56 protein-coding genes and 3 pseudogenes (2 of these 59 running past the window's edge) are annotated in these 55318 nt (G+C 67.9%); 19 read left to right on the top strand and 40 right to left on the bottom strand.

Going from position 1 to position 55318, the window contains the following annotated elements:
• Positions 1 to 371: the 3' portion of a methylated-DNA--[protein]-cysteine S-methyltransferase gene (locus JWS14_RS30465; RefSeq protein ID WP_095861261.1), read on the top strand. The gene continues 166 nt to the left of window position 1, outside the view; 371 of the gene's 537 nt are visible here — the last part of the coding sequence; its start codon lies off the left edge, out of view; its stop codon occupies positions 369 to 371.
• A gap of 387 nt (positions 372 to 758) precedes the next feature.
• Here the strand turns inward: JWS14_RS30465 and JWS14_RS30460 are convergent, their stop codons facing one another.
• Genes JWS14_RS30460 through JWS14_RS30410 form a run of 11 tightly spaced genes read right to left on the bottom strand, consistent with a single transcriptional unit; the run spans position 759 to position 13013 of the window.
• Positions 759 to 1265 carry a 2-oxo-4-hydroxy-4-carboxy-5-ureidoimidazoline decarboxylase gene (locus tag JWS14_RS30460; RefSeq protein WP_072937343.1) on the bottom strand — a complete coding sequence of 169 codons (507 nt, stop codon included), beginning with the start codon at positions 1263 to 1265 and terminating at the stop codon, positions 759 to 761.
• A complete protein-coding gene (locus JWS14_RS30455) occupies positions 1258 to 2556 on the bottom strand; it encodes a hypothetical protein (protein WP_095861262.1) in 1299 nt (432 codons plus the stop codon). Before JWS14_RS30455 ends, JWS14_RS30460 begins: the two co-directional genes overlap by 8 nt.
• Positions 2543 to 4024: a chlorohydrolase family protein gene (locus tag JWS14_RS30450; RefSeq protein WP_095861437.1), complete on the bottom strand. Its 1482-nt coding sequence runs from the start codon at positions 4022 to 4024 to the stop codon at positions 2543 to 2545. Before JWS14_RS30450 ends, JWS14_RS30455 begins: the two co-directional genes overlap by 14 nt.
• 17 nt (positions 4025 to 4041) lie before the next feature.
• A complete protein-coding gene (locus tag JWS14_RS30445; RefSeq protein WP_241031515.1) occupies positions 4042 to 5472 on the bottom strand; it encodes an amidohydrolase family protein in 1431 nt (476 codons plus the stop codon).
• A 29-nt stretch (positions 5473 to 5501) separates the two neighbouring features.
• Positions 5502 to 6482 (bottom strand): sugar phosphate isomerase/epimerase family protein, encoded by a 981-nt coding sequence (locus JWS14_RS30440; protein WP_179377547.1) that lies wholly within the window; start codon positions 6480 to 6482, stop codon positions 5502 to 5504.
• Positions 6479 to 7588: a sugar phosphate isomerase/epimerase family protein gene (locus JWS14_RS30435; RefSeq protein WP_095861265.1), complete on the bottom strand. Its 1110-nt coding sequence runs from the start codon at positions 7586 to 7588 to the stop codon at positions 6479 to 6481. The genes JWS14_RS30440 and JWS14_RS30435 overlap by 4 nt, the downstream gene beginning before the upstream one ends.
• Positions 7589 to 7646: 58 nt before the next feature.
• A complete protein-coding gene (locus JWS14_RS30430) occupies positions 7647 to 8474 on the bottom strand; it encodes an ATP-binding cassette domain-containing protein (RefSeq protein ID WP_072937349.1) in 828 nt (275 codons plus the stop codon).
• A complete protein-coding gene (locus tag JWS14_RS30425; RefSeq protein ID WP_072937350.1) occupies positions 8474 to 9460 on the bottom strand; it encodes an ABC transporter ATP-binding protein in 987 nt (328 codons plus the stop codon). The genes JWS14_RS30430 and JWS14_RS30425 overlap by 1 nt, the downstream gene beginning before the upstream one ends.
• 6 nt (positions 9461 to 9466) lie before the next feature.
• On the bottom strand, positions 9467 to 10363 hold the full coding sequence (locus tag JWS14_RS30420) for an ABC transporter permease (protein ID WP_095861266.1): 897 nt from the start codon (positions 10361 to 10363) through the stop codon (positions 9467 to 9469).
• A 5-nt stretch (positions 10364 to 10368) separates the two neighbouring features.
• Positions 10369 to 11430 (bottom strand): ABC transporter permease, encoded by a 1062-nt coding sequence (locus JWS14_RS30415; RefSeq protein WP_095861267.1) that lies wholly within the window; start codon positions 11428 to 11430, stop codon positions 10369 to 10371.
• 11 nt (positions 11431 to 11441) lie between these two features.
• On the bottom strand, positions 11442 to 13013 hold the full coding sequence (locus JWS14_RS30410; protein WP_072937352.1) for an ABC transporter substrate-binding protein: 1572 nt from the start codon (positions 13011 to 13013) through the stop codon (positions 11442 to 11444).
• 222 nt (positions 13014 to 13235) lie between these two features.
• Here JWS14_RS30410 and JWS14_RS30405 point away from each other — a divergent pair, with 222 nt between their 5' ends.
• Complete coding sequence (locus JWS14_RS30405) at positions 13236 to 13970, top strand: GntR family transcriptional regulator (RefSeq protein WP_241031514.1); 735 nt, start codon at positions 13236 to 13238, stop codon at positions 13968 to 13970.
• A gap of 101 nt (positions 13971 to 14071) precedes the next feature.
• Here JWS14_RS30405 and JWS14_RS30400 read toward each other — a convergent pair whose 3' ends face one another.
• Positions 14072 to 15361, bottom strand: a complete 1290-nt coding sequence (locus JWS14_RS30400; RefSeq protein WP_072937353.1) for an adenylosuccinate synthase — start codon at positions 15359 to 15361, stop codon at positions 14072 to 14074.
• 218 nt (positions 15362 to 15579) lie between these two features.
• Between JWS14_RS30400 and JWS14_RS30395 the strand changes: the two genes are divergently transcribed.
• Complete coding sequence (locus tag JWS14_RS30395; RefSeq protein ID WP_241031698.1) at positions 15580 to 16233, top strand: hypothetical protein; 654 nt, start codon at positions 15580 to 15582, stop codon at positions 16231 to 16233.
• The gene (locus JWS14_RS30390) at positions 16230 to 17003 is read left to right on the top strand and encodes a site-2 protease family protein (RefSeq protein ID WP_095861269.1); all 774 of its coding nucleotides are present in this window, start codon (positions 16230 to 16232) and stop codon (positions 17001 to 17003) included. The genes JWS14_RS30395 and JWS14_RS30390 overlap by 4 nt, the downstream gene beginning before the upstream one ends.
• 39 nt (positions 17004 to 17042) lie before the next feature.
• Here the strand turns inward: JWS14_RS30390 and JWS14_RS30385 are convergent, their stop codons facing one another.
• From JWS14_RS30385 to JWS14_RS30370, 4 genes are read right to left on the bottom strand one after another with little or no spacing between them, the layout of a single operon-like run.
• The gene (locus JWS14_RS30385) at positions 17043 to 17525 is read right to left on the bottom strand and encodes a winged helix-turn-helix transcriptional regulator (RefSeq protein WP_095861270.1); all 483 of its coding nucleotides are present in this window, start codon (positions 17523 to 17525) and stop codon (positions 17043 to 17045) included.
• Between the two features lie 41 nt (positions 17526 to 17566).
• Positions 17567 to 17839, bottom strand: coding sequence for a DUF6510 family protein (locus tag JWS14_RS30380; RefSeq protein ID WP_037243613.1), 273 nt, complete (start codon positions 17837 to 17839; stop codon positions 17567 to 17569).
• 19 nt (positions 17840 to 17858) lie between these two features.
• Entirely contained in the window at positions 17859 to 18626 is a 768-nt protein-coding gene (locus JWS14_RS30375; RefSeq protein ID WP_095861271.1) for a ferredoxin reductase, read from the bottom strand.
• Complete coding sequence (locus tag JWS14_RS30370; RefSeq protein ID WP_095861272.1) at positions 18616 to 19215, bottom strand: molybdopterin-dependent oxidoreductase; 600 nt, start codon at positions 19213 to 19215, stop codon at positions 18616 to 18618. Before JWS14_RS30370 ends, JWS14_RS30375 begins: the two co-directional genes overlap by 11 nt.
• A 197-nt stretch (positions 19216 to 19412) precedes the next feature.
• Here JWS14_RS30370 and JWS14_RS30365 point away from each other — a divergent pair, with 197 nt between their 5' ends.
• Entirely contained in the window at positions 19413 to 20582 is a 1170-nt protein-coding gene (locus tag JWS14_RS30365; protein WP_095861273.1) for a thiolase family protein, read from the top strand.
• 16 nt (positions 20583 to 20598) lie between these two features.
• On the opposite strand, the gene JWS14_RS30360 is transcribed toward JWS14_RS30365, so the two are convergent.
• Complete coding sequence (locus JWS14_RS30360; RefSeq protein ID WP_095861274.1) at positions 20599 to 21555, bottom strand: helix-turn-helix transcriptional regulator; 957 nt, start codon at positions 21553 to 21555, stop codon at positions 20599 to 20601.
• A 63-nt stretch (positions 21556 to 21618) separates the two neighbouring features.
• Between JWS14_RS30360 and JWS14_RS30355 the strand changes: the two are divergent.
• Positions 21619 to 22081 (top strand): annotated as a pseudogene (locus JWS14_RS30355) (pyridoxamine 5'-phosphate oxidase family protein).
• Positions 22082 to 22084: 3 nt separating this feature from the next.
• On the opposite strand, the gene JWS14_RS30350 reads toward JWS14_RS30355, so the two are convergent.
• The 4 genes from JWS14_RS30350 to JWS14_RS30335 form a co-directional block, all read right to left on the bottom strand.
• The gene (locus tag JWS14_RS30350; protein WP_095861275.1) at positions 22085 to 22492 is read right to left on the bottom strand and encodes a hypothetical protein; all 408 of its coding nucleotides are present in this window, start codon (positions 22490 to 22492) and stop codon (positions 22085 to 22087) included.
• A 69-nt stretch (positions 22493 to 22561) separates the two neighbouring features.
• A complete protein-coding gene (locus JWS14_RS30345) occupies positions 22562 to 23488 on the bottom strand; it encodes a cation diffusion facilitator family transporter (protein ID WP_095861276.1) in 927 nt (308 codons plus the stop codon).
• A gap of 72 nt (positions 23489 to 23560) precedes the next feature.
• Positions 23561 to 24628, bottom strand: a complete 1068-nt coding sequence (locus JWS14_RS30340) for an FUSC family protein (protein WP_083395590.1) — start codon at positions 24626 to 24628, stop codon at positions 23561 to 23563.
• A gap of 64 nt (positions 24629 to 24692) precedes the next feature.
• Complete coding sequence (locus tag JWS14_RS30335; RefSeq protein ID WP_072937365.1) at positions 24693 to 25109, bottom strand: DUF3151 domain-containing protein; 417 nt, start codon at positions 25107 to 25109, stop codon at positions 24693 to 24695.
• Positions 25110 to 25247: 138 nt separating this feature from the next.
• On the opposite strand from JWS14_RS30335, the gene JWS14_RS30330 reads away from it, so the two are divergent.
• Entirely contained in the window at positions 25248 to 26414 is a 1167-nt protein-coding gene (locus JWS14_RS30330) for an Rv0361 family membrane protein (protein ID WP_206015043.1), read from the top strand.
• Between the two features lie 59 nt (positions 26415 to 26473).
• On the opposite strand, the gene fbaA is transcribed toward JWS14_RS30330, so the two are convergent.
• The gene (fbaA, locus tag JWS14_RS30325) at positions 26474 to 27508 is read right to left on the bottom strand and encodes a class II fructose-bisphosphate aldolase (RefSeq protein ID WP_072937367.1); all 1035 of its coding nucleotides are present in this window, start codon (positions 27506 to 27508) and stop codon (positions 26474 to 26476) included.
• A gap of 204 nt (positions 27509 to 27712) precedes the next feature.
• On the opposite strand from fbaA, the gene JWS14_RS30320 reads away from it, so the two are divergent.
• Entirely contained in the window at positions 27713 to 28444 is a 732-nt protein-coding gene (locus JWS14_RS30320) for a VTT domain-containing protein (protein ID WP_275957896.1), read from the top strand.
• 25 nt (positions 28445 to 28469) lie between these two features.
• Positions 28470 to 29135 carry a DedA family protein gene (locus JWS14_RS30315; RefSeq protein WP_072937369.1) on the top strand — a complete coding sequence of 222 codons (666 nt, stop codon included), beginning with the start codon at positions 28470 to 28472 and terminating at the stop codon, positions 29133 to 29135.
• On the opposite strand, the pseudogene JWS14_RS30310 reads toward JWS14_RS30315, so the two are convergent.
• The 5 genes and pseudogenes from JWS14_RS30310 to JWS14_RS30290 form a co-directional block, all read right to left on the bottom strand.
• Positions 29132 to 29897 (bottom strand): annotated as a pseudogene (locus JWS14_RS30310) (GTP-binding protein); the annotation flags it as partial. The gene JWS14_RS30315 and the pseudogene JWS14_RS30310 sit on opposite strands and share 4 nt — an antisense overlap.
• 18 nt (positions 29898 to 29915) lie before the next feature.
• On the bottom strand, positions 29916 to 31271 hold the full coding sequence (locus JWS14_RS30305) for an LLM class flavin-dependent oxidoreductase (protein WP_206015042.1): 1356 nt from the start codon (positions 31269 to 31271) through the stop codon (positions 29916 to 29918).
• A 67-nt stretch (positions 31272 to 31338) separates the two neighbouring features.
• Positions 31339 to 32457 carry a glycoside hydrolase family 76 protein gene (locus tag JWS14_RS30300; RefSeq protein WP_206015041.1) on the bottom strand — a complete coding sequence of 373 codons (1119 nt, stop codon included), beginning with the start codon at positions 32455 to 32457 and terminating at the stop codon, positions 31339 to 31341.
• A 34-nt stretch (positions 32458 to 32491) separates the two neighbouring features.
• Positions 32492 to 33190: a TrmH family RNA methyltransferase gene (locus tag JWS14_RS30295; RefSeq protein ID WP_206015040.1), complete on the bottom strand. Its 699-nt coding sequence runs from the start codon at positions 33188 to 33190 to the stop codon at positions 32492 to 32494.
• A 4-nt stretch (positions 33191 to 33194) separates the two neighbouring features.
• Positions 33195 to 33797, bottom strand: coding sequence for a hypothetical protein (locus tag JWS14_RS30290; protein WP_072937373.1), 603 nt, complete (start codon positions 33795 to 33797; stop codon positions 33195 to 33197).
• A 114-nt stretch (positions 33798 to 33911) separates the two neighbouring features.
• Here JWS14_RS30290 and JWS14_RS30285 point away from each other — a divergent pair, with 114 nt between their 5' ends.
• Complete coding sequence (locus tag JWS14_RS30285; RefSeq protein WP_072937374.1) at positions 33912 to 34358, top strand: DUF3592 domain-containing protein; 447 nt, start codon at positions 33912 to 33914, stop codon at positions 34356 to 34358.
• Here the strand turns inward: JWS14_RS30285 and JWS14_RS30280 are convergent.
• Positions 34342 to 35070 (bottom strand): lysoplasmalogenase family protein, encoded by a 729-nt coding sequence (locus JWS14_RS30280; RefSeq protein ID WP_206015039.1) that lies wholly within the window; start codon positions 35068 to 35070, stop codon positions 34342 to 34344. The genes JWS14_RS30285 and JWS14_RS30280 overlap by 17 nt on opposite strands.
• A gap of 102 nt (positions 35071 to 35172) precedes the next feature.
• On the opposite strand from JWS14_RS30280, the gene JWS14_RS30275 reads away from it, so the two are divergent.
• Positions 35173 to 35814 (top strand): ScbR family autoregulator-binding transcription factor, encoded by a 642-nt coding sequence (locus tag JWS14_RS30275; RefSeq protein ID WP_072937376.1) that lies wholly within the window; start codon positions 35173 to 35175, stop codon positions 35812 to 35814.
• A 1-nt stretch (position 35815) separates the two neighbouring features.
• On the opposite strand, the gene JWS14_RS30270 is transcribed toward JWS14_RS30275, so the two are convergent.
• Entirely contained in the window at positions 35816 to 36112 is a 297-nt protein-coding gene (locus tag JWS14_RS30270; protein ID WP_072937377.1) for a hypothetical protein, read from the bottom strand.
• A 242-nt stretch (positions 36113 to 36354) separates the two neighbouring features.
• Here JWS14_RS30270 and JWS14_RS30265 point away from each other — a divergent pair, with 242 nt between their 5' ends.
• Positions 36355 to 37623 (top strand): benzoate/H(+) symporter BenE family transporter, encoded by a 1269-nt coding sequence (locus JWS14_RS30265; protein WP_206015038.1) that lies wholly within the window; start codon positions 36355 to 36357, stop codon positions 37621 to 37623.
• A gap of 4 nt (positions 37624 to 37627) precedes the next feature.
• Here JWS14_RS30265 and JWS14_RS30260 read toward each other — a convergent pair whose 3' ends face one another.
• The 3 genes from JWS14_RS30260 to JWS14_RS30250 are packed head-to-tail and all read right to left on the bottom strand — an operon-like array spanning position 37628 to position 39166.
• Positions 37628 to 38137, bottom strand: coding sequence for a DnaJ family domain-containing protein (locus JWS14_RS30260; RefSeq protein WP_095861283.1), 510 nt, complete (start codon positions 38135 to 38137; stop codon positions 37628 to 37630).
• 16 nt (positions 38138 to 38153) lie between these two features.
• Positions 38154 to 38798: an SRPBCC family protein gene (locus JWS14_RS30255; RefSeq protein ID WP_206015037.1), complete on the bottom strand. Its 645-nt coding sequence runs from the start codon at positions 38796 to 38798 to the stop codon at positions 38154 to 38156.
• Entirely contained in the window at positions 38795 to 39166 is a 372-nt protein-coding gene (locus tag JWS14_RS30250; RefSeq protein ID WP_206016230.1) for an ArsR/SmtB family transcription factor, read from the bottom strand. The genes JWS14_RS30255 and JWS14_RS30250 overlap by 4 nt, the downstream gene beginning before the upstream one ends.
• Before the next feature lie 573 nt (positions 39167 to 39739).
• On the opposite strand from JWS14_RS30250, the gene JWS14_RS30245 reads away from it, so the two are divergent.
• The 3 genes and pseudogenes from JWS14_RS30245 (at position 39740) to JWS14_RS30235 (ending at position 42026) form a co-directional block, all read left to right on the top strand.
• Positions 39740 to 40195: an SRPBCC family protein gene (locus tag JWS14_RS30245; protein ID WP_206015036.1), complete on the top strand. Its 456-nt coding sequence runs from the start codon at positions 39740 to 39742 to the stop codon at positions 40193 to 40195.
• Between the two features lie 95 nt (positions 40196 to 40290).
• Positions 40291 to 40731 carry a MarR family winged helix-turn-helix transcriptional regulator gene (locus JWS14_RS30240; RefSeq protein WP_072937382.1) on the top strand — a complete coding sequence of 147 codons (441 nt, stop codon included), beginning with the start codon at positions 40291 to 40293 and terminating at the stop codon, positions 40729 to 40731.
• A 32-nt stretch (positions 40732 to 40763) separates the two neighbouring features.
• A pseudogene (locus tag JWS14_RS30235) lies at positions 40764 to 42026 on the top strand (MFS transporter).
• Positions 42027 to 42080: 54 nt separating this feature from the next.
• On the opposite strand, the gene pyrE reads toward JWS14_RS30235, so the two are convergent.
• The 6 genes from pyrE to JWS14_RS30205 form a co-directional block, all read right to left on the bottom strand.
• Positions 42081 to 42611, bottom strand: a complete 531-nt coding sequence (gene pyrE, locus JWS14_RS30230) for an orotate phosphoribosyltransferase (RefSeq protein WP_072937384.1) — start codon at positions 42609 to 42611, stop codon at positions 42081 to 42083.
• A gap of 20 nt (positions 42612 to 42631) precedes the next feature.
• Positions 42632 to 43426 carry an SDR family NAD(P)-dependent oxidoreductase gene (locus tag JWS14_RS30225; RefSeq protein ID WP_072937385.1) on the bottom strand — a complete coding sequence of 265 codons (795 nt, stop codon included), beginning with the start codon at positions 43424 to 43426 and terminating at the stop codon, positions 42632 to 42634.
• 67 nt (positions 43427 to 43493) lie between these two features.
• Complete coding sequence (locus JWS14_RS30220) at positions 43494 to 44366, bottom strand: type III secretion system chaperone family protein (protein ID WP_241031697.1); 873 nt, start codon at positions 44364 to 44366, stop codon at positions 43494 to 43496.
• Between the two features lie 121 nt (positions 44367 to 44487).
• On the bottom strand, positions 44488 to 45459 hold the full coding sequence (locus tag JWS14_RS30215; RefSeq protein ID WP_095861287.1) for a hypothetical protein: 972 nt from the start codon (positions 45457 to 45459) through the stop codon (positions 44488 to 44490).
• 144 nt (positions 45460 to 45603) lie between these two features.
• On the bottom strand, positions 45604 to 48156 hold the full coding sequence (gene clpB / locus JWS14_RS30210; protein ID WP_072937388.1) for an ATP-dependent chaperone ClpB: 2553 nt from the start codon (positions 48154 to 48156) through the stop codon (positions 45604 to 45606).
• Positions 48157 to 48324: 168 nt separating this feature from the next.
• The gene (locus tag JWS14_RS30205) at positions 48325 to 49407 is read right to left on the bottom strand and encodes an alpha/beta hydrolase (RefSeq protein WP_174705444.1); all 1083 of its coding nucleotides are present in this window, start codon (positions 49405 to 49407) and stop codon (positions 48325 to 48327) included.
• A gap of 149 nt (positions 49408 to 49556) precedes the next feature.
• Here JWS14_RS30205 and JWS14_RS30200 point away from each other — a divergent pair, with 149 nt between their 5' ends.
• Complete coding sequence (locus tag JWS14_RS30200) at positions 49557 to 50777, top strand: globin domain-containing protein (protein WP_095861288.1); 1221 nt, start codon at positions 49557 to 49559, stop codon at positions 50775 to 50777.
• Positions 50778 to 50837: 60 nt separating this feature from the next.
• Entirely contained in the window at positions 50838 to 51590 is a 753-nt protein-coding gene (locus JWS14_RS30195) for an FAD-binding oxidoreductase (RefSeq protein WP_206015034.1), read from the top strand.
• A gap of 9 nt (positions 51591 to 51599) precedes the next feature.
• Here the strand turns inward: JWS14_RS30195 and JWS14_RS30190 are convergent, their stop codons facing one another.
• Together JWS14_RS30190 and JWS14_RS30185 are read right to left on the bottom strand one after the other, a co-directional pair.
• A complete protein-coding gene (locus tag JWS14_RS30190) occupies positions 51600 to 52766 on the bottom strand; it encodes an FAD-binding oxidoreductase (RefSeq protein WP_095861289.1) in 1167 nt (388 codons plus the stop codon).
• Between the two features lie 111 nt (positions 52767 to 52877).
• Positions 52878 to 54455 (bottom strand): AMP-binding protein, encoded by a 1578-nt coding sequence (locus tag JWS14_RS30185; RefSeq protein ID WP_072937392.1) that lies wholly within the window; start codon positions 54453 to 54455, stop codon positions 52878 to 52880.
• Between the two features lie 174 nt (positions 54456 to 54629).
• Here JWS14_RS30185 and JWS14_RS30180 point away from each other — a divergent pair, with 174 nt between their 5' ends.
• Together JWS14_RS30180 and JWS14_RS30175 are read left to right on the top strand one after the other, a co-directional pair.
• Complete coding sequence (locus JWS14_RS30180) at positions 54630 to 55124, top strand: CinA family protein (RefSeq protein WP_072937393.1); 495 nt, start codon at positions 54630 to 54632, stop codon at positions 55122 to 55124.
• 57 nt (positions 55125 to 55181) lie between these two features.
• Positions 55182 to 55318: the 5' end (the start) of a ChaB family protein gene (locus JWS14_RS30175; RefSeq protein WP_095861290.1), read on the top strand. The gene runs 271 nt beyond the window's last position; only the first 137 of its 408 coding nucleotides appear in the window; it begins with the start codon at positions 55182 to 55184; its stop codon lies off the right edge, out of view.

The raw sequence follows: 55318 nt of genomic DNA, 5'->3' as shown, positions 1-55318 counted from the left end.
CCATCCAGCGGGCCATCGACGGAATACGTGAACATCTCGGCGGCGCACTCGACGATCTGCGGTGGATCGACCTCGACTTCGAGGGGGTCCCCGAATTCGACTGCCACGTATACGACATCACCCGCGCGATCGACCCGGGCACCACCCTCACCTACGGCGACATCGCCGCGGAACTCGGCAAGCCGGGCGCCGCGCAGGCCGTCGGTCAAGCGCTGGGCCGCAACCCGCTGCCGGTCGTGATCCCGTGCCACCGAGTCCTCGCCGCCGGCGGTCAGGTGGGCGGCTTCTCCGCCGGTGGCGGCACGCTCACCAAACGTGAACTGCTGGCCCTCGAGCACACTCCCGGTTTCGACGACCCGGTGCTGTTCTGATCGGCTCCTGCATATCGGCGACGAGTTCGCGCGCCATCGCGGCGGCCGCGGCCATCCTGTCCCCGTCGGGAACCCGAAGCGTCCGCACGACCCGCTGATCCGTCCCGCTCACAGCGGCGCATCCCAGCACGAACGCTTGCCCGCCGGCGATGATCGCCCGCTCCACGGCATGGATGAACGCGTCCACCGTCGACCTCGGATCACCCTCGAACACCCAGACACCGAGATCCGTCGCCACCACCGCCACACACCTGCCGGCGTCCGACGGGGCACATCCGAACGCTTCGAGAACGGCGGCCGCTGCGTGGAAGCTGTCGTACCACCGACCGGGAGGTGTCCGAGTGCTCGCTTCGACAGTCGTGATCATCGGCCCGAATGTATCGCAGTTCACCCGTCCTCTTCACACTTCGCGATCAACGTCGCGAGCCTCCCCTCTCCGATTGCCGCCATGTGGCGTTGTGCAACCACCAACTCGTCGGGCCGGCCGTTGGTCACCCTTTCGTCGATATCCGCCAGGATCCGGTCGAGAGTGAGCCCCTTCGCCGCGATGACCACGGGAAAGCCGAACCGAGCGCGATACCGGGACTCCCTCTCACGCAGCACGGCGAGTCTCCCGGCCGAGCTGGCGACGAGTGCACAGTGCTCGGCTGCGGCATGGGCCGAGTCTGGTGGGTCCGAAAGCGGAAGATAGCTCTCCAGTGCCATCGCGACGTCCTCGGACGTCATGGAATTCCACGCTTCCCCGGCCGCAGCAAGCAGGTCCGCACGGTCGACGTAGGGGCGTGCGGACAGCACCGCGGTTGCCCAGGTCCGCGACGGCGTGCAGATCAATAGTTCTTTCTCCAGAGCGGACTCGTCCAGGGCGTTGAGCGTCACGACGGCAATGTCAGGCATGTGCGCTCGCGCGCCGATAGAGTGCGAGGCTTTCCTCCGCCACGCGGGACGCGTCCCCGGCGCTCAACCACCGCGGATAGGACGTCACCGCGGCCACTGCGTCGTCCAGCGAGCTGCGGACGAACGCGATCTCCTCCGCGTCCGCATCGAGTCCGAGCGACTGCAGCAGCACCTCCGCCATCCGAGCAGTGGTCAGGCTGTCCCACACCCACTCCTGCCGACCTCCCACCACTGCGGGGCTCACGCACGACGAGACGGGCGGGAACACGTCCGGTCCCCCGGTGATCGCAGCGATGACGTCACCGGGCATGTGCTTGAGGTGGGCATATCCTCCGACCACCGGCTTGAGGGGCGGCAGGCTCACCGAACTTTCCGACGCCACGAGTTGCGCCAGGGGCGTCAGCTGTTCGACGTGGATCCCCGTGTCGACGCCGTAGAGAACTTCGAGACCGAGAACCACCTCCTCGAGCGCGGCGAAGCCGGCACGGTAGGACATTCCGGACACCGACACGTCCGGGCTCGCGCCTGCCGTCGCGGCCGCGACGGCCGTGGCGGTGCCGAGGCCGAAGTCGTCGTGCACATGCATGGTGATCGGCACGTCCTCGACCAGGCGCTCCCGGAACGTCCGGACGAACAGTTTCATCGCTTCGGGGCCGAGACTGCTGGTCGAGTCCATCAGATCGAGACGCCGCGCACCGAGCGCGACGGCGACGTTGCAGGCTGCCACCAGATCGTCGAAGTCGCGGCGGCCCACGTTGGCGAGCGTGATTGTGGCGTCGCCACCCAGCTCACGCACGTACTCGAAGAACTTCTCGAGATCGCGGTACTGACGTGACCGGGCGGGGGCCGAGGGCGCCGGGACGATGCCCGGCGCGAACGTGCGCACTCCCCATTCGTGCAGTTGATCGACGGTTTCCTTCATGCCGACCTGCTGGTAGTTCTCTCCGTCCGACAGCAGGGTGTCGGCGTACACATTGAGCCGGAATCCGAAGTCCCGGGCGGCGACGGCACGAACGAGCGCCGCTTCGCGCGGCAGCGGTGACGCTCCGCCACCCCAGTTGATGTTGATGCTTTCCTCCCGGATTCCCGCCGCACCGAGCGCCGCCGCGATCCGGACGAATCCGTCCATCGACGTCGTTGCGCCCGCGGTGAAAAGCGTCTTCCGCAGGGTGCTGTCGATCAGCGCGAACGGTGAAGGCCAGTCGAACTGCGCCTGGACGGTGGCGTCGAAGTTGAACGGGCTGACCCAGTGACTGCCTTCGACGAGGTGGGAGCGCTCAGGATTGATCATGCGAATACCTCTTCGGTGTCGTGGTTTTCGTGATGTCGGGGAAGGTCGGAGGGAACAGTTCGGCCGGTGGTCTGCGTCGGTGGTCGCGTTCGCTGTATGCCGCCCTCATGCGTTCGAACAGGGCCTGCGCGCGAGCCTGCAGCCGCGACTGGTCGGCACCGAGGACGACGCCGTCGACCATGACGGTGCGGCCTGCGACCACCGTCCGGCGGACGTCGCGGGCCGATCCGTTCATCGTGAGGGTGCGGAGCGGATCGTCGCGTACCCCCATGGCGAAGTCGGCGAGATCGACCACGATGAAGTCGGCACTCGCTCCGGGCTGCAGGCGGCCCAGATCGGTTCTGCCGAGGGCACGAGCACCGCCGAGCGTCGCCGAACGGAGGTAGTCGGCTGTGGCACCCGCCGCGAGTGACCTGTCGGCAAGTTTGGCGAGATGGGTGCCGTAGTCGATGCCGCGGACGAGGTCCGGGGGGAATGAGTCGGTTCCCAGGGCGATGTGGACACCGGCCGTTCGATACCGGTCGTACGAGTCCAGCACGGCTCCGTACCGAATGGATGTCATCGGGCAATGCACGATGGTGACACCCGCCTCGGCGAGTCGGCGCAGGTCGGCCTGCCGCCCGCCACCGCCCGGCGCGCCGAGATGAATGCCGTGGGGCACCAGCAGACGCGTCGCCAGGAGTCCGGACGCTTCGAGGAGTTCGACGGGGCGCATCCCGTACCACTCGTCGAGCAGCGCCAACTCCACCCCACCCTGCATGCAGTGCAGTCGCACCACGGCGTCGCGGGCAAGCGCCAGCTGTGCGGTCGCTGCCATCAGTTCCCTTGTCAGGGTCTCGATCCTGCAGGGCAGGAGAGCGCCGTGTACGAGATCGCCGCCGTGGTCGGCGGCATAGTCGAGAAAGCGCTCGGCATCTCGGAGCCCGGCTCGGCCTCGTTCCTCGTCGAACAGCACTGTCCGGCGTCCACCGTCGACGACGTTGACGCCGGACCGGTAGGCGGGGCCGAGATATCCACGAATTCCGAGACGCTCCGCGATCCGCGCGACCTCGACCATGTCGTCACAGGTCTCCGCCCAACTGCTGTGGGTCTCGGAGGCGATCGGCATGAAGGTGGTGACGCCGTGCCGAAGAAGCTGCGACAGAGCATATTCGCGGATGACGGCACGCTCGGGTACGTCGAACACGTCGCGCCGCCGCGATCGGAAGTAGTCGGCCGACCACTGATGCCCGAGTGCCAGATCGGGTGTCGCCCAGGAATCGAGCAGCGCGTGATCGATGTCTGCCAGCGCATCGAGGTCGATGAATCCCGGCATGATCAGAGCGTCGCCGCAGTCGATCGTCTCGTCGACCGGGCCGTCCCATCCCCGTCCCGCGTGCAGAATCCGCGCGCCCCGATAGACGATCTCCCCGTCGGAGACGAGAATGTGATCGCCGTCGCGATGGGCCAGGACGTGGGCCGCAGTCATCCTGACCACCGGTTCCGTCATGGCACGGTCACCCCGATCGGCTCGTCGAATTCGCGCCTGTTGCTTCGCCATCCGGGATCGGTGAGGTGGTGCGCCAGGCCGGCACGTTCGACGAGCAGTCGGGCGTGCCGGTCTCCCTCGTCCAGTGCTGCCGTCTCGTCGACGCCGCACACGGTGCGGTCTTCCATGACGACCGTTCCCCCGACGATCACCGTGTGCACGTCGGCTCCGGTCGCCTCGTAGACGAGGCGGTGCACCGGCATCCAGTTGGGTACGAGATGCGGCTTGCGCATGTCGAGAATCGCGAGATCGGCGCGTTTGCCCACTTCGATGGATCCGATGACACCGGACATCCCGAGGACCGCGGCCGCATCGATCGTGATCATCTCGAGCAAACGGCCCGGTGGCAGCAGGTAGGGATCGTCGGCGAGAAGCTGATTGGCGGCCTGCACGGCGCGCGCGGCCTGCAGGAGGTCGAACGGATGCCGCGGCGACGACCCGTCGGTGGTGACCGCAACGGTGATGCCTGCCTGCAGCATCTGAGGAACCGGCGCACGTCCTCCCGGCGCATGCCCCACGGACGTCCCGGTCTCCGCCAGGATCGCGACCTCCTCGGCAGACAAGCCCGTGCAATGTTGCAGGTGGACGTCCGGCCCGAGGAGCGCATACTCCCGGTCCTTCGCCGCGAGCCGCACCATGCCACCGAACGCATCCGAGTGGATGCGGACACCCCAGCGCTCCGCTGCTTCCCTGATCCGGCGCGCCTGGTAGCGATCGCCTTCGGTGAGATTGGTGGCAACGTCGGGTCGCGACGGATGGGACGGATCGACCGAGGGGACGATCGTGAAGGGTGTCAGGAACACAGACGTGAGATCGCCCTCGTAGCCGTCGACCGTCTCGATCACCGATTCCGCGCCGGACAGCATCTCGTCGAATCCGACCTCGCGTCGCCGGGGAACTCCGCCGGACCAGTCCGTGACCGGATGGGGCAGCGGCAAACCCGCCGGCCCGACACACACCACGTCGCGTATTCCGACCTCTCGGTAGGCGCGCGCGTGAGCCAGCGAGATCTCGGGATCGTCACTGCGGGGGCGGGATCCCATGACGCTGACGCCGCACGTCACTCCGGCGCGAACGCGTTCGAGCGCGGACACCAGTCCGTCGTGATACCAGTACTCCGGTGTCGTCGCGTGGAAGTACGCAGGTGTGACGGTTCGCATCCAGAATGTCGGGCTGTCACATCCCAGCGTCTTGATCAGCGAGTGGCCGGCGTGTCCGTGGGCGTCGACGAGCCCGGGAATCACCAGTTTGCCCCGGCAATCGATTCGGCGGACGGACCGATCCGTGACGGAGAGGAGCGCCTCGCTGTCACCGACCACGCTGATGAGGCCACCGTCGATCAGGACGGCGCCGTCGTCGATGATCCGGCGTTCACGGTCCACTGTCACGATCGTGGCTCCGTACAACAACACCGCGCTCATGCCGCCGTCCCGCGCGTCATCGTTGCCAGTTCGGACAGCGCAGCCTGCAGTCGCGGCGCCGTGGCCGTCACCGGAGGCCGGTCGGGCCGCGCCCTGGACGACAGGATCGAGAGTTCTCTCAGCGAGACGTCGCTGTTCTGCAGAAGCCACCGTTCGTCACACACCGGCATCTCGAACTCTCCGCGGTGCAGGTCGACGAGGACCGGCGCGCTGGAGCCTGCGCCGTCGAGGATACGGAAGATCGCTCCCCAGTCGATGTCGCCCTGACCGCCCGGGCACAACCGTCGTGCGAGACCGCGACCGGTGAAGGTGATCCACGCGTCGTCGTAGTGAATCCGGCCGACGTGCGGTGCGAGCCGGGCGGTCGCCAGCTCCGGATCCTCGCCTCTCACCGGCAGATTGACCGGGTCGAGCGCCACCGCCAGATGATCGGAGCCGACGGCGTCGACGAGCGCGAGGATTTCGTGTGACGTGATCTCCTCGTGCGTTTTGACCGCGAGTTTCAGACTCAGGTCGGTGAGCACCGGGGCAAGGTTCCGATACAACTGCGCCGTGGCGTCGAGTTGCTCCGGCCACCCGACCGACGCGTCATAGCGGTCGTCCAGCGTACCCACGACGATCTGGACGTAGTCGGTGTCGAGTTCCCCGATCGCCCTCAACGCCTTGCTCAGTCCCGCAACCAGATCGCCCCGACCCGCCTCGCGGAATCGTGTGGTCCGTTCGGCATGCCCTGCGGATACCATTCCCAGCGCGCAGCTCAGCCGAACACCGAGTGAACGTCCGTAATCGGCGAGTGCCCGGAAGGCGGTCGGATCGAGTGCGGGCGAAATCACGAAAGGCGAAGCGAACTCCACGTGCCGCAGACCGAGACCCGACGCCGTGCGGATGGTCTCCCGCGGGGTCGATTCCTCGCCCAGCGCACGCGCGCACGCACCGAGTTCCCGGACAACCGTGCCGACGCCGTCGCCGATGGTCACCGCGCCGACTCCGCGAGATCGCCTGCCTTCGTGATCGATTCGACGGGAAGATCGTATTCCGCGCACACGCTTCGCACGTGATCCGCACTGGACCTGATGTACGACACCGTCTCCGCATAGCCGTACGGCTGCGCGGCGTAGGCGGCGTTGTCGATCCGTTCGCCCGACCGGAGCTGCCGGTCGTACGACTGCACCATGTCCAGGTACGCCGCCATCTCCTGGACCGTCAGATCGGGATGGCCGTCGAGGAATTCGGGATCGAACGCCTCGATGAGCATCGTCCGCCGGGGACGGGGCAGGTCGTCGAGCGACTCGTCGTTCTCGATCGTCAGATTGAGAGCCGGATTCGCCGCCGCGAGTATCGGCAGAATGCGATGGAAGTCGACGACGCCGGTGCCGCACGGGCGCATCTGGTAGGCGAGACCGCCCTCCGTGTAGGTGATCGCGGCGTCCTTGATGTGCGTCTGACGCACGTACGGCGCCAGCCGTTCGGCCGCCCAGACAGGATGTTCGAGGCGTTGGAGCACGTTCGCGGTGTCGAACACGACCCCCACCACATCCGAGCCGACCGCCTCCACCAGCCGGACGAGTTCGAACGACGTGATCTCCTCGTGTGTTTCCAGGTTGAGGTGGATTCCGAGGTCTCGTGCGATCGGAGCCAGTGTTCCGAGAAAACGCGCCGTTGCGTCCAGCTGTTCCGTCCACGTCACGTCGGTGCGGAAGCGGTCGTATGCCCAGCGGCCGCTGTACACCGACTTGTAGTTCGCGGTGGCCACCCACAGCTCACGGCAATCGATGGCGGCGCACGCTTCCATCATCCGGCGGAAGCCGAGGACGATATCGCCGTCGCCGACGGCGCGCAGCTCCGGCGCCTCCGGGTTCGCATAGGGATTGACCTTGCCCAGACCGGTCTCCAGATACATCCCCAGTTCGTCTGCCTTGGATCGGATGTCGCGCAATTCGCCGGCATCCAGGGCCGGGCTCATATCGAGCACCGTCCGGAAGAACAAGCCGGCCATACCGAGTTCGTCGGCGTGTTCGAGGCTGCTCACGGGACCCCGAGCACGGCTCTCGGGAATCTTGCGTCCGTCTACACCAATTCGCATATCTACCTACTTCCGTCAGGGATGATCGATGAGATGAAAGGCCGGGGCTCGACGGCCCTCACGGCAGAGTCAGGACGCCGCCGGGGATGGTTCGCCCGGCGCGGGCCGCAACCGGGTCCGGGATCGGCACCGCCTCGAGTAGTTCGCGTGTGTATCGGTGACGTGGAGTGGAGAACACCTGTCGGGTGGGCCCTTCCTCCACCACCACGCCGGACCGAAGAACCGCCACCCGAGAACAGAGTTGCTGCACGATCGCGAGATCGTGCGCGATGAACAAGATCGTCACCCCGAGGTCCTCGTGCAGGGACGTCAGCAGATTGATCACCTGTGCCTGTACCGAGACGTCCAGGGCCGATACCGGTTCGTCGCACACGAGCAACCTCGGGCGAAGGATCAGGGCGCGCGCGATGGCGATACGCTGCCGCTGCCCACCGGAGAACGTGGCCGGCAATCGACCCATCGCATCCGGGTCGAGACCCACCTCGATCAGGGTCTGCGCGACCCGCGCACGCCGGTCCGCGCGGGTACGGGCCAGGCGGTGGACGACGAGCCCCTCGCCGACGATCTGCTCCACCGTCATCCGAGGGTTCAGGCTGGCGTACGGGTCCTGCGCGACCAACTGAACGTCGCGACGAAACCGGCGCAGGTCCCCGCCGCGGAGCGCATGGACGTCACGCCCGTCGAAGGTAACGGCCCCGGAGTCGGGTCGCTCGCGCCGGACGATGCACTTGACGAGCGTGGACTTGCCGGAACCCGATTCGCCGACCAGTCCGAACGTCCCGCCCTCGGGCACCGACAGGTATACGTCGTCGAGCGCCTTGCTTCCGCGGGATCCACCGAAAGTCTTGTTCAGAGCTCGGATATCGAGAAGAGGTGTTCCGTTCATCAGTTCCCACTTCCTTGATCGAGATGGCAGGCGCGGCGTCCACCGTCAGCGGTCGCCATCGTCGGTGGGGTTTCGCTCGCGCAGCGCTCCATCGCGACAGGGCATCGTGGGTGGAAGGGACAGCCGGGGGGCCGTAGCGCCGGTGACGGAGGCGCACCCGGAATGGTGGTCATCCTCGGGAGATGAACATCCAGCCTCGGCACCGCGGCCAGCAGTCCTGCGGTGTAGGGGTGCAGAGGGTCCGCGAACAGTGCGCGGACCGGCCGATCCTCCACGATCCGCCCGGAGTACATCACCGCGACACGGTCGGCGAGTCCGGCGACGACCCCGAGGTCGTGCGTGATCAGCAGGAGTCCGAGTCCCCGTTCCCGGGTGACCTCGTCGAGCAGGTTCAGCACCTGCTGTTGCACTCGGACATCGAGCGCCGTCGTCGGTTCGTCGGCGATCAGAATCTCCGGCTCCCCGATGAGGGCCATCGCGAGGACTACACGTTGCCGCATGCCCCCGGAGAATTCGTGCGGATAGGCGCCGAGCCGTTCGTGTGCACGCGCGACCCCGAGTTCGCTCAACACCTCGGCGGCCCGCCGCAGTGCGTCCTTCTTCCTGATCCCGCGTTGCCGCAGTGGCTCACTCACCTGTGCGCCGATCGACTGCAGCGGGTCGAGCGCGCCCATCGGGTCCTGGAACACCATCCCGATGCGACTGCCCCGGATCGTGCTGAGGCGACGTTCGGTCTGCGCGAGGATCTCCGTGTCGCCCAGTCGAATCGAACCGCCGATCGTCAGTGAGCCGTCCAACCGCATCAGTGCGCGTGCCGTCACCGACTTTCCCGAACCCGATTCGCCTACCAGCGCCACGCGCTCGCCCGCCGCAACCGTGAGATCCACGCCGTCCACCAACCGGACGGACGTGTCGCCCGGCTCCGTGTCGATGGTCAGCCCGGAGATCTGGAGGAGTGCGGTGCGCTGAACGATTTCTGTCGTCATGATCGATCACGCTCCTCGTCGTGCGGGGTCGCGCCGCTCGTGCAGCATGTCGCCGAGCAGTCCGAAGGCCGCGGCCGTGATGACGATCGCGATGCCCGGCACGAGCGCAGCCCACCAGGCCGTCGACAGGTAGTCACGCGCGCCGGCGACGGCCGCGCCCCATTCCGCGCTGGGCGGCTGCGCACCGACACCGATGAACGACAGACCCGCGAGCACCAGAACGGTATTGCCGATGTCGCCCGCCCATTTGACGGTCATGACGTCGAGCGAGTTCGGCAGCACGTGCCGTGTCATCAGGCGCCATCGACTGACCCCGAGCACCACCGCACCGTCCACGAACGGCGACGCCATCGTCTCGCGCATCACGCCGCGCAACAGTCGCGCCGTGTACGGCCAGCCGGTGGCGATCATCGCGATCAGTGCGCTGCTCAGGCTCGGACCGAGCGCGGCGGCGATACCCAGTGCCACGACGAGTCCGGGGAGAGCGAACCCGATGTCCGTCACTCGCATGAGGGTTTCGTCCACCCACCGTCCACCGACAGTGGCCATCGTGGCGAGTGCCGTTCCGATCAGCGAGTACGCGGCGACGACCAGAACGGCGGACAGCACCGACGACCGGGCGCCCGCGATCGTGCGCCACAGAACGTCTCGCCCCTGGTCGTCGGTCCCCAGCCAGTGTTCACTGCTCGGAGCGGCGAGGGCGTTCGCGATGTCCGACCGGTAGACGGATTCGGGTGCGACCCACGGACCGACGACGGCGAGCACCACGATCACGGCGACAGCACCGACGACCACGGTGTCGAGCAGTCCCCATCGCGATCGGCGTCGACGACCGCGAATCGAGGCGGATCGCCATCGGCCTGCCAGTGCGGCCACACCGGTGACGTTTGCTGCAATACTCATCGGACTCACTGCACCTTTCCGGGTGTGCGCAGCCGGGGGTCGTGGGCCAGCTGGAGCACGTCCACGACGAAGTTCGCGACGACGACGATCACGCCGACGACGGTGACGGTGCCGATGACTGCGGTGATGTCCTTGCGACTCACCGCATTGGAGAGGTAATCGCCGACCCCGGACAACCCGAACACGGACTCGACGAAGATCGCGGAACCGACAAGCATGCCGATCTCGATGCCGATGATGTTCAGAAGCGGCCCGGTCGCGTTGGGAAGCGCGTGCCGAGTCCACAACCGCAGGGAAGGAACACCTTTCGCTCGGGCAACGGTCATGTGATCGCGGCCCCGAACCCGGAGGAGATCGGCACGGAGAGCCCGGAACATCTGTGCGGCGACGGCGACGGCGAGCACGAACGCGGGCAGCATCAGATGCTGAAACGCATTGCTGAACGCGGCGAAGTCTCCGGCGAGGGCGGTGTCGACGAGTGTCATCCCCGTTCGGTGCGGGACGTCGACGCCCACCGAGAGACGTCCCGAGATCGGCAGGATCTGCAGCCACGAGCCCAGCACCCATTGCAACATCAGCGCGAGCCAGAAACCGGGAAGCCCGAATGCGACGATCGCACCGATGCGGCTGATCTTGTCGAATCCTCCCCGTGATCGCGCCGCCGCGATCGTCGCCATCGGAACCGCGAAGGTTACCGCGAGCATCATTGCGAGAACGACCAATTCGAGCGTTCCGGGCAGTCGCGCGAGAACGTCGTCGAGCACCGGCTGGCGGGTCGAACTCGAGGTGCCCAGATCGCCGTGGAGCATCCGGCCCAGGTAGTCGAAATACTGCACGGCCGCCGGCTTGTCCAGACCCAGCTGACGACGCACCTCTTCCACCTGTTCCGGAGTGGCGCTCTCCCCCGCGGCCACCTGCGCTTCGTCCCCGGGAATCACCTTGGTCATGGCGAAGACGATGGTGGCCAGTCCGACCAGGGTGAGGAGCGCTGCGCCCAGTTTGCGGCCGAGAAACGCCGACGGCGCCGCGAGGCGATGTAGGGCGCGAGGCATGTCGAGTGTCGTCATCGCGTACTCCCTCACGCCACGCGGATCGCGGGAACCCAGACTCCGCTGCCCACGACCGCCGGACCGACACCGGTCACCCTGTTGCTGTGAGCGGTGGTCTGCCCCAGGGTGTACATGTTGACGGCCACCGCGTCGTTGCGAATATCCTCCTGAGCCTGCTTGTATAGGTCACACCGCGCCCCGGCATCGGAGGTTTCGGCCGCGCGGCCGAGCAACGCGTCCACCGTGGGATTGCTGTAGCCGGATTTGTTCGTTCCGACCTGGTCCGACTTGTACGTCTTGACCAGCATCACTCCGGGATCCGGGTACTGCGCGAAGTCGGTGGCGAGCATCATCTGCGGAATCGAGTCGGGCGACTTCAGAGCCGACAGATAGTCCGCGTACGCGATGGGCTCGAGATCCAGCGTGACACCGATCTGCGCGAGGTTGGACTGCAGCAGCGTCGCTTCGCGTTCCTGCTCCTTGAAGACGGGCTGGAATTTCATGGTGAGGGTCAGGTCGGACATCCCGGCGTCGGACAGCAGCTTCTTCGCCTGTTCAAGATCCTGCCCGTAGGCGGGCATCTCCGGCCGGCACGAGAACTGTCCGGGCAGCGGGCCGGTGGCGATGCTGCCGTTGCCACCACGAATCGTCGCGAGGCCACCGGTGTAGTCGTACGCCATCTGGATGGCCTGTCGTACGGCCTTGTTCGCCGTCGGCCCGTTCATCACGTTGAAGAAGATGTTCGCCTGCAGGTTGACCGGCTGACTCTGCACCGTCACGCCGGAGAAGCCGTCCAGCGCCGCGGCGTCGGCGTTGGTGAGCCCGAACGAGACGTCGATGTTGCCGGCCTTCAGTTCCGCACTCTGCGTGGCGCTCTCGTCGATTCGTCGATAGACGAGTGAGACCGGACGCCCCTCGTCGCCCGCCCAGTAGTCGTCGAATCGTGTCAGCGTGTACGTGTCGGCACCGCCCGGGCCGGCCAGGAAGTAGGGCCCGGACCCGGCATCGTGGCCTGCGAGATAGGCCTGGCCCCGGTCGGTCCCCTCGTTGGCTTTCACGAGGGCAGAGTTGAGGATGTAGATCTTCGACAGAGCGCCCAGGAACAGCGAGTTCGGTTCCGTCAGTTCGATCGTCAGGCTCTGCGGGCCGGTGACCGTGGCGCCCCGGTATCCGGTCATCTGACCGGCAATGCCCTGTCCCAGCGCCGCCGTCCGATCGAGCGTGTAGCGGACGTCCTCGGCGGTGACGGGGGCACCGTCGTGGAAGGTCGCCGCGCGCAGGGTCATCTGGATCGATCGCGCATCCGGCGACGGGGCGAACTCGGACGCCAGCTGGCCGACGATCTCGTTGTCGGCGTCGTACGTGACCAGGGTGTCGTACAACGCCTGGTCGACGAAGTTCGTCTGAGCGTAATCGGCGCGGATGGGGTCGAGCGTGGAGATCTGATTCTGGTAGGCCAGGACGACCGGACGGTCGCCCGGTCCCCCACCTGCATCGGTCCTGGCCGCGCTGGTACATGCCACCAAGGAGGAGGTGACTGCCAGGCCGATCAGCGCGTACCCGAAACCCTTGCGAGCAAGTATTTTTCGTTCAGTGGACACGGGAATCCTTCCGAATGGAGAGGGTAGTTCCGAAGCTTTCGACGAAGTGGGCGGCGACCGAATTGCGCCACACTGCGCTGCCGGGCCGGATGTATATGGTCTACCAAGTGCGGAACCCGAGCGCCAAGCGTGGAGCGTTACATTCGGGTTAATCCATTTGACCAGCAGAGTTGCGAAACGCGTCCGGTGGTCGGGTTCAACTTGGTATGCCATGATCGGTTCATGACAGTGAACCTGAACGGCGAGATCGGGGTCACGGAATCCACGACGTCGCCTCTGGGCACGGGCGTGGCCGGCGGACTGTCGGACGTGCCACTCCCGAAGCAGATCTATTCGGTGATTCGTGAGCGCATCATCTCGGGCGCGTACCCACCCGGCAGTCGCCTGCGGGAGCGCGAATTGTCACAGGAGTTCGACGTCTCGAGGGTTCCGCTCCGCGAGGCGTTGCCGCAATTGGAATGGGACGGATTCATTCAGATCCTGCCGCGGCGGGGCGCAGTCGTGACTCAGCTGTCGTTACGCGACATCGAGGAACTGTTCGACGTGCGATTGGCCTTGGAACCGTACGCGGCACGATGCGCGGCCGAGAACGTCGCACGGGGCGCATCCATGGAGGCGCTGCTGTCGACGATGGCGCGCACGGAGGAACTGATCGGAAACGACGAACCCCTCCTGATTCCGGCGGTCAACGCGCGTTTCCACATGGATGTCGTCGAACTGTCCGACAACAAGCTACTCGTGTCGGTGATGAACTCGCTGATGGGCCGGGTCCACTGGTTGTTCCGGCTGACGTGGCATCACAATCCCGCAGTGTCCTGTGCAGCGCACCGGGAACTCGTCGAGGCAATTCGCAGCGGAAACGGAAGACTGGCCGAGGCCAGTGCGTTCGCTCACATCGAGCACGGGCGCAAGCCGACGCTGGAACGCCTCGCGCCGTCCCTGCCCGCAACCCTGTAGGTCGCCGCGCCACCTACACGTTGCCCGACGTCACATCGGTTCGATCTGACGGAACCGGGGTGACATCGGGCAACGGAAAGCGAAACAACGAGACGAGAGGACTACCGCACCACGTCGCGGCGGACGATGGTCTCGTCGCGGCCGGGGCCGACGCCGATGCAGGAGATGTACGCACCCGACAGTTCCTCGAGACGCAGGACGTAGTTCTGCGCGTTCTTCGGAAGCTCCTCGAACGTCCGGGCGTGGGAGATGTCTTCCCACCAGCCGGGCATTTCTTCGTAGATCGGCTTCGCGTGGTGAACGTCGGTCTGCGACATGGGCATCTCGTCGTGCCGCACACCGTCGACGTCGTAGCCGACGCAGATCGGGATGGTGTCGAGGCTGCTGAGCACGTCGAGCTTGGTGAGGAAGTAGTCGGTGATGCCGTTGACACGCGTTGCGTAGCGGGCGATCACGGCGTCGAACCATCCGGTGCGCCGGGCACGGCCGGTGGTGACACCCACCTCGCCGCCGGTCTTGGCGAGGTATTCGCCGTTCTGGTCGAACAATTCGGTCGGGAACGGGCCCGAGCCGACGCGGGTGGTGTACGCCTTGAGAATGCCCAGCACCGTCGTGATCTTGGTGGGTCCGATGCCCGAACCGACCGCTGCGCCACCGGACGTCGGGTTGGACGACGTCACGTACGGGTAGGTGCCGTGGTCGACGTCGAGGAGCGTGCCCTGCGAACCCTCGAGCAGCACCGTCTCGCCGCGCTCGAGCGCCTCGTTGAGCTGCAGACGCGTGTCCGCGATGCGGTGCTTGAAACCGTCGGCCTGCTCGAGCACCTCGTCGACGACCTGTTGCGGGTCGAGGGCCTTGCGGTTGTAGATCTTGACGAGCACCTGGTTCTTGAACTCGAGTGCCGCCTCGACCTTCTGAGTGAGGATCTTCTCGTCCAGCACGTCCTGCACGCGGACGCCGACACGGGCGAGTTTGTCCTGGTAGCACGGCCCGATGCCGCGGCCGGTGGTGCCGATCTTCTTGGCCCCGAGGAAGCGTTCGGTGACCTTGTCGATGGCAACGTGGTACGGCATGATCAGGTGCGCATCGGCCGAGAGCAGCAGGCGGCTGGTGTCCACGCCCCGCTCGTCGAGTCCGGCGAGTTCGGTGAGCAGCACTCCCGGGTCCACCACGACACCGTTTCCGATGACGTTCGTGACTCCCGGAGTGAGGATTCCGGACGGGATGAGATGCAGTGCGAACTTGTCGCCGTTCGGAAGTACCACTGTGTGTCCGGCGTTGTTACCGCCCTGGTAGCGCACCACCCACTGCAGGCGTCCGCCCAGTAGATCGGTCGCTTTGCCCTTGCCCTCGTCGCCCCACTGGGCGCCGATCAGGACGATTGCCGGCATGACGTTGTCTCCTACGGTCGACGTACAGTCGTATCCGACTGCGTGGTCCTGCCGTTCGTAGGCAGTGGCCGGGGGAACAGTCTAGCCGAGGGTGCGGAGAACAGACCCCACAGTACGGCCGGGGAGGCCAACTCGGGCGTGCCACTAGGATGATCCGAAAGGGAAGCTGCGGAAATCGCGGCGGGACATCCGGGCGAGGAGTGGCGTTGACCCCCGTAGTGCTCATTTGCGGCGACGCGCCGCTTCCCCTACCTCTGGGCTCCATTTCCGCCTCGAGCGCACCCCCTGTTCCGGACAAGGACGACTTCGACGAGGTCTTCTCCAAGCTGCAGGTGGTCGCGGATCCGCGACTGATCGTGGTGGGCAGCGACGCCGCCCTCGCCGCCACCCTGACCCGGCTGATGCGCACCGAACGGCTGCACATCGAACTCGCCTACGTCGCGGAGCACCGTTCGGAGGCGACGGAGGCCTACCACCTGTCCGCCGGCGCCCGCGGCGCCCGCACCGCGCTGAAGGGGACGGCCAAACCGGTCCCCCTCATCCGCGACGACGCGGGGATCGCGCTCGTCGGGTGCGCCACCGTCACGGGCCCGGACGGCGGCCCGCTCGTCGGCGAGGCCTACGTCGACGACACCCGGCTGTTCTCGGGGACGACGACGAACATGAACGTCACCCCGACCCCACGGATGCCCGGCCTGCGCGCGTCGGTCGAACCTCGCAGGCGCTGGCTGCCGCGCCGCTGGGTCGAGGGCCGCGCCGTGCAGTTGGGTTCACCCGCCGCGGCCCTCACCCGCGACGGCGTGCCGAACCCTCGCGACGTCAAGCGTTCGACGTTCTACCGCCACGACCAAGAGTGGCTGCTGGTCCGATGAACCTGCCCAGGGCGCGGACCACCGCTGTCCGTCCCAGTCCGGTCTTCCTGCTCGTCGTCGCGGTCGCGGTCGCCGGCGGTGTCCTCGCGTGGCGTGCCGAGCGGGAATCGGCCCTCGGCCACGTCGGGGTGTTCCTGCTGGTGGTCGCGGGATGGGTGGTGACGCTCTGCCTGCACGAGTTCGCGCACGCGTACACGGCGTGGCGGCACGGCGACACCGACGTCGAGGTGCGCGGCTACCTCACGCTCAACCCGGTGAAATACAGCCACCCACTGCTGTCGATCGGCCTGCCGGTGCTGTTCATCGCGCTCGGCGGGATCGGCTTGCCCGGCGGTGCGGTGTACCTGCGCACCGGGCTGTTTCCGCAGAAGGTGCAGGCACGGGTGTCACTCGCCGGACCCGCCGTGAATCTGGTGTCGGCGATCGTCCTCCTCGTGGCGATCCGCTGGTTCGGGCTCGGCGGCGACCACCTGGTGTTCTGGACGGGCCTGAGCTTTCTCGCATTCCTGCAGGTGATGGCGACCGTCCTCAACCTCCTGCCGGTCCCCGGACTCGACGGGTACGCCGCACTCGAGCCGTTCCTGCCGCCCCGCACCCGCAGGTCCGTCGACCAGTTCAAACCGTACGGACTGCTGATCCTCGTGGCGCTGCTGTTCGTGCCGTCGATCAACGTGGTGTTCTTCGACCTCATCTACCGGCTGTTCGAACTGTCCGGGGTGCCGGAGATCTACGCGCAGTACGGCAACCGTCTGATGCGCTTCTGGCTCTGACCCGTGAGTACTTGTTAACCGCCCGCGGTTGAGAAGTACTCACGGGCGGGGACGCATGGGGGTCAGCCGCAGTTCCGCCAGTGGCACCTCCCGGCCCGGACTGCGGACCTCGACGCGGACGGGTTCGCCGGTGGCGTCGTCCCGCAGTCCGATCGGCGGTCCGTACCCGCCCTGAAGGTATTTGTCGCCCCACTGCATCAGCGCGAGCACGGCAGGCAGGAGGTCGTGGCCCTTCTCGGTGAGCACGTACTCGTAGCGGGTGCGCTGCCCGGGCTCTTTGTAGGGTTGCCGCTCGAACAGGCCCTCGGCGGTCAACTCGCGCAGCCGAGACGCCGCCACGGCCTCGGTGATCCCGACCCGTTTCGCGAAGTCGTCGAATCGCGTGGTGCCGTAGTAGGCCTCGCGCAGGATCAGGACGGCCGACCGTGTGCCGATCACGTCCATCGCCTTGCCGATCGAGCAGTGCGTGGCCCGCCAGGTGTCGCGGTCTGCGAGAAAGCCGTCCAACCGTGCCGCGTCCATGCACTTCAGCGTAGCTGACTTTCGATTTCCATAGTCAGTGCTCACAATCGCCAGGACAGGTGCGACAGCCCGCTGGCGTCGAGTTCGAGCCCACGCGGCGTCGACACCAGCCGCAGCAGCACCTCCTGGCACCCCGGGCACCGCACGACGACGCCGGGCGCTCGCGTATAGACGTGCACGGCCGCCATCGGTCCGTCGAGACCGCAGAACCGGCACTGCCCGGTCGCCGCGGTCAGGTCGTGAACGAAGATTTCCGCGAACGGCCCGCCGAGAACGTTCCCGTCCTCGAAGTCGTTGCCCTGCAACGTACTCATCGACAAATCCTTCCTCCGGTCACGGCCCCGAGGGACCGAACCGCTCGGTCTTGATGTCGTCCGGCGAATGCCCGAGCGAGAGCAGCAGGCGAGCCGCCTCCTCGACGAATCCGGTGGGCCCGCACACGAAGCAGCGGGGCGCGAAGTCCGCCGGCCATCCCCATGCCGCGAGGTCGGCGGCAGTGATCCGACCCGCCGGGCGCCGCGGCGAGTCCTCGCGGGTGTGGAGGACGAACGTCTCGACTCCCCCGTCGCCGATCCCGGGCCGGTTCAGCTCGTCCGCGAACAATTCGTCGGCCCGCGTCCGGAGTGAGTACACGAGCCGGAACGGCGTGCGGTCGTGGCGGAACCGGCGCTCGCGAATCATCGACATCAGTGGGACCATGCCCGACCCACCCGCGACGAGAAGCACCGGCGCGCCGCCACCCTCGCGCGGCGACCACACGAACCAGCCACCGATCGGCCCCCGCACCTCGATCAGATTTCCGGCGTCGAACACGTCGGTCAGATAGGGAGACACCTCGCCGTCCGCCACCCGCTGGACGACCAGCTGGATTCGCCACCCGCCCACGGATCGCTCGACCGGCGCCGCCAGCGAGTAGCTCCGCTCGGTGGTGTACCCGTCGGGGCCGGTGAGGCGGAGATCTACGTGTTGTCCGGCGCGATGCCCCGGCCAGTCCGAGACCTCGAGGACCAGGGTCCGCGCACTCGCCGTCTCGGGCCACGAATCGACGAGTTCCGCTACTCGCCAGCTGAGCACGGCGCGGCCCATGAGCTCACTGGTCACCCTGGTACCTCTGCTCCCGCCACGGGTCGCCGCGATCGTGGTACCCGAGCTGTTCCCAGAAGCCCGGGACGTCCTGAGTGACGAGCTGGATCGACCGCACCCACTTGGCGGACTTCCAGAGGTAGAGATGCGGCACGAGCAGTCGGGCCGGACCGCCGTGCACCGGCGCGAGCGGCGCGCCCTCGTAGGTGTGCACGATCCAGGCCTTGCCACCCAGGACGTCCGAGACGGGGAGGTTCGTGGTGTAGCCGCCGTCGCATCCGACGAGGACGAATCCCGCGGACGTCTCGACGTCCGCGAACAGTGTGTCGACGGACACGCCCTTCCAGGAGGTTCCGAACTTCGACCATCGCGTGACGCAGTGAAGGTCGACCGTCGGCCACTCCTGCGGCAGCTTCATGAATTCGGCCCACGACCACTCGCGGCTGCGGCCGGTCTCGTCGGCCACCGACAGCGTCCATGTGTCGGTCGGGACGCGGGGCGTCGGTCCGGCCGAGAGGACCGGAAAGTCTCCCACCTCGTACTGGCCGGGCGGGAGAGCATGCTCGCTGCGGGGTCTGCCGTGGAAGCCGGGGGTGAGAACAGCCATGCCCCACGCTAGGACTGCGACGTGATCTTCGCAGCGCAAACCGACGATCCGAGGCGTCTGTCACACCTAACTTGCCAAAACCATAGTCAGGTGTACATTGCTGACTATAGATATCAATAGTCAGGTGGGGAAACCCCTGTGAGTACTTATTAACCGCCCGCGGTTAACAAGTACTCACAGCACCGAAAGGAAGAGCCATGAGAGACGCCGTCATCGTCGAGGCCGTCCGCACGCCGATCGGCAAGGGCAAGCCCTCGGGCGCCCTGCAAGGGGTGCATCCCGTCGACCTCCTCGCCCACAGCCTGTCGACCCTCGTCGAACGCACGGGAATCGATCCCGCACTGATCGACGACGTCATCGGCGGCACCGTCACCCAGGTCGGGGACCAGAGCCAGAACATCACCCGCAGTGCGCTTCTCGCCGCAGGATTCCCCGAATCCGTCCCCGGCACGACCGTCGACCGGCAGTGCGGCAGCAGCCAGCAGGCCGTCCACTTCGCCGCGCAGGGCGTGCTGTCGGGCGCCTACGACATCGTCGTCGCCGCCGGTGTCGAATCAATGAGCCGAGTTCCGATGGGGTCCAGCAGCATCGGACGCGAATCGATGGGCGTCGGCTTCGAACGCCGCTACCCCGACGGCCTCGTCCCGCAGGGCATCAGCGCCGAACTCATCGCCGCCCGGTGGGGGCTCTCACGTGCCCAACTGGACGAGTTCGCGCTGCGCAGCCACCACAAGGCCGCGACGGCAACGACTGCCGGGAACTTCACGAAGGAACTCGCCGTCCTCCCGGAACTGAGCGTCGACGAGGCCATCCGGCCGGACACGACGGCGGCCGCACTCGCCGGCCTGCGACCCGCATTCCGCAGCGAGGTCTACGGCGAGCGGTTCCCGCAGATCGACTGGTCGATCACCGCGGGCAACAGCAGTCCCCTGTCGGACGGCAGTGCGGCGCTCATGATCACCACGAGCGAGATCGCGGGACGCCTCGGACTGCGGCCTCTGGCCCGGCTCCACAGCTTCTCCGTCGTCGGCGACGACCCGCTGATGATGCTCACCGCTGTGATTCCCGCGACGCGTAAGGTGCTGCAGCGCAGCGGCCTCGACATCTCCGACATCGACCTCTTCGAGGTCAACGAGGCCTTTGCGCCGGTGGTTCTGGCCTGGGCAGCGGAGACCGGAGCCGACCTGGACCGCGTCAACGTGCACGGCGGCGCGATCGCGCTCGGACATCCGCTGGGGGCCAGCGGCGTGCGGCTCATGACCACGCTGGTGAACGCCATGGAGCAGCGCGGGGCACGGTTCGGGCTGCAGACCATGTGCGAGGCGGGCGGACTCGCCAACGCCACCGTCCTCGAACGCCTCCAGTAACGCCCGAACGGCCGGCTCAACCGTTCCGGCGGGTGATCGCCTCTCCCACCGCACGCAGCGATTCCCTCAGCGAGTGCGGCTGGAGCACTTCGACTCCCCCGCCGAGAACGGTCAGCTGGTCGAGGGCCACATCCTCGGCCTCGAGCAGCAGGTCGACGGTGACCCAGCCGTCGCCGTCGGGCGGGCCGGGTTCGACCCGAGCGGCCTCGACCCCGACCACCCGGGGCAGCCGGCGCCACGCCGTGGGCGAGAGCCGTACCCTGCACCGGAATCGCAGGAGAGCACGGTCGAATTCGGCCACCGAGGCCGTCCACCACGCACCCAGATCGAAATTGTCGGGCCGCACCGCCGGCTGCCCCAGCACGGTCGCATCACGGATCCGCGACACGCGGTACGACAACGTCCGTCCCCGATGCTGTGCGACGAGATACCAGACGCCGGCCTTCGCCACCACACCCAGGGGGTCGAGTGTTCTTGCCGCCACACGGTTCCCCTTGCGGTAACGAATGCCCAGACGCCGCCCCTCGAGCACCGCGGACGCGACGACTGGGAGATCGCCGTTGTCACGTGGTCCGTCGAACCAGCCGGGGGCGTCAACGTAGAGCCGGTCCCGCCACAGCTGCGCCCCGGCGCGAAACGGGACCGGCAACGCCCCCAACAGCTTCGACTGCGCCGCGGCGGTGACGTCGCGAAGACCGAGATCCTCGGCGATCGACGGGACCCCGAGCAACATCAACGCGGACGTCTCCTCCCCCGTCATGCCGCCGAGTTTCGACTGCCAGCCGTCCAGCAACCGGATCCCGCCCCCGGGTCCGCTCTCCGTCCACACCGGAACCCCCGCCGCCGACAACGCCGTGACGTCGCGATACACGGTGCGAACCGACACGCCCAGTTCGTCCGCGAGTTGTTGCGCGGTGGCCCCGCGACTGCCCTCCAGACGGAGCATCACCTCGACGAGCCGACTCGAACGCATCCTCCGAGTCTAGAGAAAATCCCTGACAGTAGATGTCAGGGATTGGGGCGCACACTGGTCCACATGACCAACTGGGCACAGTTCGAGACAGAAGCACCCGACCTCGCCAAGGCCGTCGCCACGCGCTTCGAGGCGCACAAACACCACGTGCTGGCCACGCTCCGCAAGGACGGCTCTCCGCGGGTGAGCGGCACCGAGGTCGAGTTCCACGACGGGGCGTTGCTGCTCGGTTCGATGGTCGGCGCCCGCAAAGTGCAGGACCTGCAACGCGATCCGCGGTACTCCCTCCACAGCAACCCCGGTCACCACACGATGGAGGGCGGCGACGCCAAGATCAGCGGCCGCGCCCGGGAGATCCGCGGGGAACGGAAACAGCAGATCGTCGACCGCTACCCCGACGAGATCCCCGAGGCGGACGTCTTCGAACTCGACCTCGACGAGGTCGTGCACACCACCGTCGACGGCGAGCACCTGTACGTCGATCTGGTGGCGGCCGGGTGCCGGCGTCACCCGGTTCACCAAGTGACGGTCACTGCGTGACGGCGAACCCGAAGCCGAGCGTGCAGGGCTGCGACGCCGTACCCGCACCATCGGCGTCATAGCTGCCGCCGGGAATCAGGTGGGCGGTGAAGCCGGGCAGATCCTTCTCGACACCCTTACCGTTCGTCAACGGCCCGGACGTGCCGATCGTCGGCGCCTGGCCGCCGAAGTTGAGGTAGGTCACCTGGGCGTCGGTCGTGGCTTTCTCCGGCCCCTTGAATTCCCACTCGACCTTATTGCCTTCCTTGTCGACACCGAGCGTCGCGGCGGGCTTACAGTTCGCCAGCGGGTCGGGCATGAACGGCGCGGCCGAGGCGGCGGCGGGTGCTGCGAAGAGGGCGGCCGCACCGAGTGCGGCAACGGCGACGGGTCGTGCGAACGCTGCGAGAGTGGGCATGGTGTTCCCTACCGTAAGTCGTCCCACAACGGTTGCCCGCCGCGATACCGGACGAAACAGACAGGGCCCCTACCAGGTGACGTTCTCTGCGCAGTGGCGTCCGTTGGCGGTGGACTCGACCTGCACGGTCGCATGCGAGAGGTGGTGGCTCTCGAGGACGGTCCGCGCCGCTTCGAGGACAGCGGACGAGTCGGCGTCGGTGGTGAGGTGGACGGTGGCCACGTCCATTCCCGTGGTGAGCGTCCACACGTGCAGGTCGTGCACGCCGGTCACCCCGGGTAGCGCCTCGAGGTCGGCCTGCACCGATTCGACGTCGACGTCCTCGGGTGAGGCCTGGGTGAGGATGCGCAGCGACGCGGCGGCCAGTTTCATGGCCCGCGGCACCACCCACAGTGAGATGAGGACGCCGACGATGATGTCGGCGTAGGTCCAGTCGAACACCAGCACAACGGCGCCGGCGATGAGCACGCCGACACTGCCGACGGCGTCCGCGAGCACTTCGAGGTAGGCGCCGCGGACGGCCAGGCTGTCCTTGGAATCGGCGCGCAGCATGAGCATCACCACGAGGTTCGCGGCGAGACCGACGGATGCGGTGAGGATCAGCGCCATGCCGGGAAGTTCGGGGACGTCGCCGATGCGGGAGATGGCCTCGTAGAACACCCAGATCGCGACGGCGAGCAGCATCGCGGCGTTGGCCATGGCCGTGAGCACTTCGGCGCGGTGCCAGCCGAAGGTCCGGGCGGCGGTGGTACTTCCCTTGCGTGCCAGAAGAAGTGCGACGAGCCCCATCGACATTCCGACGACGTCGGTCAGCATGTGCCCGGCGTCGGCGAGCAGCGCCAGCGAGTTCACGGTCAGACCCACGACCACTTCGAGCACCAGGAACGCGAGGAGGATGACGAGTGCAATCACCATGCGGCGTATCCGCCCTCGTGACGGGCCTACCTCACCGCCGCCTTGCGTGTTGCCGTGCGAATGGCCGTGACCGACTCCCATGGGTGAGCCTCCTCCCGAGTTGTGCCGATCATATGCGTACATGCGCATATGTTCAACAGCGTGCTCGGGCGGTCAGAGCTCGGGACGATACGCCGGTTTCTCCACGGTCGGCGGCAGCGTCGCGATGGCCGAGATGCGTTTCAGCCCTGCGACCTGCAGAAGGTCGACGGTCAACGACCGGATCTGCGCGAAGACGACCGTGGCCGACAGGCCCGCGTTCTCCACCAGTTCCGGTTTCAATCCGGACGCCACCGACCGCAGCACCCGCGCCGCCTCGGCCTGGTCGGGTTGCTGGCCGGGGTCCGCGAGCGCCATCTGCCGGAGGGTTTCCAACGCGTGGGCGAGTTTCTCCACCTGGTCGACGAGCCGGGGATTGAGGATCTCGTCGTCCCGCACCAGCGTGAGCGACCGCCGCGCGAGAACCCGGATGTTGCGCAACGCATTGTCGAGTGGGTCCGCGGCCGCGGTGAGTCGTTCGAGCCGGCCGCGGGTGTTCCAGTACAGCGGCGAGATCCGGCTGATCTCGCGGCCGCCCGCGAGGTGGGTGCGCAGCGTGTCGATGGACGCCTGCGTTGCCCGCGCCTTCTGCAGCGCCTCCTCGATGGGCTTGTCGTCGTTGGCCACCAAACCGTCGGCCACCAACTGCATCACCTCGGATGCCGTCCCGAGAACGTTCGCGGCGTACTTCCGCGCCCGCCCCACGGGATGCGTGGGAATCAGCGCGACGACGGCGATCCCCACCAGACCACCGGTCAGTGCGTCCACCATCCGGTTTATACCCGCAGCGCCGCCGGGCGGAAGCAGCGTCGCCACGAGCACCGCGGAGTTGCCCGCCTGCATCGAGAAGATCGGACCGCTGTTCAGCAACACCGCCGCCGACATCGCCAGCACCACGACGAGCGTGATCTGCCAGGCGCCGCTCCCGATGACGGAGACGATGAGGTCGCCGACCCCGATCCCGATCGTGACACCGGCCACCAATTCGACGGAACGGCGCAGGCGGGCGCCGAGAGAGAGTCCCAGCGACACCACCGCGGCGATCGGCGCGAAGAACGGCGTCGGGTGGCCGATCACTACCGTCGCCACCCACCAGGCCGCGCCGGCCGCGATCGCGCACTGCAGGATGGGAAGTGCCGACACCCGCAGCCGCTGGGCCGAAGTCCTCAGCCCGTCCCGGCCACGGACTTTCGCCGTGCTGAGGGCGTTAACCGACGCCAAGCGCTTCGGCGGCTCGGGGATCGCAGTCCTCGAGCAGATCGAGGCACCGCGCGTACTCGTCCGTTTCGCCGATCGCCTTCGCCGCCTTCGCCAGGACGGCGACGCAGCGGAGGAAACCGCGGTTGGCCTCGTGGCTGTAGGGAACCGGGCCGAAACCCTTCCAGCCGTTGCGACGCAACTGGTCCAGGCCACGGTGGTACCCGGTACGCGCATACGCGTAGGCCGTGATGGTCTGGTCGGCGTCGAGGGCAGCCTCGGCCAGGTAGGCCCATGCAATGGATGCGGTGGGATGGGCGGCTGCGACGGAAGCCGGATCCTCGTGGTTCAACAGGGCCGACTCGGCCTCGTCGTCCCCGGGAAGCAGGGTGGGCTGTGGTCCGAGAAGGTCACCGAAAGACGTCATGCGCCTATTGTGCCCCCGCCGCGGCGCCGTCACTGCGTCGGCCCACGTCCGCGACGCGCCCTGTCGTGGTCTCCGATGACTCGCGATGTCGTTAGGCTGCCTCCAACGTTCATTTCTCTGCAGACCGAGGGGCAGCGCGTGCAGGACCCGAAGAAAGACGATCCGACTCAGAAGCCGGCCACGGACACACCGTCCGGCCCGGCTGCGGCCAACGTTGGCAAGGCCGCGGACGCGACCGCGAAACCTGCGAAGTCCGCGCAGCCCGTGCCGAAGGCAAAGTCCTCGCCCGAGGCAGCGCCTACTACGGACGCCGAGCCCACCGCGCCGAAGTCGCCCGAGCCGAAGCCCCCGCAGAAGAAGGCACCCGAGCAGCCGGCGGAGAAGCCCGCCGAGCCGCAGTCCGAACTGCCCAAGCCCCCGGCGCCCCGCCCGCGGGCGGAGGCACCTCAGGGCGCCGCGGCTTCCGCAGCGAAGCCGCAGGAGAAGGCGTCCGAGGCGGCCACCACCGCGATCCCCACGCAGACGGGTGGACGGGCCGCACCCGAGGCCGCGACGGTGCAGATGCACCGCACCCCGAACACTCAGAACCCGAAGGCGCAGAATCAGCGGGGCCAGGCGAAGACGCCGTCCGGCGACGAGACGGTCGCGATCCCGGTGACCAGGCCCGCCGTCCCGTCGACACCGCCGCCACCCCGGCCGGCGTCTCAGGCGAACCGGCCTCAGCAGCCGCAGAACGGGCGGCCCGTCCCCCCGCCGCCCGCTCCCCCGCGCCCGGCGCCCGCACCGCCGAAGGCCGCTCCGCAGCGAGTGCTGCCGCCGCAGCAGAGCGCGCCGCAACGCGTCGCCGCGGCCGAGAAGCCTGCGAAGAAGCACGGGAAGGCGTGGCTGTTCGCCGCGATCGCCGCCGGCGTCATCGTCGTTGCCGCCATCGCGGTCGCCGGGATCGTGGTCTACAACAACAACCAGGCCGAGAATTCACCCGAAGCTCAGGTGCAGGGAACGATCGACACGTTCGTCGCGGCTCTCACCCAGGGCGACCTGGCGACGCTGCGCACCAGCACCTGCGGCAGCCTCGCCGAGTACTACCAGGGCATTTCCGATCAGGATTTCGCCGAGGTCCACCAGGTCGCCGTGACGCAGCAGAACATTCCGGTGGTCGGCGGCGTCGACGCGGTGCAGATCACCGGTGACACGGCCATCGCCCAGGTGAAGGCCCACACGGCCGCCAACCCGGGCGAGCAGTCGTGGCGCACGTTCAACCTCGAGAAGGTCGACGGTACCTGGAAGATCTGCGACCCCAGGTAAACGACTGTGCGCCTTTCCGGTAGCTACAGCTACCAGAAAGGCGCACGAGCCCGAAGGGCCTATCCGGAGACGGAACGTCCTGCGGACTTGAGGTCGTTGCAGGCCTCGATGACGCGGGCCGTCATGCCGGCCTCCGCCTTCTTCAGGTAGCTGCGGGGGTCGTAGACCTTCTTGTTGCCGACCTCGCCGTCGACCTTCAGCACGCCGTCGTAGTTGCTGAACATGTGGCCCACGAGCGGACGGGTGAACGCGTACTGGGTGTCGGTGTCGACGTTCATCTTGACGACGCCGTAGTTCAGCGCGGCCTCGATCTCCGACTTCAGCGAGCCCGATCCGCCGTGGAAGACGAAGTCGAACGGCTGCGAGCCGTCGGACAGGCCGAGCTTCGCGGCGGCGACCTTCTGGCCGGTCTCGAGCACCTCGGGACGCAGCTTCACGTTGCCCGGCTTGTAGACGCCGTGCACGTTGCCGAACGTGGCGGCCAGCAGGTACTTGCCGTTCTCGCCGGTGCCGAGCGCGTCGACGGTCTTCTCGAAGTCCTCGGGCGACGTGTAGAGCTTGTCGTTGATCTCCGCTTCCACGCCGTCCTCTTCACCACCGACGACGCCGATCTCGACCTCGAGGATGATGTTGGCTGCCTTCGCCTTCGCGAGGAGCTCCTGGGCGATCTCCAGGTTCTCGTCGATCGGAACGGCCGAACCGTCCCACATGTGGGACTGGAACAGCGGGTTGCGGCCGGCCTCGACGCGCTGGCGCGAGATCTCGAGCAGCGGGCGGACGAACGTGTCGAGCTTGTCCTTGGGGCAGTGGTCGGTGTGCAGGGCGATCGTGACGTCGTACTTCGCGGCGATCACGTGAGCGAACTCGGCGAGTGCGACCGCGCCGGTCACCATGTCCTTGACGCCCAGGCCCGAACCGAACTCGGCGCCACCGGTCGAGAACTGGATGATGCCGTCACTGCCGGCGTCCGCGAAGCCTTTGATGGCGGCGTTGATGGTTTCGGAAGAAGTGCAGTTGATGGCGGGGAAGGCAAAGGAGTGCTCCTTGGCCCGACCAAGCATCTCGGCGTAGACCTCGGGAGTCGCGATTGGCACGGCGGCAGTCCTCCATAAAGAGTCGATTTCGGCGCGCGCGATCAGCGCAGCGCGCGATGTGGTCCTAGCAGTATGGCAATACCGGTAGCGTACGTCTCCCGGTGGCTGTCACGGCACCCCGTTTCGGCGGGTCCGCGGCCCGGCCGAAACTCCATGACCTGCACTATTCCGACAGTCGGGGATTCCGCCGGTACGCTGAGGGCCGTGATTGTGCAGGCAGCATCGGATTCCGTGACCAACCTCGCGTTGTTGCCGGGATTCCTCGACCCGGTGAACCTCCTCAACTCCTTCGGCACGTGGGTGCTCGTCGGACTCCTCCTGGTCGTCTTCATCGAGTCGGGTTTGCTGTTCCCCCTGCTCCCCGGCGACTCGCTCCTCTTCACCGCGGGACTCATCGCGGCGTCGAAGTCGACGGAGATCGAACCGTTCGCTCCCCTCTGGGCGCTGCTGGTTCTGATCCCGATCGCCGCGATCCTCGGCGACCAGGTCGGCTTCTTCATCGGCAGCAAGGGCGGGACCGCCCTGTTCAAGAGCGACGACGCGCGGTTCTTCAAGAAGAAGTACATCGACGAGTCGCACGCCTTCTTCGAGAAGCACGGCCCCATCACCATCATCCTGGCCCGGTTCGTTCCGATCGTGCGCACGTTCGCGCCGGTCGTCGCGGGTGCGTCGCGGATGAAGTACCCCCTGTTCCTGACGTACAACATCGTGGGCGGCATCCTGTGGGGCGCCGGCGTCACGCTGCTCGGCTACCTGCTCGGGCAGATCGAGTTCATCCGCGACAACGTCGACGTCATCTTCCTGCTGATCGTCTTCGTGTCCGTGCTGCCGATCATCGTCGAGGTGGGCAAGCGCATCGTGAAGTCCCGCCAGGGCACGAACTCCGCGACCGAGGATCCGCAACCGGTCACCACTCCCACCGATCCGACTTCCTGACACCGATCGGGGTAGCGCACTGACGATGGTCACCACGGCAGCAGGCAGCTTCGGGCCTCTCGTCTCGGCCGGCCCAGCGCTGGTCTGGGTCGTCGTCCTCGCGTTCGTGTTCATCGAGTGCGCGGTGATCCTGGGTCTGTTCCTGCCCGGCGACTCGATGCTGATCACCGCCGGAATCGTGCTGTCCAACCACGCGTCGGGCTCCGGCCACGTGTGGGCGCTGTCGGTCGGGGCGATGATCGCCGCCATCTGCGGAAATCAGGTGGGGTACGTCATCGGTCACCGCACCGGCAACCGCATCCACGCCCGCAAGGGCGGGAAATATCTCAACTACGCCAACCTCCACAAGGTGAATGTCCTGCTGGAGAAGCACGGCTTCTGGGCAGTTCTCGTCGCGCGCTGGATTCCGTGGATCCGCACCCTGTGCCCGCTGGTCGCCGGTGCGGCCAAGATGAACCACACCAAATACACGATCGCCAGTACTATCGGCGCCATCTTCTGGGCGCCCGTACTGCTGCTCATCGGCTTCTACTTCGGCTCGTTCCTCGACCGGGTGTCGTGGCTGATGCCGGCGGTGCTCGCCGGGATGGTCACACTGCTGGTGATCGGCACGGCCCTCGGGGTGTGGCACTACCGGCAGGAGATGGCGCGGCCACCCGAAGATGTGGCCGTCGAAGAAGTACTGGACTAGTGCCGATGCACCGGCTCCCACGCGGGCAGCGGGTCGTCGAACCGCACCCACGCCGCCGGTCCTGACGCCAGCTCGTCGTCGGTGAGCAGCGCCGGGTCGAGGATCCGCCGCGGTCCGTCGGGATCGAGGCGGACGCCGATGAACACGATCTCCTGCCCCGGACGTTCGTCCGTGGACGCCCACAGCTGGGCGGGTTCGATCACGAGATTCGGGCCGGCCTGCGACCAGACGGCGGCGAGGCCGGGGCGGCTCGCGATCCAGCAGAAGCCCTTGCTGCGGAGCAGGCCGGTGAACCGTCCCAGCGCCTGCTCGAGCCGTGCCCGGGTGGAACGGCCGCGACGCCCGGTAGGTGACGCTGCGGATGCCGTATTCCTCGGTTTCCGGGGTGTGCCCCGCGGCCAGTTCCTCCGCCCAGCCGGGCAGCTCGGCCGACGCCTCCGGGTCGTACAGACCCGTGCCGAGTACCTCGCCGGGATCGACGACGCCGCGCGTGGTGCGCAGCAGTGTCGCGGCGGGGTTGAGTCTGCGCAGAGCAGCTTCGACGCCGGCGGCACTCTCGCTCACCAGATCGGTCTTGTTCAGCAGGATGACGTCGGCGAATTCCACCTGATCGACGAGGAGGTCGGGGATGCTGCGCTCGTCGCCGTCCCCGGCGTCGAGGTTCCGGTCGTCGAGACGCTCACCCCTGGCCAATTCGCCGAGGAACGTCGACGCATCCACGACTGTCACCATCGTGTCGAGGGCGGCGACCGAGCCGAGGCTGAACCTCGGCTCGTGCGACTACAGCGCGACGGTGCCCGACGCGTCCGCGTACTGGCTCTCGGGGCGCGGCAACCCGAAGTGGTCGCGCAGCGTGGTGCCCGAGTACTCGGTGCGGAACAGTCCACGCTCCTGCAGGATCGGGACCACCTTCTGCGCGAACACCTCGAGGCCGCCCGGGTAGTACGGCGGCATGACATTGAACCCGTCCGCCGCGCCCTGCGTGAACCATTCCTCGATGGTGTCGGCGACCTGCACCGGCGTCCCGACGACGACCCGGTGCCCGCGCGCACCTGCGAGACGGTGCAGCAGTCCGCGCAGCGTCGGGTTCTCCCGCTCGACGATGCCGGCGATCACCTGCAGACGGCTCTGCTTGTTGTCCGTGACGTCGCCGGCGTCCCCGAACAGTCCGGCAGGCACGGGGGCGTCGAGATCGAGGTGCCGCACGCTCGAGCCGGTGAGAGCCTCGAGTTGGGCGATCCCGTACTCGGGCGAGGTCAGTTCGTTGAACTCCCGCTCCAGGTCCCGCGCCTCGGCCTCGGTGTCGCCGAGGAACGGGCTGATGCCGGGAAGGATCTTCACGTGCTCCGGGTTGCGGCCGAACTGCACCGCGCGCTGCTTGACGTCGGCGTAGAACGCCTGCCCGTCCGACAACCGCTGGTGCGCGGTGAAAATGGCCTCGGCGTACTGTCCCGCGAACGCGCGGCCCTCGTTGGACGCACCCGCCTGCACCAGCACCGGGTGTCCCTGCGGCGAGCGCGGCGCGTTGAACGGTCCCCGCACCCGCAGGTGGCGTCCGACGTAGTTGATCTCGTGGATCTTCGACGGGTCCGCGTAGATGCCTGCGGCCTTGTCGATCAGGATGGCGTCGTCCTCCCAGCTGTCCCACAGCTTGACGGTCGCGTCGACGAATTCCCGCGCCCGCGCGTAGCGGTCGGCGTGGTCCGGATGGCTGGGCAGTCCGAAGTTGGCCGCCGCCACCTCGGTTCCGGTGGTCACGATGTTCCAGCCGGCCCGGCCTCGGGAGATGTGATCGAGGGACGCGAACAGCCGTGCGAGGTTGTAGGGCTCGAAGTACGTCGTGGACGCGGTCGCGATCAGCCCGATCCGTTCGGTGGCCGTCGCGATGGCCGTCAGCAGCGTGATGGGCTCGAGTGCCCCGGCGGCACCGTGCTCGACGTCGCTGCGCAGGGCGGGGCCGTCTGCGAAGAAGATCGCGTCCAGCTTCGCGGCTTCCGCTGTCTGCGCGATCTCCTGGAAGTAGGAGACGTCGTACAGCCGCTCGGGCGTCGTGAGCGGGTGCCGCCACGCCGACTCGTGGTGCCCGGCCGGGTAGATGAACGCGTTGAGACTCAGCTGCCGCTGTTGATCTGACATAACGAACTGTCTAACAGCGCCGAATCCGGGGCGATACGGTTAATTTTCGCGTGATTCGAACCGTCGCCTAGCGTCGCGGATACCCCGCCGCGGACACCATGTGCGCGGCCTCCATCAGCATCCAGCCACCGAGCTGCACGGACATGTCGCGTTCCGGGATCCCGGACGAGCGCACGGTGCCCCCCGTGAACGTGGCGATTCCCCTGCCCATCCCCGGCAGCTGCGCCTGCCGGGTCCAATCGTGGCCGAACAGCGGCTGCCCCTCGATCTGCAGCCGGTTCTCCCACGCCGATTCCGCGGAGGTCAGCACGAGCTGGGCGGCGATCTCCCGGGCCCGGATGTCGGCGGGCGACTCCCACGGCAGCATCACCGCGGTCAGCGCCAGATACCGTGCGAGGATCCCGTTGAACAGGCCGCCGTCTCCCCCACCGCCGCCGTCGATGACGCCGTGGGGTGCGAGGTGTTCGTCGATGGCGTCGACCAGCCGGTGGGTCCGGTTGCGGTGCCGGGGCGAACCGAGGCGCACGGCAAGTTCGGTTTCGAGTCCGAGCACGACGCCCTGACAGTAGGAGTAGATGTTCTTTTCGATCTCGCCGCCGGGGTGGATGCCGTCGGCGATCAGGTTGGTGTGCACGTCCCGCAGCGTGTCGTCGATCCAGTCGGCGGTGGCCTGGGCGCGCCACAGCTTTCCGGTGCGGGCCAGCATGATCCCGGCCGGTCCGTTGGCGGGCGCGTTGTAGAAATTCGAGCCCTTCCGCCACGGGATGCCGCCTCCGGCCTCGGGCGCCCAGGCGTCGAACAACTGGGATTCGAGCGCCTGCACCGCACTTCTGTTGTCTATGAAGTGCATTCGCTGGGCACGCTCGAGGGCGATCCCCAACCAGGCCATGTCGTCGTAATAGTTGTTGGTCCAGCCCGAGATGTTCCGCAGACGGTGGCTGCGCGCCAGTTTCACGATGCGACGACGACGACGCGGCGTGGGGTCGCGTTCGAGCGCGTCGACGGCGCAGTCGAGCAGATGGGCCTGCCACCAGTAGTGCCAGCTGAGGAACAGCCGCTCGCGCCGCACCGCCGGCCAGGCGACGACGCCCAGGGTGGTGCCCGGGAGCGCCCACAGCCGGCGAAGGTGCCTGCTCACCACCGCTTCTTCAGCGGCGTCCGCGCGCGCCGACCACGAGTCCTGCATAAGAGTTGATCTTGCCTATTCGCCGGGGGTTCCGCTACCACGCACGACCGAGGTCGGCGTGCTGACGAACCCACGCATGCATGGCGATTCCTGCGGCGACACCCGCGTTGATGCTGCGGGTGGAACCGAACTGCGCGATCGACACCGTCATCGCCGCAACCTCTTTCGCCTGGTCGGTGACTCCCGGCCCCTCCTGCCCGAACAGGAGCACACAGTCGCGGGGCAGGCTCGCCGTCTCGAGCGGCACCGACCCGGGCGTGTTGTCGACGGCCACGATGGTGAGACCTCTCTCACGTGCGAAGTCGACGAGGCCGTCGACGTCCGGGTGGTGGAGGACGTGCTGGTACCGGTCGGTGACCATGGCGCCGCGCCGGTTCCAGCGTCGGCGTCCCACGATGTGGACCGCCGCGGCGGCGAACGCGTTGGCGGTGCGCACCACCGTCCCGATGTTCGCGTCGTGCCCGAAGTTCTCGATGGCCACGTGGAGCGGGTGGCGACGGCTGTCGATGTCCGCGACGATCGCTTCCCGCGTCCAGTACCGGTAGGCGTCGACCACGTTGCGGCGATCGCCACCGGCCAGCAGTTCGGGGTCGTACCGCAGGTCGGTAGGGGCCGGGGTGTCGTGCTCCTCGGTCCACGGGCCGACGCCGTTCGGGTTCTCTCCCCATTCGGTGGGACCCGTCTCGGCGACCTCGGCCTCGACCTCCACCAGGCCCGTCTCGACTCCGCTCACGACGTCAGAACGTCTTGTTCGAATCGGGGGCGACGGTGAATCCGTGCGACGTCTCGTCGTTGGTGCACGTGACGGCCGTGGCGGTGGTGCCGCAGGTGTAGCCGAGCTTCGTCAGTTTCGACCCGGCGGGCAGTGCCGCGTCCGGTTCGTCGCCGCCCGAGGTGTAGACGAGGCCGCCCGCGCACATGAACGACGCCTCGCCGTCGTCCTCGACGCGGATGCCGTGACCCCAGTCGACCATGCAGTCGTCCGGGCGCGGCGGCACCGGGCTCGTCGACCCCTGGCAGCCGGCCTCGGTGCGGTTCGGCAGCTTGATGATGCCGCACTGGAACCCGCCGTCCGGGGACGTGAAGAAGTACGACTCGTTGTGCTCGTACGGGACGTCGACGAGCGTCGTGGTCGGCGCTTCCGTCGTCGTCGGCGGCGGCGGCGCGACGGTCGTGGTCGTGGTGGTCGGCGGAACCGTCGTCGTGGTGGTGGTCACAGGGGCCGCGGCCGTCGTCGTGGACGTCGGCGGAGCCACCGCGTCCGAGGACCCACCACACCCTGCGAGCATCATGGCCGAGCCAATGCTCAGACACACCAACGACACCCGACGCCACGCCATACGGCCACCTCCACACATACTTACCTGCTGCCGACACTGCACTCTAACGGCAGTGCGGCGGCGGGGCCGCTTCGGCGAGGCCGGGACGGGTTAATCTGGAGGTGGAGGCATTCGATGAATCATCAGCGCATCGTGCGGACGGTCTGCTTCGTCACGGTCGGCTACGTCATCGTCCTCGCCGTCTGGCTGGGATGGTTGATCCAGCACACCCCGCCGGCCACCATCCCGTACCAGATCATGGGATTGGTCGCGGCCTTCGGCTCGGCGCTGGGATTCGGGATGATGGCGGCCGGGCGGCCCAGCCGCGCCGACCGCAAACTCGAACGGCACGGACTCGAGGGCTGGGCCCGCATCGAGCACGTCACCCCGCTTCGCCGCACCCCGGACGACGGAGAGCTCACCGAACTGGACCTCCGGCTGACCGTGCCGGGATCGGAGAGTTACGCCGGACGGGTGGTGTACGAGGTGCGGCGGGAGAACGCGACACGCTTCGTGCCCGGCGAGACGATCACCATCCTGGTGGACCCGGAGGACCGGGACCACATCATGCTCTGCCCGTGATCCGGCGACGCCCGAGCGCGAGCATCCCCTCGACGAGCAGCAGCTGGGCCGCCGCATAGCTGGCGAGGATCGCCCCTTCGGCCGCGGCCCTCCCCCGTTCTCCCCGGATGAACAAGCGCCGCACCACGATCAGGCCGTCGGAGGCGGTGAACAGCATCCCGCCCACGCCGAGCCAGCTGCGCCGGTCGGTTCCCGGCACGGCCACATTCGCGAACACGTCGGCGCCGGGCGCGAGGGACGGGTCGGCCGAGAGGGTCGACGTGGTGCCGAGCAGCGCACCGTACGCGGTCAGCGGTGCGGCGACCTCCTTCGCCCGCCCGCGGAGAAGCGCCGCCGCGCCTGCCCACCCCGCGAGCCGGGGCAGCAACGCGGGCACGGTGGGCCGGGCGCCGCGGCGCAGCAGCAGCGCGGAGTAGCCGACCTGCATGACGGCGAACGCGGACGCGCCGCGCACGAGACGGGCGTCGTCGTCGGGGTCGATCATGAAGACGTCCCCCATGGTCGCGGCGGTGAGACCGGCGAGGAGGAGCGCGACGTCGGCGGGGTCGGTGTCCGCGCGCCGCCGCAGCACCCGGGCGGCGAGCGCGGGCGCGATCAGTGGTTTCGCCACGCGCTGCAACCGTTCCCGCCCGGTGACGGCTCCGACCACGGTGGCCAGCGTCGCACCGGCGAATACCGCGTGCTCGACACCCCAGTTGTTCTTCGACTTCACGTCTTCCTCCCACGCTTTCGGATGTGCCGAGGTTACCGGTCCGAACAGTGGTTGACTGGAGAGTGGATGCCACGGAGAATCCGCGATTGTGAGGCACAGGTGATGGCAAAACAGGCGCGCGCGGCGGCCACCCGTCATCAAGTATTAGAGGGTGCGGCACTGAGCTTCGAGAAGCTCGGGTACGGCGGCGCGAGCCTGAGCGGCATCCTCTCCTATGCCGACGTGACGAAGGGCGCCTTGTACTTTCACTTCGAGTCCAAGGAGGCGCTGGCCTGGGCGGTGATCAAGGAGCAGCACGCGATGGCGATGCTGGCGGCGCAGCGCGTGCTCGCGACGGCGCAATCACCGACGGAGGCGATCCTGTTGTGCGCCAAGGAGATGGCGCGCCAGCTGCTGACCGAGCCGATCGTGCGGGCGGGTGTGCGCCTGACCCTCGAACTCGGGACGTCCCGCGGCCCGGCCACCGATCCCTACATCGACTGGACCGACACCCTCGTCGCACTCGCGGGCAAGGCAAGGGAGGCCGGGGAACTGCGCGCGACCGTCGATCCCGCGGCGCTGGCCCGTTTCCTGGTCAGTTCGTTCACGGGTATGCAGTTGGTGTCCGAGGCGCTGACCGGGCGTGCCGACCTGTACGAACGGCTGGCCGACATGTGGGGCCTGCTGCTGCCCTCGATCGCATCGCCGGACATGCTGCCGCGCCTGCTCGAACTCGCGGCACTGCGCGACGACGTCGCGTCCTGACTCAGACGCCGGTGTGGGCGGGTTCCTCGGGACCGTCCGGCGCCGGTTGCGGCAGGTCGAGCGGATGCGACTGCGTCGGCGCCGGCTGGACGACGGCGATGCGTGCGCCGTCCGGAATGGCATCGACGGAGCAGATCGTTCCGAAGACGCCGAGCCCGCCGAACAACGCCAGCAGGCCGTAGGCCAGGAACGTCGATGTCCGCTCGACAGCTGATCGTGGTTCGCCCTCCAATGCCATCGTGGTGCGCCGCGCGTACACGGCCCTTCGCTCTCGGGGATTTCGGCTGCGTTCCACCATGTGGCCCTTCTTCGCATGATCGGTCGGTGCGGATGGTGTCGGGTCGACGCCTACGAGTCTGTCGTGGCGGCGGCCGGGTGTCGCTGCCCCCAGGGATGGAATGCACTCCACCCAGGGTTCGACGGCCCGGCCCGGAACCCCGGGACGTGGGCGGTTATGATCCGGACCACACTATCTGTACGCACAGCGAAAGTTCTGTCCGCTTTGCGTACACGTGAGCATCTCCCGAGCAGGAAGGCCTCATGACGACCACCGAGGAACCGACCCGCAGCGAAGGCGCGCAGACGCGTCCCCCTCGCTTCGAACGACCGCCGTGGCCGCCCGCCGGCCCCCGCCGCCTGCTCCGCGACCTCGGCGGCACCTACGCCGCCAACGGGCTGATCGGGCTGATCTTCTCCGCGACCGGTCCCGTGGCCGTGATCCTGGCCGCCGGTTCCGCGGGCGGACTGTCACCCGGCCAGATGGCGTCGTGGATCTTCGGCGTCTTCTTCCTCAACGGCATTTTCACCGTCCTCGCCAGCTGGCTGTACCGTCAGCCGCTCGCGTTCTTCTGGACGATCCCCGGCACGATCATCGTCGGCGGCTCACTCACCCACCTGTCGTGGCCGGAGGTGCTCGGAGCGTTCCTCGTGACCGGGCTCCTGATCCTCGCCCTCGGCCTGACCGGACGGGTGCGCCAGGTCATGGCGATGCTCCCGATGCCGATCGTCATGGCCATGGTCGCCGGCGTCTTCCTGAAGTTCGGCACCGACCTCGTTCACGCCGTGGGAACCGATGCGGCCGTGGCCGTTCCGATGGTCGTCGCCTTCGTCCTCCTCGCGTCCCGCGCCGCGCTCGGCCGGTGGATGCCCCCGATTCTCGGCGCACTGCTCGTCGGGGCGGCCGCGGTCGCGGTCACGGGCCGCTTCCAGCCCACCGGCACGGGCACACCGTGGATTGCGGCGCCGATGTTCCAGGCTCCGCAGTTCACCTGGCAGGCGATCGCCGAACTGGTCGTCCCGCTGGCGATCACGGTCATCGTCGTGCAGAACGGTCAGGGTGCGGCCGTGCTGACATCCGCCGGACACCAGCCGCCGATGAACGTCGGCACCGTCCTGTGCGGGGTCTGGTCCCTCGCCACCTCCGCCGTCGGAGCCGTGTCGACGTGCCTGACGGGGCCGACCAACGCCCTGCTGGTGGCGTCGGGGCAGCGCACCCGGCAGTACACGGCGGCCGTCGTCTGCGGACTGCTCGCCGTGGTCGTCGGCCTGTTCGCGCCGCTGTTCGTACAGCTGATGCTGGCCACCCCGGCCGCGTTCGTCGCGACGCTCGGCGGCCTGGCGATGCTCCGGGCTCTGCAGGGGTCGTTCGTCGCCGCGTTCGGCTCCCGATACACGCTGGGCGCGCTCGTGACGTTTCTGGTGACCGTCTCGAACGTGCAGTTCCTCAACATCGGGGCGGCCTTCTGGGGACTGGTCGCCGGACTGCTCGTGTCCCGGGTGATGGAATCGGGCGATTTCCGCACGGGATGACCGGTCACCGTCCCCGCCGCCACCACCGTCTACCGGCTCGGGGCGGGTCCGGTGCCGGTTCCGGTTGCGATTGCGGGTGCGCTGCCGTTTGCGGCTTCCGCACGTACTGCTTCTGCTGCCGCCACGTCGCGACGACCTCGTCCGCGTCGACCGGGCTCACCGGGATCCGCGGGCCGGACGGCGCCCGCAACCACTCGACGATCTGCAGGTTGAGCTGCGCCACCACGTCCCGCACCGCCTGCTCGGACGGCATTCCCCGGATCGTGTCGGGCAACCGCTCGATCTCCTTGCGCAACTGCAGCGGCGTGGGGAGCAACGAGTCGGTGGGCAGATTCTCGCGCCGGAGGTAGTTCTTCACCCACCACAGTTCGTCGTCGACATCGCCCGCCGGAATCGGCTTGCCCGCGCCGGGGAGATCATCGAAGTCGCCGCGCTCCTGAGCGAGCCGGATCTGCTTGTCGATCCAGCTCTCGAAGCTCACCCCGGGAGGTTTGCGCTCGGTCACGCACGCCATTCTTCCAGGACCCGGTTCAGCCCGCCTCGGACTCGACTCCCGTGTAGAACGCGGTCGTGCGATCGCCCGCCGCGGTCGCCGCGACTTCCGGAGTCCCGAACGCGATGCTCGCGTCCCGCCACTTCGCGCTGCTCGCCGTGACGAACTCCTTGCCCTCGTCGCTAGCCGACCAGGCCTCGCTCTCCTTCGGGTCCATCGACTCCCCAGACCCCAGGTACAGGAACAGGCCCAGTACCCCGAGTTCCCACCCGACACCGGTCGCCCCGGGCCCGTAGTCGTCCCAGAACTTGTCGTCGACGTGCGCCGTGTGCCGAAGCTCGAAGCGGGTGCCCCCGCCCGGGTCCGCGGTGACGGACACGTCGATCCAGCTGACGTCGCCGCCGTACTCCCAGGTCGCGGTGAATCCGTTCGGCGGATCACACGTGAGGATCTCGCCGCCGGCGTTCCCTTCGAGCTGGTAGCGACCGTGCAGCCGCAGGTCGCCCGTCACCGGCATGAACCACCGCGGGATTCGCACGGCGTCGGTGCAGGCCTCCCACACCTCCTCCACGGTGGCGTCGTAGGTGCGGCCGATGGTCACGATGCGGGCCTCGCCCGCCTCGAGCGTCCGACTGCCCACCGAGCGGCGCACCGCGTTGATCTGTTCCGTCACATCGATCATCGATCGCTCCCTTGCTTCGGGTCTTTGCCGTCCTCGCCGGACAGTCGCTGCTCGCGTCGCCCGCGCGCGATCTCCGTGGACAGTGCGTCGAGCCGCGGCGTCCAGAACCGCCGGAACTGGCCGAGCCACATGTCGATGTCGCGGAGCGGTTCGGTCTGCACCGCATACAGCCTTCGCGGACCGTCGCTCCGGACGGTGGCGAAACCGTTCTCCCGCAATACCTTCAGATGCTGAGACACCGCGGGTTGCGAGATTCCGAACTCGGCACGGATGACGTCGCTGACCGCACCGGACGTCTTCTCGTCGTCCGCGATCAGCTCGAGGATCCGGCGACGGACCGGATCGCCGAGTACGTCGAAGGCGTGCATGCCGATCATATTTCAGCCTTCGCTTATATAAGTCAAGACGCAAATGACCGGCGATCACTTGCCAAGGCGCCTCGCTCCTTTTACTGTGACACGACGTCTCAGTTAAATGGACTGACGGCGCAGGTTCCGTATCCGCCCCAGGGAAGCGACCATGACAGCGACCACCCCCGAGCACGCCGCAGCACCCGAGAGCAGCGGCGACGAGCGGCACCTGCGCGTCGTCGTGGTCGGGGCCGGACTGTCCGGGATCGCCGCCGCCCGAGCTCGACTAGCTCGACTACGTGATCGACGGGATCATCAAGGCGGAGCGGCAGGGCATCGAGGTGCCCGAGGTGCGCGATCAGCCGTTCCGCCGGTTCAACGACGCGGTGCAGAAGGGCCTGGAGCGGACCGTGTTCAACAACGGCGGGTGCAGCAGCTACTACCTCGACGCCGACGGCAGGAACTTCGCCGCGTGGCCGTGGTCCACCGGGTCCCTGCGCCGTCGCCTCGCCCGTTCGACCGCGAGAACTACGCCGTCCGGCCGTACCGGACACAGCCGTCCCCCTCCCCTCACCCGTCAGGAAAGTCACGATGATCGAGATCCATCACACTGCCGTCGCCGGCGCACCGGTCGCGGGCGCGTTCGACTACGTCGACGACTATCGCCATGTCCCGTCCTGGATGTTCGGGATCACGAAGTTCGACCCGATCGGCGAACAGGATCGGGGGCTCGGCGCCGTCTACGACGCCGCGATGAAGATCGGCCCCAAGACCCTCGGTTCCGTCGTGAAGGTCACCGGGTGGGAACACAATTCGCTGATCGAGCTCGAATCGATCGACGGCCTGTACACCCACTCGCGGTGGCAGTTCGACGCCGTCGCCGAGACCGAGACCCGCCTGACGGTCGATTTCCACTACGACCTGCCCGGCGGGCTCGCGGGCAAGGCGCTCGGCAGGATCATCGAGCCCTTCGTTGCGCAGGCGATCCGCCACACCGACGCCACGCTGCGGCGTCAAGTGGAGGAAGTCGCGCGCCGGTCGGCCTGACCCCCGGTCCACGCGCCGGCCGTTCACCGTCGCGTGACGGGTGGAACAGCTGGCGCCCGTATACATAGTTAGTTAGCCTATGTAATATGTTTTCCATGGACGACGACACGCGGCTGCAGAGTCTGCTCGTCGACCTGGTCACGAATTCTCACCGATTCACCAGGCTCGCGAGCTCCTTCGGATCCGAGGACCATCCCCGGCCGTGGACCCGTGCCCTCGCCCTGCTCGACGACCACGGCGAGCTCCGCATCAGCGAGTTCGCCCGCATCGACCGCTGCTCGCAACCGTCCGCGACCGCCCTGCTGCAGAAGCTCGCCGATCGCGGATACGTGGCCCGCCGGCCCGATCCGGACGACGCCCGGGCAGTCCGGGTGTCCATCACAGATCCCGGACGCGACTGGCTGACCGTGGCCCGCAACGAGATCGCGGGCGCCCTCGCCCCGCACTTCGCGGACCTCGAACCCGAGCAGCTCGAACGACTGACGCAGGGCCTGTCGGAACTGCGTTCGATCGTCAAGTCGTCGGCCCGCGCCTGACGACCCATCCATCCCGAAACACATCGAAGGAGGTGGCCGTGAGCACCACGACCGCAACCGTCACGAACAGCAGCGAGGCGCCACCGAGCCTCCTCCACCAGCCGAAGTCGGTGTGGGCCGTCGCCTTCGCCAGCGTCATCGCGTTCATGGGCATCGGGCTCGTCGACCCCATCCTCAAGCCGATCGGCGAACAGCTGGACGCGACCCCGTCCTAGGTGTCGCTGCTGTTCACCAGCTACATGCTGGTCACCGGTGTCGCGATGCTCATCACCGGTGTGGTGTCGAGCCGGATCGGCGCCAAGAAGACCCTCCTGACCGGTCTCGCCGTCATCGTCGTGTTCGCGGCGCTGGCCGGAAGCTCCGGCACCATCGCCCAGATCGTCGGCTTCCGCGCCGGCTGGGGACTGGGCAATGCCCTCTTCATCGCGACCGCACTCGCCGCCATCGTCGGCGCGGCCAGCGGCGGCGTCGCGCGGGCCATCATCCTCTACGAGGCCGCGCTGGGCATCGGCATCGCCGTCGGCCCGCTGGTCGGCGGTGTCCTCGGCAACATCAGCTGGCGCGCACCGTTCTTCGGCGTCGCAGCCCTGATGGCCGTCGCATTCATCCTGATCGTCGTGATGCTGCCGTCCGCCCCCAAGCCGGAGCACCGCACGTCGATCGCCGCGCCGTTCCTCGCCCTGCGCCACCGCGGCCTGCTCACCGTCGCGATCACCGCACTGCTCTACAACTACGGCTTCTTCACACTGCTCGCGTACACGCCGTTCCCGCTGGACATGGGAACGTACTCGATCGGATTCATCTTCTTCGGATGGGGCCTCGCACTGGCGGTCGCGTCGGTGTTCCTCGCCCCGCGCCTGCAGCGGCGCTTCGGCACACTGCCGATGATGATGGTGGCCCTCGCGCTGTTCGCCCTCGACCTCGCCATGATGGCCGCGTTCACCGAGAACAAGACCGTGCTCATCGTCGGCGTCGTCCTCGCCGGGCTGTTCCTCGGTGTCAACAACACCCTCATCACCGAGACCGTGATGATCTCCGCGCCCGTCGAGCGGTCGACGGCGTCCGCGGCCTACAGCTTCGTCCGCTTCGTCGGCGGGGCCGCGGCACCGTGGGTCGCCGGCAAGCTCGGTGAGAGCAATATCCACCTGCCGTTCTGGGTCGGCGCGGTGTGCACCGCTGCCGCGATCCTCGTCCTCGCGACCGGCCGCAAGGTCCTCGCCCACGTCGACGAGCACGATCCCGAACCGCACAGCGTCGACGAGGCACTGGCCGTCACGGCCGGCGACGCCGACTGACTCCCTGACGTGAGTGGCGAAGTGTGCCCCGGCACGCTTCGCCACTCACGTGTGTCAGAGGTTCAGGTCGGGAAGACCGAGGAGCGAACGGTACTCGAGACCCTCGGCCGCGATCACCTCGCCGGCCCCGGTCGCCCGGTCGACGACGGTCGCGACACCCACGACGATCGCCCCGACGTCGCGCAGCGCCTTCACCGCGGTGAGCGGCGAGTTGCCCGTCGTGGTGGTGTCCTCGACGACGAGGACGCGCTTGCCGACGACGTCCGGTCCCTCGATCTGCCGCTGCATCCCGTGCGCCTTCGCGGCCTTGCGCACCACGAACGAATCGATCGGCCTGCCCGGGGCGTGCATCACGGCCATCGCCACCGGGTCGGCGCCCATCGTCAGCCCGCCGACGGCGTCGAAATCCCAGTCCGCCACCAGTTCACGCAGCAACTTCCCGATCAGCGGGCCCGCCTCGTGATGCAGCGTGGCGCGGCGAAGGTCCACGTAGTAGTCGGCTTCCTTGCCCGAAGACAACGTCACCTTGCCGTGCACAACAGCCAGCTCGCGCACCAACGCGGCCAGATCCTCACGATCACTCATGCCAGAAACCCTACCCACCTCTACGTGCGGGCTCGCCCCCGGCCGAACACGTTGGTCAGCCGCCGGACCAGACTCTTCGGGACGAGACGTCCGGCGGTCGTCAGCACCTTGTACTGGAGGCCGGGAATGCTCACGACCTTGCCGGCCTCCAGATCCGCCAGCGACGCGGCGACGACCTGGTCGACACTCAGCCACATCGCATTCGGAATCGAACTCATCTCGATGCCCGCGCGCTCGTGGAACTCGGTGCGGATGAATCCCGGGCACAGCGCCTGGATCCGCACACCCGTGCCGCCCAGCCCGTTCGCCAATCCCTCGGAGAACGAGATCACGTACGCCTTGCTCGCCGAATAGGTCGACCCCCGTCCGGACAGCAGTCCCGCGACGCTCGCCACGTTGATGACGGTGCCGTTCGCCGCCGCGATCATGCCGGGCAACGCCGCGCGGGTCAGCTGCATGACGGCGGTGACGTTCACGTCCAACTGAGACTGCAACAGCTCCGGCGTCGCGGTCCAGAATTCGCCCGACGTGCCGAATCCGGCGTTGTTGACCAGTACTTCGACACCCTTCCCGAGGCGTTGCGCCACCTCCTCGCGCCCGGACACCGTCGCCAGATCGGCCTGCAGGATCTCGGACTCGGTGTCGAACAGCGCCTTCATCTCGTCGGCGAGGGCGTGCAGGCGGGTGTCGTCACGGGCGACGAGCACGAGGTCGTAACCGAGGGACGCGAACTTCCTCGCGAAACCGGCACCGAGCCCCGACGTCGGGCCGGTGACGAGGGCAACGGGTCGGGCTGAGCTGGGGGGCGTCGACATACCGGTGACGGTAGCAAGGCGCTGCGCGCCTGTGCGCGGTTAACGAGTCCGAAGACTCGCTACGCACTCACGAGCGCGGAGCGCCCGGCGGAGGTGCGGGACGTGGCGGTGTGGCCGGGCGCGCTTCCGGGGTCGGACGTCCCTGGGATGCGGGACGCTCCTGGGATGCGGGACGCTCCTGGGATGCGGGACGTCCCTGCTGCGTGGGACGCCCCTGCTGCGTGGGACGCCCCTGCGGTGCGGGGCGTTTCTCCGGTGCCGGGCGCGCTTCGACGGGGGCGCCGTCACGCAGTCGCGGCCTGCTGGGGTCGTGATGGCCACGGTCGAGTCCGCTCGGCTCGGTGACCGGCGGCAGGACGTGCAGGATGCCGGACAGCCGGGCGACGGCCTCGATGGCCGAATCCCATTCCCGCCCGCTGCTGCCGATGGGCAGCGAACCGAGGGTCCACTCCCCCTCGCTCCACAGCATGTTCACGTGCGGCGGCACCGACTCGGTGAACGCCACCATCCGCTGATCGCAGACCCTGCGGGCGATCTCGAGGTCGGTGGCGAACACGACGCGCGGTCCGATGGCGCCGAGGAGGTCGAGGTCCGAATCCTTCGGCGGCGGGGTCGACTTGAGGCGGAGGTCGATGTCGACGTCCGAACCCACCCTGCGGCGCACCGCGACGATGGTCGCGGTCTCCTCGAGGTCGAACAGGATGAACGACTCACCGCGGCGTTCGCCCTTCACCACGTCGATGGCGCTGAGGTACTCCTGCTTGGCCAGCGCGGCCCGATGGAACTGGGCGGGCAGCCGCTCTTCGACGTTGTCGTACGTGTAGCCCTGGGCCTTGGCCCAGATCTGTCGCACACGACCCGTCTGATCACGACGCGAGCGATCGAAATAGAGCAACGCGCACGCGCCTGCGAGTGCGATCAACGCCAGTAAGAACCACATTCCGGTCATCGTTGATCAGCCTAGCGAGTCGAGGGCGTAACGAGGGTAAGCGGTACCGGGACACCCCGTGTCAGTTTTGCCCGAACCGGCCCGACGGCCGTGTCCGCCGACACGGGTGAACTCAGTTGCCACCGAGCTTGGGCAGCTCGGTGCTGATGATCGTCTCGGCCATCATCGTGCCGTTCTCGACTTTCGTCCCCTGCACCATGACGGTGAATCCGGGTTTCAGATCGGCGACCGTGGTGCCGTCGAGTGCGATCACGTTGGTCTGCGCGTTGGTCTGGACCGTCAGCTTCGAACCACCGAGGGCGTCGAGGATGAGCGTGGAACCGTCGTTGGTGCTGATCGTTCCGAACGCGGCACCCGCGGCCCCGATGGCCTCGCCGATTCCGCCGGGAAGTTGATCGAGCGGCGACTCGGTAGTGGTCGACGGCGGCGCGGTCGTCTTCGGCGGCGCGGTGGTGGCCGGCGGGCGGGACGTGGTGGGACCCGCCGCGGTGGTGCTCGACGAGTTGTTCGGCGCAGTCGTGAAGAGGGCGACGCCGAAGCCGATGACCGCGATCAGCAGCAACGCGGCGGCCGCGGCCGCGATCCATGTGCCAATCCTGCGAGGCTTCTTCTCCTCGGTGGCCTCCGCGACCGGCGCCTGATACTGCGATCCCGGGTACTGGCCCGGCGGGTACTGCGGTCCCGGGTACTGGGCGTTCGGATACTGCCCCGCCGGATACCCGCCCTGGTACTGCTGGGCCTCGTACGGCGGATACGCCTGTGTGGCGTTCGGCGGTGGAGCCTGCTGGTCGAACCGCGGGTCGTAGGTCGGGTACGCCTGCGTCGGATTGGGCTGGTTCTGCCCGTACGCCGCGGTCGGGTCGGACGTGTAGAACTGCTCGGTCGGCCCGCCGGCGGACCCCGGGTACTCGGTGCGGTGGCCCTGGTCCGACGAGCCGAGGTGCTCGGTCGGCTGGTCCTGCCGCGACCACGCCTGCGTCGGGTCCTCGTCACGAGCCCGCGACGCGGAATCGTCGGTCGTCCACGACTCCGTGCCGTCGTACGCGCGTTCCTGCGGGGTGCGCGGATCGTCGGGGTTCGTCATGATCGGCCCCTCCCTCGGGTTCGTCTGGCCGGTGTCCTGCGGTTACGGACGGTCCAGGGTAACGGCGAAACTTAAGACGGCCCTGTGAAAACACAGGTGAGTGGCACGGCGTGCGGGAGCACACCGTGCCACTCACGTGGGGGATCAGCCGAGGACGAGCGCGTCCCCGGTCTCGGACACCTTCACGGGGACGGTGTCCCCGTCCTTGACGTCGCCTGCGAGCAGCAGCTTCGCGAGCTGGTCGCCGATCGCCTGCTGGATCAGCCGGCGCAGCGGCCTGGCCCCGTACATAGGGTCGTAGCCGCGGACGGCCAGCCAGAAGCGGGCCGAGTCGGACACGTCCAGCGTCAGCCGCCGCGCCGCGAGCCGGCGGGACAGCTGGTCGAGCTGGATGTCGACGATCGACTCGAGCTGCTCCTCGGTGAGCGGTTCGAAGATCACGACGTCGTCGAGCCGGTTGATGAACTCCGGCTTGAACGCGTGCCGCACCGCATCCATCACCTGCTCCCGCGATCCGCCCGCACCGAGGTTGGACGTGAGGATCAGGATGGTGTTGCGGAAGTCGACCGTCCGCCCCTGACCGTCCGTCAGCCGGCCTTCGTCGAGGACGGCGAGCAGGATGTCGAAGACGTCGGGGTGCGCCTTCTCCACCTCGTCGAACAGCACCACCGTGTACGGACGCCGTCGCACGGCCTCGGTGAGCTGCCCGCCCGCCTCGTACCCGACGTAGCCGGGCGGCGCGCCGACGAGCCGGGCCACCGAATGCTTCTCGCTGTACTCGGACATGTCGATGCGGACCATGGCGCGCTCGTCGTCGAACAGGAAATCCGCGAGGGACTTCGCGAGCTCCGTCTTACCGACGCCGGTGGGTCCGAGGAACAGGAACGATCCGGTGGGCCGGTTGGGGTCCGCGACTCCGGCGCGGGCGCGGCGGACCGCGTCCGACACGGCGACGACAGCCTCTTCCTGTCCGACGACCCGCTTGCCGAGTTCGGATTCCATCCGCAGCAGCTTGGCGGTCTCGCCCTCCATCATGCGGCCGGCGGGGATGCCGGTCCATGCCGCGACCACGTCGGCGACGTCGTCGGGACCCACTTCCTCCTTGAGCATGACGTCGCCGTCGGCGGCGGCACCGGACTCGCGAGCGGCCTGCTCGAGTTCCTTCTCGAGCTGCGGGATCCGCCCGTAGCGCAGTTCCGCGGCCCGGCCGAGGTCGCCGTCGCGTTCGGCGCGTTCCTCCTCACCGCGCAGCGTCTCGAGCTGCACCTTGACTCCGCGCACGGAGTCGATGGCCTGCTTCTCGTTCTGCCAGCGGGTGGTCAGCTGATTGAGCTTCTCCCGTTCGTCGGCGAGTTCCTGACGGAGCTTCTCGAGCCGGTCCTTCGACGCCGCGTCGGATTCCTTCTGCAGCGCCATCTCCTCGATCTCGAGGCGGCGGACGATGCGTTCGACGGTGTCGATCTCCTCGGGTCGCGAGTCGATCTCCATCCGCAGCCGGGACGCGGCCTCGTCCACGAGGTCGATCGCCTTGTCCGGCAGGAACCGGGACGTGATGTAGCGGTCGCTGAGCGTGGCGGCCGCGACGAGCGCGGAGTCGGTGATGCGCACACCGTGGTGCACCTCGTACCGCTCCTTGAGTCCGCGCAGGATGCCGACGGTGTCCTCGACGGACGGTTCGCCCACCAGCACCTGCTGGAAGCGGCGTTCGAGGGCGGCGTCCTTCTCGATGTATTTGCGGTACTCCTCGAGGGTGGTCGCGCCGACGAGCCGCAGCTCACCGCGGGCGAGCATCGGCTTGATCATGTTGCCGGCGTCCATCGCCGACTCACCGGTGGCACCCGCACCGACGATCGTGTGGAGTTCGTCGATGAACGTGATGACCTGACCGGCCGAGTTCTTGATGTCGTCGAGGACGGCCTTGAGCCGCTCCTCGAATTCGCCGCGGTACTTGGCTCCGGCGACCATCGATCCGAGGTCGAGGGAGATCACCGACTTGCCGCGCAGCGATTCGGGGACGTCGCCCTGCACGATGCGCTGGGCCAGCCCCTCGACGATGGCGGTCTTGCCGACGCCGGGCTCACCGATCAGCACCGGGTTGTTCTTGGTGCGGCGGCTGAGGACCTGCACGACGCGGCGGATCTCGTTGTCGCGACCGATCACCGGGTCCAGCTTGCCGTTGCGGGCGAGGGCCGTGAGGTCGGTGGAGTACTTCTCGAGCGCCTGGTACGTCCCCTCGGGGTCAGGGCTGGTGACGCGCGCGCTGCCGCGGACGGTGGTGAACGCGTCGCGCAGCGCCTCGGGGGTGGCGCCGTGCCGGCTGAGCAGCCCGGCCACGTCCGACTCACCCGATGCGAGTCCGACCATCAGGTGTTCCGTCGACACGTACTCGTCGTCGAGTTCGGTGGCGAGGCGCTGTGCTGCGGTGAGTGCGGCGAGGGCCTCGCGGCCGAGCTGCGGTGTGGTGGTGGCGCCCGTCGTCTTGGGCAGCCGGTCGACGAGATTCTGCGCTTCGCGGTGGACCGCGGCAGGGTCGACGCCGACGGCCTTGAGCAACGGGGCGGCGATGCCGTCGGTCTGGTCGAGCAGGGCCACGAGCAGATGCGCGGGCCTGATGTCGGGATTACCGGCCGACGACGCCGACTGGAGCGCAGCGGTCATCGCGGCCTGAGTCTTGGTGGTCGGATTGAACGAGTCCACTGGTCACCTCTTCTGGCGTTGTAGAGCGGTTCGCCGCCGGAGGCCGGGTGGCACGTGGCGACGCTGTCATCTTCTTAACGCGCGAAGAGTTGAGTCTGTTCCGCTCAACTTTGAATTTTTTCTGACTACCCCATCATCTCGCCCCGCGACGCTCCGCGGGGCGAGAAATCACGCCCCGATCGCGGCAGCCATCATCGGCCAGGACGCGGAGAGGTCGTCACGCCAGTACCCCCACGAGTGCGTGCCCACCGGCCGCAGGTCGACCGTCGCGGGAATGTCGAGGGCCCGGAGTTTCTCCGCGAGCCGCATCGTGCAGTCGTTGGTGACGGCCTCGATGACACCGCCGACCACGACCTGCGTCGCGAGGGCGCGGCGGTCGCCGCCGACGGTCCGGGCGTCGAGGGTGTCGTACGGTCCCGGCAGGCCGCTGCCGTTGGAGATGTAGAGGGTGGTCCCCCGGAGTTTCTCGGCGTTGACGTACGGATCGTTCGCGGCCCACAGCGGATCGTTGGGCGCACCCCACATGTTCTCCGGGTTGCCGCCGAAGTCCGCGACCGTGATCTCGACGAATCGGCGGGCCACCGGGTCGCTCGTCATCGCGCACCCGCTGTACGCCCCGACGCTCCGATACAGCCCGGGCTTGGAGATCGCGAGGTTGAGCACGCTGGTGGCCGACATGGACAACCCGGCGATCGCGTTCTTGCCGGTCGTGTCGAGCGCCGAGTCGACGATGGGCGGCAGTTCCTTCGTCAGGAACGTCTGCCACTTGTTCCGCCCGAGTTCGGGATCGTCGCGCTGCCAGTCGGCGTAGTAACTGGACTGCCCACCGAACGGAATCACCACGTTGACGTCCTTGTCGGAGAAGAACTTCTCGACGTCCGCCTTCTGCTCCCAGCCGAACTGTTCGGAGTTCCCCTCGACGCCGCCGAGCATGTAGACAGTGGGACGCTTCTCGGACGCAGCCCGGATGACCCGGACCGTGACGTCCTTGTCCATGGCGGTCGAGTGGACGGTGAAGTTCATCTGCGATTCGCCGACCGGGGCGACCTCGACCAACCGCGAACCGTCGGGCGCCTCGTCGGCCGTGATCGACTCGACCGTCGCCCTGGGTTCCGCGGAGGCGATCGTTCCCACGCTCGACGCCATCAGGGTGCCGACCGCCAGCACGACGGCACCCGTGCGACGGACCGAGGCAGAGCTGCGTTTCCCCTCGCGAAACCGACCCCGATCCCGCGCAACGCCAACTCTCATGGAGCCCCCCTCGGTAACCCGGTCCGATTCTCGATGCACATCGTGCCCTGCCGGTGGTCACGGCTCAATAGCGACCCGCCGAAATGCCGGGGTCGGCGGCCGAACCGGCCGGTGCCGTAACCCGGGGTCCCGTGCGGAGGACGGCTAGAATGCGGGTGTTCGAATCAGCAGGCACGGAGGCAGGGGACGGCTTGACACGAGATTGCCTCGACCCGCTCGTGATTTCGCGTCTGCGCGCCAGCTTTTCGTCGATCGTGTCCACCGAACACGGTCACCACCGGCTCACCACGACGTTCTACGCCACCCTGTTCGCCGAACACCCCGAATTCCGCGCGCTCTTCCCGGCTGCGCTGGATCAGCAGAGTCATCGCCTGTTCCAGGCGCTGCAGTTCGTCATCGACAACCTCGAGGACGTAGACCGGGTCCTCGGTTTCCTCGGCCAGCTCGGCCGCGACCACCGCAAGTACGGCGTCGAGGGCAGGCACTACTTCGCGTCGGGCCATGCGCTGCTGGTCGCCGTGCAGAGCTCCTTCACCCAGGCCATCTGGACGCCGTCGCTGACCGCGGCCTGGACGGAACTGCTCGACCTCCTCCTGAACACGATGGCCGACGCCGCGGACAACGACGACCTGCCCGCCGCCTGGGGCGCCACCGTCGTCGATCACGAGCGCCGCCTCGACGACCTCGCGATCGTCCGTCTCGAGACCGACTCCCCCATCCCCTACGGGGCGGGCCAGTACCTCAGCGTCCAGATCCCGCAGCGGCCCCGGATGTGGCGGTACCTGTCGGCGGCCATCCCCGCCAACCCGTACGGACAGCTCGAATTCCACGTCCGCCGCGTGTCGGGCGGATGGGTCAGTCCGGCCATCGTGAACGAGACGCAGGTCGGCGACCGCTGGCTGCTCAGCTCGCCGCTCGGCGGGCTGGAGGTGGACCGCGAGAGCGGGCAGGACGTCCTGATGATCGGTTCGGGGACGGGCATCGCACCGCTGCGCGCCCAGGTGATGGAAATGGCGATGCGGTCGAACAACCCGCGCGTCCACATGTTCGTGGGCGGCAAGTACCCGTGCGACCTGTACGACATCGAGACCCTGTGGCACCTGTCGCTGAGCAATCCGTGGCTGACTGTGGTTCCCGTCTCCGAGGAGGACGAGGACCCGTGGTGGCACACGACTCCCGCCCCCGAGGCGCCGCCGGGGTTGCATCAGCGACTCCAGGGCCAGCTGGGCCGGGTGGTCGCACGGTTCGGGTCGTGGGCGGACCGGCAGATCCAGATCTCCGGCTCGCCGGCGATGATCAAGACCACCGTGTACGCCCTGCAGGGCGGGGGCACCCCGCCCGAGCTGATCCGCCACGACCCCCTGATCTAGTCGCGCAGCCAGTCCCTGCCCATCCGCCATCCGGTTCGACCGTCGGGAGAGCATCACGCCATGCAAGCCACGCAGACCACCTGGACCAGCACCGTCGTCGAACATCACCGACTGCGGCACGACCTCGCCGTCGTCCGCCTCGTCGGTGACTACGTCCCGTTCGCGCCGGGACAGTACGTGGACGTGAGCGTGCCCCAGAACCCGCGGCTGCTGCGCAGGCTCTCCCCCGCCCTTCCGCCGTCGCTGGACGGCAAACTCGAGTTCCACGTCCGCACGGTGCCGGGCGGCTGGGTCAGCGGCGACATCGTCACGGGGACCTCGCCGGGCGACCAGTGGCAGATCCTCGAACCGAGCGGCACGATGTCCGTCGACGAGGACGGACCGGACGTCATCATGATCGCCGGCGGCACCGGCCTGGCACCGTTCCGGTCGATCCTGCTGGACCTGTCCCGCAGGCCGAATCCGCCGCGGGTGTTCCTGTTCACGGGCGATCGGACGCCGCGCGATCTCTACGCGTCCGACATGCTGTACCTGCTGCTGCAGAATCTGCCGTGGCTCACCGTCATTCCGGTGGTGGAGAACGTGGTCGATCCTGATTGGACCGACGAGTGGTACGAGCGCACCAGAGTTGATGTGGGGTTCACCGAGGACGACCTCATCGAGGGCTCGCTGCCCGACGTCGTCACGTCCTACGGCGCGTTCACCGAGCACCAGGTGCTGGTGTGCGGTTCGGCGGCGATGGTCCGCGCCACCCTCGACCGTCTCCGTGACACCGGGACACCCACCGAGAACATTCAGTTCGACCCCTACTGAGCGGGCCGATCAGTAGGACGGGTCGTGCCGGATGTTCTCCGGCGGCGTACCTGCCGCATGCAGCCGGAACTTGGTGGTGTTGATCATGGCCTCGGAGCCGACGAGCTGGATGTCGCGCTCGGCCCACGTCCCGAAATCGGCGACGACCTGCCCGACCTTGCCGGTCAGCCTGCGGTGCATGCCGGGTATGGCGACGCTGCTGGGGCCCGTGTACCACCACGGGTCCTGGTCCTCCTCGGTGACCGGGACGACGGTCAGCCACGGATTCTGCTCCGCGAGCGCCCACAGGGTGCCCAGGTCGTAGAGGTCGCAGGGGTACCGGCCGGCGAAGAAGAGGTGGACGCGCCGGTCCTGGCCGCGCTGCGACATCTGGAGGATCTGTGCGCGCAGCGGGGCGATGCCGGTCCCCGATCCGATCATCAGGATGTCGCGACCGTTGTCGTAGCGGATTCCGAGGTCGCCGAGCGGGGACCCGACCACCCACCGCTCGCCCACGAGTGTCTGAGTGACGACGGCGGGGCTCACCCAGCCGCCCGACACGCGGCGGACGTGGAACTCGATGACGCCCTGGTCGTTGGCGGGGTTCGCCGGCGACAGGTACCGCCACATCCGGGGACGGGACGGCACCTGCACACTCACGAACTGGCCTGCGGTGTAGGTCATCGGCTCGTCGAGTTGCAGTCGGATAATCGAGACGTCCTTGCGGACCTGCAGGTGCTCGATGACGGTCGCGCCCCACGCCGGCGGGCCGCTCTCGGCGTTGGCCGCGTCCATCATGGTGGCGGCGACGACCGCGAGGACGTCGCGCCACGCCTGCTCGAGTTCGTCGGTCCACGGCTCGGTCGAGGGGAATTGCTCGACGGCGGCGATCAGGGAGTTGCCGACGGCAACGTAGTGCGCGTCCTCGATGCCGTACTTGCGGTGGTCCCGGCCGAGCTGGGCGAGATAGGCGAGGATCTGCCCGGAGTCCTCCTCGAGCCGCTCGATCACGTACTGGACGGCGGCGATCAGCCGGTCGCGTTGCTCGTCCATGGCGGCGGGGAAGAAGTCGCGGGCTTCGGGATACCGGGCGAACAGCAGGGCATAGAAGGACCGCGACAGAGTCTGGGGCCCGTCCGGCACTGCCGCGATAGCCTTGAAACTCGACCGGACCAGCGATATTGCCTGTAAATCCACCGCGCATCCCCGTCACCGACTGAACGCGGCCCCGCCGCGAAGTACTTGGGCAGACTATAGGCGCGGGCACCACGCCGCAGACCAGGTCCCTTGTTTCTCGACCCGGTCGTGCTATCCGACCGCTCGGTCTGCACTTTCCCAGTACCGGGAGCGCAGCGCCTTCTTGTCCAGTTTGCCCAGCGGGGTCAGGGGCAGGGTGTCGACGAAATCGATCGACTTGGGGGCGTGCACCGACCCCTTCGCGGCCCGCACCCGTTCGACGAGTTCGGCGGCCTCCACCGTCCGTCCCGCCCGCAGCACCACGCACGCCTTGACGGCCTCGCCCCACTTCTCGTCCGGAACGCCGACCACCGCGACCGAGCCGACGGCGGGGTGCGCCGAGATGACGTCCTCGATCTCCCGGGGGAACACGTTGAATCCGCCGGTGACGATCATGTCCTTCTTGCGGTCGACGATCGTCATGAAACCGTCCTTGTCCTTGCGCGCGACGTCGCCCGTGTGCAGCCATCCGCCGCGGAACGCCTCGGCGGTCTCGGCGGGCTTGTTCCAGTACCCCTTCATGACCAGGGGGCCGCGGACGCAGATCTCGCCGAGTTCACCCTGCGGGACCTCGTTGAGGTCGTCGTCGAGCAGCGCCACGTTCAGCCAGGGCACGGGGCGTCCGCACGTCGCGAGGCGGCTGGGGTCGTCCGGCAGGTGCTCCTCCTTCCGCAGCACCGCGATGGTCATTCCGCATTCGGTCTGCCCGTAGAACTGGAAGAAGATCTGTCCGAACTTCTCGATGCCCTCCTTCAGCCGGGCAGGCGACATCGCCGACGCGCCGTAGAACAGCGTCTGCAGGCTGGACACGTCCCGCTTCGGCAGGTCGGGATGGTCCATCAGCAGGTAGATCATGGTGGGGACGAGCATCGTCGCGGAGATCTTGTGCTTCTCGATCGCCTCGAGGACCGCGCCGGGTTCGAACGCGGGCAACACGATCAGCGCGCCACCACGCAGCAGGGTGGGAATGAAGAAGGCGGCGCCCGCGTGCGACAGCGGCGTGCAGATGAGGAAGCGCGGCTCGTCGGGCCACTGCCATTCGGCCATCTGGATCTGGTTGAGTGTCGCGCCGGACTGGTAGGAGCCGACGACGCCCTTCGGCTTACCGGTCGTGCCGCCGGTGTAGACCATGCTGCTGTTGTCGTCGGCGGCCACGTCCGCCGCCCGCAGGCGTTGCGGGGTGAACGTCTCGGCGAGCGCCAGGATGTCGGTGCCCACCTCGGACGGCCCCAACGACAACACGTTCTCGATCGACTGCGACTGCGCCACCAGTTCGGCGGCGCGCCCCTCGAAGGCGGTGGGATCGAAGATCAGGGTCTGGATCCCGGCGTCGCCGACGATGTAGAGGTGGTCGTCGAGCGAGCCCATCGGGTTCAGGGCGCTGGCGCGGCATCCGGAGATCATGGTGGCGCCCATGCTGATGAGCACTTCGGGCCGGTTCTTGGACAGCATGGCGGTGCTCGTCCCCTTGCCGATCCCGAGCGAAGCCAGTGCCTGCGCAAAGCAACTGATCTGATCGCGCATCTCACCGCCGGTGAGAACGACGTCGCCGAGGTAGAGCGCCGGCTTGTCGGAATTGCGGTCCAGCGCAGTGATGAGGAGGTCTGCAGCGAAGGCGGGTCGATGCAGATCTGCGAACTCGTCGGTCATCTGTGATCCTTCTACTCCCGCGAGGCCGGGGTGCGTCGTCCGGCGGCCTGGATTTTCTGTGTCCTGGGTCACCGACACCCTAACCGGAAACCGGCAAAACTGAAACCTGTTCCACTCCCGTTGCGGGTGCCGACCGCCCCACCCGGCGGGGGCACGTCCGATAACGTGAGGTCCATGACTCCGCAGGATCGGGTTGCCGAACGGATCTCGACGGCGGCCCGGAGCGCGCGCGTCTTCCTCGCGACGGCGGAATCCCTCACCGGCGGGCAGATCTCGTGCCTTCTCGGCGCCGCACCCGCGTCCTCCGACTGGTACCGGGGCAGCGTGGTCGCCTATTCCAGCGAGGTGAAACACCGGGTGCTGAAGGTGCCGGAGGGTCCCGTCGTCAGCGAGGCCAGCGCCCGCGCGATGGCGGGGGCGGTCGCGGAACTGCTCGGAGCCGACGTCGCCGTCGCGGTGACCGGCGCGGGCGGCCCCGACCCCCAGGACGGGCAACCGCCGGGCACCGTCTGGTTCGGACTCTTCGCCCACGGCCGCATCGACACCGAGATGCGACACTTCGACGGCGAACCGCAGGACGTCGTGACCGCCACGACCGAACACGCACTGGGCCTGCTCGAGCAGGCGCTGGCCTCGGTGCCCGGCCGCGTGCCTCCGCCCGTCGCGTAAATCTCCGGGAGCCGGGTAATCGTCCGCGAGGGCACCGCCACACCCGAGGAGGATTCCGTGCCGAAGACCACCGAGAGCGGCAAGCCGAAGAAGAGCGAACTCCCCGAGACCCTGAAGAAGTCGTCCGACAAGGCGCAGCGCACGTTCACCAAGGTCTACGACTCCGCGATGGACCAGTACGGGGACGAGGAACG

It is taken from the genome of Rhodococcus koreensis, assembly GCF_017068375.1.
Lineage (GTDB): Bacteria > Actinomycetota > Actinomycetes > Mycobacteriales > Mycobacteriaceae > Rhodococcus_F > Rhodococcus_F koreensis.
This window is presented reverse-complemented; position numbering and strand designations above follow the sequence as displayed.

Excerpts from the sequence above, each read along its gene's own strand:
- JWS14_RS30220 (WP_241031697.1), bottom strand. The coding sequence starts at position 44,366 with ATGTGGTTCTTACTGGCGTTGATCGCACTCGCAGGCGCGTGCGCGTTG.
- JWS14_RS30460 (WP_072937343.1), bottom strand. The coding sequence starts at position 1,265 with ATGCCTGACATTGCCGTCGTGACGCTCAACGCCCTGGACGAGTCCGCT.
- JWS14_RS30405 (WP_241031514.1), top strand. The coding sequence starts at position 13,236 with ATGACAGTGAACCTGAACGGCGAGATCGGGGTCACGGAATCCACGACG.
- JWS14_RS30425 (WP_072937350.1), bottom strand. The coding sequence starts at position 9,460 with ATGACGACAGAAATCGTTCAGCGCACCGCACTCCTCCAGATCTCCGGG.
- pyrE (WP_072937384.1), bottom strand. The coding sequence starts at position 42,611 with ATGAGTGATCGTGAGGATCTGGCCGCGTTGGTGCGCGAGCTGGCTGTT.
- JWS14_RS30345 (WP_095861276.1), bottom strand. The coding sequence starts at position 23,488 with ATGGGAGTCGGTCACGGCCATTCGCACGGCAACACGCAAGGCGGCGGT.
- JWS14_RS30360 (WP_095861274.1), bottom strand. The coding sequence starts at position 21,555 with ATGCGTTCGAGTCGGCTCGTCGAGGTGATGCTCCGTCTGGAGGGCAGT.
- JWS14_RS30455 (WP_095861262.1), bottom strand. The coding sequence starts at position 2,556 with ATGATCAATCCTGAGCGCTCCCACCTCGTCGAAGGCAGTCACTGGGTC.
- JWS14_RS30270 (WP_072937377.1), bottom strand. The coding sequence starts at position 36,112 with ATGGTGGAACGCAGCCGAAATCCCCGAGAGCGAAGGGCCGTGTACGCG.
- JWS14_RS30260 (WP_095861283.1), bottom strand. The coding sequence starts at position 38,137 with ATGGCGTGCGTGACCGAGCGCAAACCTCCCGGGGTGAGCTTCGAGAGC.
- JWS14_RS30450 (WP_095861437.1), bottom strand. The coding sequence starts at position 4,024 with ATGACTGCGGCCCACGTCCTGGCCCATCGCGACGGCGATCACATTCTC.
- JWS14_RS30350 (WP_095861275.1), bottom strand. The coding sequence starts at position 22,492 with ATGCCCACTCTCGCAGCGTTCGCACGACCCGTCGCCGTTGCCGCACTC.
- JWS14_RS30435 (WP_095861265.1), bottom strand. The coding sequence starts at position 7,588 with ATGCGAATTGGTGTAGACGGACGCAAGATTCCCGAGAGCCGTGCTCGG.
- JWS14_RS30205 (WP_174705444.1), bottom strand. The coding sequence starts at position 49,407 with ATGAGAGTTGGCGTTGCGCGGGATCGGGGTCGGTTTCGCGAGGGGAAA.
- JWS14_RS30285 (WP_072937374.1), top strand. The coding sequence starts at position 33,912 with ATGAATCATCAGCGCATCGTGCGGACGGTCTGCTTCGTCACGGTCGGC.
- JWS14_RS30370 (WP_095861272.1), bottom strand. The coding sequence starts at position 19,215 with ATGGCTGTTCTCACCCCCGGCTTCCACGGCAGACCCCGCAGCGAGCAT.
- JWS14_RS30225 (WP_072937385.1), bottom strand. The coding sequence starts at position 43,426 with ATGTCGACGCCCCCCAGCTCAGCCCGACCCGTTGCCCTCGTCACCGGC.
- JWS14_RS30290 (WP_072937373.1), bottom strand. The coding sequence starts at position 33,797 with ATGGCGTGGCGTCGGGTGTCGTTGGTGTGTCTGAGCATTGGCTCGGCC.
- JWS14_RS30300 (WP_206015041.1), bottom strand. The coding sequence starts at position 32,457 with ATGCAGGACTCGTGGTCGGCGCGCGCGGACGCCGCTGAAGAAGCGGTG.
- JWS14_RS30365 (WP_095861273.1), top strand. The coding sequence starts at position 19,413 with ATGAGAGACGCCGTCATCGTCGAGGCCGTCCGCACGCCGATCGGCAAG.
- JWS14_RS30195 (WP_206015034.1), top strand. The coding sequence starts at position 50,838 with ATGCAAGCCACGCAGACCACCTGGACCAGCACCGTCGTCGAACATCAC.
- JWS14_RS30390 (WP_095861269.1), top strand. The coding sequence starts at position 16,230 with ATGAACCTGCCCAGGGCGCGGACCACCGCTGTCCGTCCCAGTCCGGTC.
- JWS14_RS30420 (WP_095861266.1), bottom strand. The coding sequence starts at position 10,363 with ATGAGTATTGCAGCAAACGTCACCGGTGTGGCCGCACTGGCAGGCCGA.
- JWS14_RS30385 (WP_095861270.1), bottom strand. The coding sequence starts at position 17,525 with ATGGACGCGGCACGGTTGGACGGCTTTCTCGCAGACCGCGACACCTGG.
- JWS14_RS30180 (WP_072937393.1), top strand. The coding sequence starts at position 54,630 with ATGACTCCGCAGGATCGGGTTGCCGAACGGATCTCGACGGCGGCCCGG.
- JWS14_RS30400 (WP_072937353.1), bottom strand. The coding sequence starts at position 15,361 with ATGCCGGCAATCGTCCTGATCGGCGCCCAGTGGGGCGACGAGGGCAAG.
- JWS14_RS30415 (WP_095861267.1), bottom strand. The coding sequence starts at position 11,430 with ATGACGACACTCGACATGCCTCGCGCCCTACATCGCCTCGCGGCGCCG.
- JWS14_RS30245 (WP_206015036.1), top strand. The coding sequence starts at position 39,740 with ATGATCGAGATCCATCACACTGCCGTCGCCGGCGCACCGGTCGCGGGC.
- JWS14_RS30315 (WP_072937369.1), top strand. The coding sequence starts at position 28,470 with ATGGTCACCACGGCAGCAGGCAGCTTCGGGCCTCTCGTCTCGGCCGGC.
- JWS14_RS30240 (WP_072937382.1), top strand. The coding sequence starts at position 40,291 with ATGGACGACGACACGCGGCTGCAGAGTCTGCTCGTCGACCTGGTCACG.
- JWS14_RS30200 (WP_095861288.1), top strand. The coding sequence starts at position 49,557 with ATGCGGGTGTTCGAATCAGCAGGCACGGAGGCAGGGGACGGCTTGACA.
- JWS14_RS30335 (WP_072937365.1), bottom strand. The coding sequence starts at position 25,109 with ATGACGTCTTTCGGTGACCTTCTCGGACCACAGCCCACCCTGCTTCCC.
- JWS14_RS30275 (WP_072937376.1), top strand. The coding sequence starts at position 35,173 with ATGGCAAAACAGGCGCGCGCGGCGGCCACCCGTCATCAAGTATTAGAG.
- JWS14_RS30185 (WP_072937392.1), bottom strand. The coding sequence starts at position 54,455 with ATGACCGACGAGTTCGCAGATCTGCATCGACCCGCCTTCGCTGCAGAC.
- JWS14_RS30265 (WP_206015038.1), top strand. The coding sequence starts at position 36,355 with ATGACGACCACCGAGGAACCGACCCGCAGCGAAGGCGCGCAGACGCGT.
- JWS14_RS30305 (WP_206015042.1), bottom strand. The coding sequence starts at position 31,271 with ATGTCAGATCAACAGCGGCAGCTGAGTCTCAACGCGTTCATCTACCCG.
- JWS14_RS30250 (WP_206016230.1), bottom strand. The coding sequence starts at position 39,166 with ATGCACGCCTTCGACGTACTCGGCGATCCGGTCCGTCGCCGGATCCTC.
- JWS14_RS30380 (WP_037243613.1), bottom strand. The coding sequence starts at position 17,839 with ATGAGTACGTTGCAGGGCAACGACTTCGAGGACGGGAACGTTCTCGGC.
- JWS14_RS30215 (WP_095861287.1), bottom strand. The coding sequence starts at position 45,459 with ATGACGAACCCCGACGATCCGCGCACCCCGCAGGAACGCGCGTACGAC.
- JWS14_RS30255 (WP_206015037.1), bottom strand. The coding sequence starts at position 38,798 with ATGATCGATGTGACGGAACAGATCAACGCGGTGCGCCGCTCGGTGGGC.
- JWS14_RS30430 (WP_072937349.1), bottom strand. The coding sequence starts at position 8,474 with ATGAACGGAACACCTCTTCTCGATATCCGAGCTCTGAACAAGACTTTC.